The sequence below is a fragment of the Kangiella japonica genome, from assembly GCF_039523535.1.
Taxonomy (GTDB): Bacteria; Pseudomonadota; Gammaproteobacteria; order Enterobacterales; family Kangiellaceae; genus Kangiella; species Kangiella japonica.
This window is the reverse complement of the sequence record NZ_BAAAFM010000003.1, coordinates 864,819-920,765: the sequence shown is the minus strand read 5'-3', so window position 1 is coordinate 920,765 and position 55,947 is coordinate 864,819. Positions and strand designations below refer to the sequence as shown.

General features: G+C 43.8%; 65 protein-coding genes (2 of these 65 running past the window's edge). 40 read left to right on the top strand and 25 right to left on the bottom strand.

Going from position 1 to position 55,947, the window contains the following annotated elements; all coding sequences use genetic code 11:
- Positions 1-658, bottom strand: partial view of an efflux RND transporter permease subunit gene (locus ABD128_RS07795; RefSeq protein WP_343988889.1) — the 5' portion only. 1,880 nt of this gene lie to the left of the window's left edge; 658 of the gene's 2,538 nt are visible here — the first part of the coding sequence; its start codon is at positions 656-658; its stop codon lies beyond the left edge, outside the window.
- Positions 659-816: 158 nt separating this feature from the next.
- Between ABD128_RS07795 and ABD128_RS07790 the strand changes: the two genes are divergently transcribed.
- Positions 817-1,158, top strand: coding sequence for a DUF3703 domain-containing protein (locus tag ABD128_RS07790; RefSeq protein ID WP_343988887.1), 342 nt, complete (start codon positions 817-819; stop codon positions 1,156-1,158).
- Positions 1,159-1,269: 111 nt separating this feature from the next.
- Entirely contained in the window at positions 1,270-1,827 is a 558-nt protein-coding gene (locus tag ABD128_RS07785; RefSeq protein ID WP_343988885.1) for a DUF1415 domain-containing protein, read from the top strand.
- Between the two features lie 8 nt (positions 1,828-1,835).
- Here ABD128_RS07785 and ABD128_RS07780 read toward each other — a convergent pair whose 3' ends face one another.
- Both ABD128_RS07780 and ABD128_RS07775 read right to left on the bottom strand, forming a co-directional pair.
- Entirely contained in the window at positions 1,836-2,252 is a 417-nt protein-coding gene (locus ABD128_RS07780; RefSeq protein WP_343988884.1) for a hypothetical protein, read from the bottom strand.
- 128 nt (positions 2,253-2,380) lie between these two features.
- Positions 2,381-3,046, bottom strand: coding sequence for a uracil-DNA glycosylase family protein (locus ABD128_RS07775; protein WP_343988882.1), 666 nt, complete (start codon positions 3,044-3,046; stop codon positions 2,381-2,383).
- Between the two features lie 174 nt (positions 3,047-3,220).
- Here ABD128_RS07775 and ABD128_RS07770 point away from each other — a divergent pair, with 174 nt between their 5' ends.
- Both ABD128_RS07770 and ABD128_RS07765 read left to right on the top strand, forming a co-directional pair.
- Entirely contained in the window at positions 3,221-3,436 is a 216-nt protein-coding gene (locus ABD128_RS07770; RefSeq protein WP_343988880.1) for a helix-turn-helix domain-containing protein, read from the top strand.
- Positions 3,437-3,462: 26 nt separating this feature from the next.
- Positions 3,463-4,059: a hypothetical protein gene (locus tag ABD128_RS07765; RefSeq protein ID WP_343988878.1), complete on the top strand. Its 597-nt coding sequence runs from the start codon at positions 3,463-3,465 to the stop codon at positions 4,057-4,059.
- 25 nt (positions 4,060-4,084) lie between these two features.
- Here the strand turns inward: ABD128_RS07765 and ABD128_RS07760 are convergent, their stop codons facing one another.
- Complete coding sequence (locus tag ABD128_RS07760) at positions 4,085-4,912, bottom strand: RluA family pseudouridine synthase (RefSeq protein ID WP_343988876.1); 828 nt, start codon at positions 4,910-4,912, stop codon at positions 4,085-4,087.
- 44 nt (positions 4,913-4,956) lie between these two features.
- Here ABD128_RS07760 and ABD128_RS07755 point away from each other — a divergent pair, with 44 nt between their 5' ends.
- Both ABD128_RS07755 and ABD128_RS07750 read left to right on the top strand, forming a co-directional pair.
- The gene (locus ABD128_RS07755) at positions 4,957-5,739 is read left to right on the top strand and encodes a class I SAM-dependent methyltransferase (protein WP_343988874.1); all 783 of its coding nucleotides are present in this window, start codon (positions 4,957-4,959) and stop codon (positions 5,737-5,739) included.
- A gap of 19 nt (positions 5,740-5,758) precedes the next feature.
- Entirely contained in the window at positions 5,759-6,043 is a 285-nt protein-coding gene (locus ABD128_RS07750; protein WP_343988872.1) for a peptidylprolyl isomerase, read from the top strand.
- A gap of 6 nt (positions 6,044-6,049) precedes the next feature.
- On the opposite strand, the gene rsmD is transcribed toward ABD128_RS07750, so the two are convergent.
- Entirely contained in the window at positions 6,050-6,652 is a 603-nt protein-coding gene (gene rsmD, locus ABD128_RS07745; RefSeq protein ID WP_343988870.1) for a 16S rRNA (guanine(966)-N(2))-methyltransferase RsmD, read from the bottom strand.
- 102 nt (positions 6,653-6,754) lie between these two features.
- On the opposite strand from rsmD, the gene ftsY reads away from it, so the two are divergent.
- The 25 genes from ftsY (at position 6,755) to ABD128_RS07620 (ending at position 29,395) form a co-directional block, all read left to right on the top strand.
- Positions 6,755-8,179 (top strand): signal recognition particle-docking protein FtsY, encoded by a 1,425-nt coding sequence (gene ftsY / locus ABD128_RS07740; protein WP_343988868.1) that lies wholly within the window; start codon positions 6,755-6,757, stop codon positions 8,177-8,179.
- Between the two features lie 25 nt (positions 8,180-8,204).
- Entirely contained in the window at positions 8,205-8,885 is a 681-nt protein-coding gene (ftsE, locus tag ABD128_RS07735) for a cell division ATP-binding protein FtsE (RefSeq protein WP_343988866.1), read from the top strand.
- Positions 8,882-9,865 (top strand): permease-like cell division protein FtsX, encoded by a 984-nt coding sequence (ftsX, locus tag ABD128_RS07730; RefSeq protein WP_343988864.1) that lies wholly within the window; start codon positions 8,882-8,884, stop codon positions 9,863-9,865. Before ftsE ends, ftsX begins: the two co-directional genes overlap by 4 nt.
- Before the next feature lie 125 nt (positions 9,866-9,990).
- The gene (locus ABD128_RS07725) at positions 9,991-10,569 is read left to right on the top strand and encodes a YceI family protein (protein ID WP_343988862.1); all 579 of its coding nucleotides are present in this window, start codon (positions 9,991-9,993) and stop codon (positions 10,567-10,569) included.
- A gap of 213 nt (positions 10,570-10,782) precedes the next feature.
- Positions 10,783-11,634 (top strand): RNA polymerase sigma factor RpoH, encoded by an 852-nt coding sequence (gene rpoH / locus ABD128_RS07720; RefSeq protein WP_343988860.1) that lies wholly within the window; start codon positions 10,783-10,785, stop codon positions 11,632-11,634.
- 328 nt (positions 11,635-11,962) lie between these two features.
- A complete protein-coding gene (locus tag ABD128_RS07715) occupies positions 11,963-12,751 on the top strand; it encodes a substrate-binding periplasmic protein (protein WP_343988858.1) in 789 nt (262 codons plus the stop codon).
- 135 nt (positions 12,752-12,886) lie between these two features.
- Positions 12,887-13,648: a beta-ketoacyl synthase chain length factor gene (locus ABD128_RS07710; RefSeq protein WP_343988856.1), complete on the top strand. Its 762-nt coding sequence runs from the start codon at positions 12,887-12,889 to the stop codon at positions 13,646-13,648.
- Positions 13,638-14,426 carry a lysophospholipid acyltransferase family protein gene (locus tag ABD128_RS07705; RefSeq protein ID WP_343988855.1) on the top strand — a complete coding sequence of 263 codons (789 nt, stop codon included), beginning with the start codon at positions 13,638-13,640 and terminating at the stop codon, positions 14,424-14,426. The genes ABD128_RS07710 and ABD128_RS07705 overlap by 11 nt, the downstream gene beginning before the upstream one ends.
- Positions 14,413-14,676 (top strand): phosphopantetheine-binding protein, encoded by a 264-nt coding sequence (locus ABD128_RS07700; protein WP_343988854.1) that lies wholly within the window; start codon positions 14,413-14,415, stop codon positions 14,674-14,676. The genes ABD128_RS07705 and ABD128_RS07700 overlap by 14 nt, the downstream gene beginning before the upstream one ends.
- Positions 14,676-14,933, top strand: a complete 258-nt coding sequence (locus ABD128_RS07695) for an acyl carrier protein (protein ID WP_343988853.1) — start codon at positions 14,676-14,678, stop codon at positions 14,931-14,933. Before ABD128_RS07700 ends, ABD128_RS07695 begins: the two co-directional genes overlap by 1 nt.
- Positions 14,933-15,517: a COG4648 family protein gene (locus ABD128_RS07690; RefSeq protein ID WP_343988852.1), complete on the top strand. Its 585-nt coding sequence runs from the start codon at positions 14,933-14,935 to the stop codon at positions 15,515-15,517. The genes ABD128_RS07695 and ABD128_RS07690 overlap by 1 nt, the downstream gene beginning before the upstream one ends.
- A complete protein-coding gene (locus ABD128_RS07685) occupies positions 15,501-16,862 on the top strand; it encodes an AMP-binding protein (protein WP_343988851.1) in 1,362 nt (453 codons plus the stop codon). Before ABD128_RS07690 ends, ABD128_RS07685 begins: the two co-directional genes overlap by 17 nt.
- A 1-nt stretch (position 16,863) precedes the next feature.
- The gene (locus ABD128_RS07680; RefSeq protein ID WP_343988850.1) at positions 16,864-17,244 is read left to right on the top strand and encodes an ApeI family dehydratase; all 381 of its coding nucleotides are present in this window, start codon (positions 16,864-16,866) and stop codon (positions 17,242-17,244) included.
- A gap of 2 nt (positions 17,245-17,246) precedes the next feature.
- Positions 17,247-18,017: a glycosyltransferase family 2 protein gene (locus ABD128_RS07675; RefSeq protein WP_343988849.1), complete on the top strand. Its 771-nt coding sequence runs from the start codon at positions 17,247-17,249 to the stop codon at positions 18,015-18,017.
- Positions 18,007-18,996 (top strand): lysophospholipid acyltransferase family protein, encoded by a 990-nt coding sequence (locus ABD128_RS07670; RefSeq protein WP_343988848.1) that lies wholly within the window; start codon positions 18,007-18,009, stop codon positions 18,994-18,996. Before ABD128_RS07675 ends, ABD128_RS07670 begins: the two co-directional genes overlap by 11 nt.
- Positions 18,983-20,539 carry an HAL/PAL/TAL family ammonia-lyase gene (locus tag ABD128_RS07665; RefSeq protein WP_343988846.1) on the top strand — a complete coding sequence of 519 codons (1,557 nt, stop codon included), beginning with the start codon at positions 18,983-18,985 and terminating at the stop codon, positions 20,537-20,539. Before ABD128_RS07670 ends, ABD128_RS07665 begins: the two co-directional genes overlap by 14 nt.
- Before the next feature lie 2 nt (positions 20,540-20,541).
- Complete coding sequence (locus ABD128_RS07660) at positions 20,542-20,988, top strand: acyl-CoA thioesterase (RefSeq protein ID WP_343989385.1); 447 nt, start codon at positions 20,542-20,544, stop codon at positions 20,986-20,988.
- Entirely contained in the window at positions 20,985-21,620 is a 636-nt protein-coding gene (locus ABD128_RS07655) for an outer membrane lipoprotein carrier protein LolA (protein WP_343988844.1), read from the top strand. Before ABD128_RS07660 ends, ABD128_RS07655 begins: the two co-directional genes overlap by 4 nt.
- Positions 21,610-23,937, top strand: coding sequence for an MMPL family transporter (locus ABD128_RS07650; protein ID WP_343988842.1), 2,328 nt, complete (start codon positions 21,610-21,612; stop codon positions 23,935-23,937). Before ABD128_RS07655 ends, ABD128_RS07650 begins: the two co-directional genes overlap by 11 nt.
- Positions 23,930-25,189, top strand: a complete 1,260-nt coding sequence (locus ABD128_RS07645) for an NAD(P)/FAD-dependent oxidoreductase (RefSeq protein WP_343988840.1) — start codon at positions 23,930-23,932, stop codon at positions 25,187-25,189. Before ABD128_RS07650 ends, ABD128_RS07645 begins: the two co-directional genes overlap by 8 nt.
- Entirely contained in the window at positions 25,177-25,770 is a 594-nt protein-coding gene (locus ABD128_RS07640; RefSeq protein ID WP_343988838.1) for a DUF3261 domain-containing protein, read from the top strand. Before ABD128_RS07645 ends, ABD128_RS07640 begins: the two co-directional genes overlap by 13 nt.
- Positions 25,763-26,956 carry a beta-ketoacyl-[acyl-carrier-protein] synthase family protein gene (locus ABD128_RS07635; protein ID WP_343988836.1) on the top strand — a complete coding sequence of 398 codons (1,194 nt, stop codon included), beginning with the start codon at positions 25,763-25,765 and terminating at the stop codon, positions 26,954-26,956. Before ABD128_RS07640 ends, ABD128_RS07635 begins: the two co-directional genes overlap by 8 nt.
- Position 26,957: 1 nt before the next feature.
- Positions 26,958-27,440 (top strand): hotdog family protein, encoded by a 483-nt coding sequence (locus ABD128_RS07630; RefSeq protein ID WP_343988834.1) that lies wholly within the window; start codon positions 26,958-26,960, stop codon positions 27,438-27,440.
- Positions 27,441-27,449: 9 nt separating this feature from the next.
- Positions 27,450-28,178, top strand: coding sequence for a 3-ketoacyl-ACP reductase FabG2 (locus ABD128_RS07625; protein ID WP_343988832.1), 729 nt, complete (start codon positions 27,450-27,452; stop codon positions 28,176-28,178).
- Positions 28,178-29,395, top strand: coding sequence for a beta-ketoacyl-ACP synthase (locus ABD128_RS07620; RefSeq protein ID WP_343988830.1), 1,218 nt, complete (start codon positions 28,178-28,180; stop codon positions 29,393-29,395). Before ABD128_RS07625 ends, ABD128_RS07620 begins: the two co-directional genes overlap by 1 nt.
- Positions 29,396-29,430: 35 nt before the next feature.
- On the opposite strand, the gene ABD128_RS07615 is transcribed toward ABD128_RS07620, so the two are convergent.
- The 6 genes from ABD128_RS07615 to trxA all read right to left on the bottom strand — a co-directional run bounded on the left by ABD128_RS07615 (position 29,431) and on the right by trxA (position 34,897).
- A complete protein-coding gene (locus ABD128_RS07615) occupies positions 29,431-30,168 on the bottom strand; it encodes an NAD(P)H-flavin reductase (protein WP_343988828.1) in 738 nt (245 codons plus the stop codon).
- Between the two features lie 26 nt (positions 30,169-30,194).
- Positions 30,195-31,676 carry a 4-hydroxy-3-polyprenylbenzoate decarboxylase gene (gene ubiD, locus ABD128_RS07610; RefSeq protein WP_343988826.1) on the bottom strand — a complete coding sequence of 494 codons (1,482 nt, stop codon included), beginning with the start codon at positions 31,674-31,676 and terminating at the stop codon, positions 30,195-30,197.
- Between the two features lie 73 nt (positions 31,677-31,749).
- On the bottom strand, positions 31,750-32,043 hold the full coding sequence (locus tag ABD128_RS07605) for an energy transducer TonB (RefSeq protein ID WP_343988824.1): 294 nt from the start codon (positions 32,041-32,043) through the stop codon (positions 31,750-31,752).
- A 225-nt stretch (positions 32,044-32,268) separates the two neighbouring features.
- The gene (locus tag ABD128_RS07600) at positions 32,269-32,583 is read right to left on the bottom strand and encodes a hypothetical protein (RefSeq protein ID WP_343988823.1); all 315 of its coding nucleotides are present in this window, start codon (positions 32,581-32,583) and stop codon (positions 32,269-32,271) included.
- A 495-nt stretch (positions 32,584-33,078) separates the two neighbouring features.
- On the bottom strand, positions 33,079-34,335 hold the full coding sequence (rho, locus tag ABD128_RS07595) for a transcription termination factor Rho (protein ID WP_343988822.1): 1,257 nt from the start codon (positions 34,333-34,335) through the stop codon (positions 33,079-33,081).
- Positions 34,336-34,570: 235 nt separating this feature from the next.
- Positions 34,571-34,897, bottom strand: coding sequence for a thioredoxin TrxA (trxA, locus tag ABD128_RS07590; protein ID WP_110200296.1), 327 nt, complete (start codon positions 34,895-34,897; stop codon positions 34,571-34,573).
- Between the two features lie 114 nt (positions 34,898-35,011).
- Between trxA and rhlB the strand changes: the two genes are divergently transcribed.
- Both rhlB and ABD128_RS07580 read left to right on the top strand, forming a co-directional pair.
- Positions 35,012-36,253 (top strand): ATP-dependent RNA helicase RhlB, encoded by a 1,242-nt coding sequence (gene rhlB, locus ABD128_RS07585; protein WP_343988820.1) that lies wholly within the window; start codon positions 35,012-35,014, stop codon positions 36,251-36,253.
- Between the two features lie 219 nt (positions 36,254-36,472).
- Entirely contained in the window at positions 36,473-36,748 is a 276-nt protein-coding gene (locus ABD128_RS07580) for a hypothetical protein (RefSeq protein WP_343988818.1), read from the top strand.
- Between the two features lie 82 nt (positions 36,749-36,830).
- On the opposite strand, the gene ABD128_RS07575 is transcribed toward ABD128_RS07580, so the two are convergent.
- The 8 genes from ABD128_RS07575 to tsaC all read right to left on the bottom strand — a co-directional run bounded on the left by ABD128_RS07575 (position 36,831) and on the right by tsaC (position 43,331).
- Positions 36,831-37,550 (bottom strand): hypothetical protein, encoded by a 720-nt coding sequence (locus tag ABD128_RS07575; protein WP_343988816.1) that lies wholly within the window; start codon positions 37,548-37,550, stop codon positions 36,831-36,833.
- Complete coding sequence (locus tag ABD128_RS07570; protein WP_343988814.1) at positions 37,547-38,044, bottom strand: acyl-CoA thioesterase; 498 nt, start codon at positions 38,042-38,044, stop codon at positions 37,547-37,549. The genes ABD128_RS07575 and ABD128_RS07570 overlap by 4 nt, the downstream gene beginning before the upstream one ends.
- On the bottom strand, positions 38,044-38,928 hold the full coding sequence (locus ABD128_RS07565; protein ID WP_343988812.1) for an alpha/beta hydrolase family protein: 885 nt from the start codon (positions 38,926-38,928) through the stop codon (positions 38,044-38,046). The genes ABD128_RS07570 and ABD128_RS07565 overlap by 1 nt, the downstream gene beginning before the upstream one ends.
- Positions 38,929-39,025: 97 nt before the next feature.
- Complete coding sequence (locus ABD128_RS07560; RefSeq protein WP_343988810.1) at positions 39,026-39,742, bottom strand: DUF4197 domain-containing protein; 717 nt, start codon at positions 39,740-39,742, stop codon at positions 39,026-39,028.
- A gap of 59 nt (positions 39,743-39,801) precedes the next feature.
- Positions 39,802-40,698, bottom strand: a complete 897-nt coding sequence (locus ABD128_RS07555) for an AEC family transporter (RefSeq protein ID WP_343988808.1) — start codon at positions 40,696-40,698, stop codon at positions 39,802-39,804.
- 28 nt (positions 40,699-40,726) lie between these two features.
- A complete protein-coding gene (gene hemB, locus ABD128_RS07550; RefSeq protein ID WP_425545683.1) occupies positions 40,727-41,731 on the bottom strand; it encodes a porphobilinogen synthase in 1,005 nt (334 codons plus the stop codon).
- Between the two features lie 9 nt (positions 41,732-41,740).
- Positions 41,741-42,682, bottom strand: coding sequence for an oxygen-dependent coproporphyrinogen oxidase (hemF, locus tag ABD128_RS07545; RefSeq protein WP_343988804.1), 942 nt, complete (start codon positions 42,680-42,682; stop codon positions 41,741-41,743).
- Positions 42,683-42,743: 61 nt separating this feature from the next.
- Complete coding sequence (tsaC, locus tag ABD128_RS07540) at positions 42,744-43,331, bottom strand: L-threonylcarbamoyladenylate synthase type 1 TsaC (protein ID WP_343988802.1); 588 nt, start codon at positions 43,329-43,331, stop codon at positions 42,744-42,746.
- Between the two features lie 395 nt (positions 43,332-43,726).
- Here tsaC and ABD128_RS07535 point away from each other — a divergent pair, with 395 nt between their 5' ends.
- Positions 43,727-44,338, top strand: coding sequence for an AbiV family abortive infection protein (locus ABD128_RS07535; RefSeq protein ID WP_343988800.1), 612 nt, complete (start codon positions 43,727-43,729; stop codon positions 44,336-44,338).
- 81 nt (positions 44,339-44,419) lie between these two features.
- On the top strand, positions 44,420-44,803 hold the full coding sequence (locus tag ABD128_RS07530) for a hypothetical protein (protein WP_343988798.1): 384 nt from the start codon (positions 44,420-44,422) through the stop codon (positions 44,801-44,803).
- A 97-nt stretch (positions 44,804-44,900) separates the two neighbouring features.
- Here the strand turns inward: ABD128_RS07530 and dsbG are convergent, their stop codons facing one another.
- The 5 genes from dsbG to ABD128_RS07505 form a co-directional block, all read right to left on the bottom strand.
- Positions 44,901-45,734, bottom strand: coding sequence for a thiol:disulfide interchange protein DsbG (gene dsbG, locus ABD128_RS07525; protein ID WP_343988796.1), 834 nt, complete (start codon positions 45,732-45,734; stop codon positions 44,901-44,903).
- Positions 45,735-45,749: 15 nt separating this feature from the next.
- Positions 45,750-46,586 carry a prolipoprotein diacylglyceryl transferase family protein gene (locus tag ABD128_RS07520; RefSeq protein WP_343988794.1) on the bottom strand — a complete coding sequence of 279 codons (837 nt, stop codon included), beginning with the start codon at positions 46,584-46,586 and terminating at the stop codon, positions 45,750-45,752.
- Between the two features lie 261 nt (positions 46,587-46,847).
- Positions 46,848-47,327: a Smg family protein gene (locus tag ABD128_RS07515; protein ID WP_343988792.1), complete on the bottom strand. Its 480-nt coding sequence runs from the start codon at positions 47,325-47,327 to the stop codon at positions 46,848-46,850.
- A 97-nt stretch (positions 47,328-47,424) separates the two neighbouring features.
- The gene (gene dprA / locus ABD128_RS07510) at positions 47,425-48,555 is read right to left on the bottom strand and encodes a DNA-processing protein DprA (RefSeq protein ID WP_343988790.1); all 1,131 of its coding nucleotides are present in this window, start codon (positions 48,553-48,555) and stop codon (positions 47,425-47,427) included.
- A gap of 133 nt (positions 48,556-48,688) precedes the next feature.
- Positions 48,689-49,729 (bottom strand): LysM peptidoglycan-binding domain-containing protein, encoded by a 1,041-nt coding sequence (locus ABD128_RS07505; RefSeq protein WP_343988788.1) that lies wholly within the window; start codon positions 49,727-49,729, stop codon positions 48,689-48,691.
- A gap of 311 nt (positions 49,730-50,040) precedes the next feature.
- Here ABD128_RS07505 and def point away from each other — a divergent pair, with 311 nt between their 5' ends.
- From def to ABD128_RS07480, 5 genes are all read left to right on the top strand, one after another.
- Positions 50,041-50,544 carry a peptide deformylase gene (gene def / locus ABD128_RS07500; protein ID WP_343988786.1) on the top strand — a complete coding sequence of 168 codons (504 nt, stop codon included), beginning with the start codon at positions 50,041-50,043 and terminating at the stop codon, positions 50,542-50,544.
- Between the two features lie 11 nt (positions 50,545-50,555).
- The gene (gene fmt, locus ABD128_RS07495; protein WP_343988784.1) at positions 50,556-51,509 is read left to right on the top strand and encodes a methionyl-tRNA formyltransferase; all 954 of its coding nucleotides are present in this window, start codon (positions 50,556-50,558) and stop codon (positions 51,507-51,509) included.
- Positions 51,510-51,543: 34 nt separating this feature from the next.
- The gene (rsmB, locus tag ABD128_RS07490) at positions 51,544-52,860 is read left to right on the top strand and encodes a 16S rRNA (cytosine(967)-C(5))-methyltransferase RsmB (RefSeq protein ID WP_343988782.1); all 1,317 of its coding nucleotides are present in this window, start codon (positions 51,544-51,546) and stop codon (positions 52,858-52,860) included.
- Positions 52,861-53,019: 159 nt separating this feature from the next.
- Entirely contained in the window at positions 53,020-54,393 is a 1,374-nt protein-coding gene (gene trkA / locus ABD128_RS07485) for a Trk system potassium transporter TrkA (protein ID WP_343988780.1), read from the top strand.
- 28 nt (positions 54,394-54,421) lie between these two features.
- Positions 54,422-55,873, top strand: coding sequence for a TrkH family potassium uptake protein (locus ABD128_RS07480; protein ID WP_343988778.1), 1,452 nt, complete (start codon positions 54,422-54,424; stop codon positions 55,871-55,873).
- Here ABD128_RS07480 and ABD128_RS07475 read toward each other — a convergent pair whose 3' ends face one another.
- A protein-coding gene (locus ABD128_RS07475) for a lysophospholipid acyltransferase family protein (RefSeq protein ID WP_343988776.1) crosses the window boundary here: on the bottom strand, positions 55,874-55,947 show its end. 853 nt of this gene lie beyond the right edge of the window; the window shows 74 of its 927 coding nt (coding positions 854-927); its start codon lies off the right edge, out of view — the gene reads right to left on this strand; its stop codon occupies positions 55,874-55,876.

Genomic DNA, 55,947 nt, shown 5'->3' with positions numbered 1-55,947 from the left:
CTTCTAAACCTTCGAGATCTTTGTCATCCGGCATTTGTACCGTGATGTTCACCGCAGTAACTGTTCCCTCTGGGTTAATCATCCGGTTAACCACTTGTGGCTCGTTGACCACAATATTTTCAAGACGCTTAAGTTGTTTCTCGCTTAAGCCATCGATCATGTCAGCTGTAACGGACTGGTGTTCACAAGTACTATCAAAATCATCTGATTTTGCAGGTACGCAGAGCAAAGCACCAACCAACATATAATCTTCGTCTTCTGGCGTTACCCAGGTGTGTTGATAGTTGGTTATCGAATCTACACGCGTGGAGTAAGGAGTTTGCCATGCTTCTTCGGTCAGCCACTGTACCGTTTTAAGGGTGCTTTTATCGAACACCCTGCCCTCTTTCGGCGTCAGCACCATCATCACATTATCAGCTTTATTATAAGTATCTTGAATGTGATCAAAAGCTATTAATTGTGGGTTATCTTCATCGAAAAACACCCTATAATCAGGCTTTATCTCCAAAAATCTTGCACCATAAATTGCGCCCAGCAATAAAATGATGGATGCCAGAAGCACAAGCCAAGGATGGTTCACAACATATTTTGCATAACGGATGGTTTTAGACGTTTCTTTTGATGGCGCGTTATTATTTGAACGTTCTTGATTTGACATGATTTATCCTTTGCCCTGCAACCTCATCGCTGGTTGATAATCGTTGATTAATAATTGCGCGGATGCAAGAGCTCTGATCAGTCACTAAAGTGAGTTGCTATTTAATAACAAACCAACTAGTCTGTCAAACTACAAAAAGATGACTTTTACCCCTGCTTATGACTAAGCCTAGCCTCAAAGAAAAGTATTTAGAAGAGCTGAACCTAGGAAAGCAACTATATGATAATAAACAATATTCTGATGCCTTTCACCACTTTGAACGCGCCCACATCCTCGGACAACCCCACTATTTTCGTCATGTACGAAGCCATTATTGGATGCTTCGAGTTGGCATCAAAAAAGCTCATTTTCGTGAAATAGTCGATCAAATTATCAGAATGATTGGCTCGGCAGGCTCATTGTTTGGCAAGTACCCTGTCGGCAACACCGGTGGCGCTAATGTATCTCCCTTTAAGCCCATGCCTATTCCTGAGGATTTAAAGCCCTATTTCGAGCAATAAACCCCACTGATACAAAGTCATTTGATGCCGCAGTTCTACCAATAAAACTGGCGAAGACTTCTTTTTAGTGGACTGATACAATCGGGATAACTCAAATCAAGCAGCAAACTAATGGCCGATCTCCCTAAAGACAACATCATCGCAAGTGTACGTTATTGGCTCTCGCAAACCGTTATCGGTTACAATTTTTGCCCTTTTGCAAGACGCGAATTTGTCAAAAATACCATTGAATATACGGTATCTTTGTCGAATAGTATCGAACCTGTGCTCTATGAGCTGGTTGATGAACTAAAAAAGCTTGATGAAAAAAGTACCATTGAAACCAGTTTGATTATCTTGCCACAAGGTTTTGAGTCGTTTGATGACTACCTCGACTTAGTCGATTACAGCAATCAGCTGTTAGAACGCTTGGAGTATAGCGGCATCTACCAAATTGCGACTTTTCACCCTGATTATTGTTTTGATGGTCTGGAGCAAGACGATCAAGGGAATTACACCAACCGATCACCCTATCCAATGCTTCATATTCTGAGAGAATCCAGTCTCGACCGCGCCTTAGAAAACTATGACGATCCTGAGTCTATTCCGGACAATAATGTAAAATTAGCACGCGAGAAAGGTGTTACAGAATTTAAAGATATCCTTAAGCGGTCATTTCGTGAAAAGTGATCGCGTGGTTAACCTTTGTCCTTCTTATAAATAAAGGTATGTATTAGCCCTAATACACTACCAACGATAAATACATAAGCACCTAATCTCACTGGATTTTGTTCGGCACTAAAGCCTTCTATCATAAATTTTAATACTAAAAGTAATGGTAAGAGAATTAACACTATATATATGAATCTTGGTATTTGAGTGACTCTCATGAAGTTCATTAAAGCCAAAGCCACACCTATAGAGCTTACAACCGATAGCAGCCATATGGGTATCTGTAATATTTCACCACCAGTACCAGCTACCTTTATTGTTCTCACAAAGCTTTTGATTCCATGATACTCCTCAAATGACACCACAAACCATGTCAGTGGTATTGAAATTGATATGAGAATTATTGATAAAATTGCTAGTACTATATTGTTGTTACTTTTCATGGGATCCCTTTATTTAATTATAATTAATGCCTTCACCAGTTTTTTCTTGGCAAAACCTAACATTTCTTCTCTGTTAGCGGCACCTTTTCCTCCGCGCTCATCAGTGGTTTGAAAAGGCATATTTTAACCTATGCTAATGAATTATCCAGCCCCAAACCTTCACTGATTTTCTTTTGTAAATCGGGAAGTAACTCTGCTTCAAACCAAGGGTTTTTCTTCAGCCAGATATTATTACGCGGGCTAGGGTGGGGCAGAGGGAAGTAACTGACACTGCACATTAGAAGTTGCTTGTCACTTTTATCGACTTTGACGTCTATTAACTGATCATACTCTCTGTTTTGGAACTTTTGCCAACCTTTAACGACAGGCGTGATAGTTTGTGACTTTTTTATTCCAAGATGCCATTGTAGGGCGTATTGGCCAATCACCACCACCAATTCCAACTGTTTTAACTGAGCTAGCAACTTATTTTGCCATGTTTTAGCGCAAATAGGGCGAGGAGGGAGATCACCTGATTTCCCTTTACCTGGGTAGCAAAAACCCATGGGTAAAATCGCAAACTGTTGCGGATTGTAAAAAGTCTCTTCGTCCACACCTAGCCACTGCCTTAAACGCACACCACTCGCGTCATCAAAAGGGCGTCCCTTTGCATGAGTTACTTGGCCTGGAGCTTGTCCTGCAATTAGTATCTTGGCATCGGGATGAAACTGCAATATAGGCTTTGGTCCCAATGGCAAGTCATCACAAATAGTGCAGGCTAGAACCTCGTCAATCAACTTTTGTTTTTCTTCCATACGTTGCCAGCTTTGTACCAATTAGTAGGGTGTCTTGTTTAATCGTAGCAACTAATTAAGTTGATACCAAATTGCGTGACGCGGCTTAGATTAGGATATGATTAACATTTATTATTTTATGTTTATCGTAAAATATATATTGACATGCATTAAAACCAGATATATTCTCAAGTCATGAAAATACAAATTAACCTTGATGTTGAGATGGCAAAAAACAAAATGTCACTCAAAGAACTTTCACAAAATATCGGTATATCCATGACTAACTTGTCTTTGCTGAAAAACGGTAAGGTCAAAGCCATACGCTTCTCAACCCTAGAAGCTATTTGCAAAGAGTTGTCATGCCAACCCGGCGATATTCTCGAATATGTCGATACCGACTCGAAGTAACGGACTAACACAATATGGAGACCACAATGAAACGTGACTATTTATTACCGGGTATCGTGGCGATATCCCTTGCCATTATATTCCCTGTTTACTGGGTGCTGATGTTTAATTCCCGACTCGAACAAGTCGCCAACTGGGCGGGGCTTATTGAATCCAAGTTAGATATTTATAGTTGGCTATTCTTACTGATTGGTGCTATTTCGATCTATTTGTATGCGTATTTTAAAAAGATCTTGCACGATCAGCTGAATTTTAATGCTATTGACGCTCTTTTGACCTTAATGATCATCAATTCAGCCATCTTCTTCACTGGCGTATTTATTGCAGATGTACTTTCCTATTATGGATTAGCACAGAGCTGGACTACCGCTGGTGTACATATATTTAGCGTTATTTGCATGGTAATTTTCGGCATTCTGGATATAGTGATCGGAATTGTTTTACTGGCCAACAACAAACAAATACCTACATATCTAGTCATTTTAGCCGCCATTTCGATACTTTTAGGGTTGTTTGAGATAAGCGTTATTTTTAGCATTGCGTCGATTATTATTTTCCCAATCTACCTACTGTTTTTAGCCACAGTATTCTTACGCAAACCTGAAACTATAGAAGTGGTTTAACGGTATTTTTACTAAGAGAGCGCAGCTATACTTTATAGTGGCGCTTCTCCCCTGAGATTGGGCATACAAAACTCAACTCACAGGACGTCAGCTGTAAGTCTTCATCACCTTCCACAGCATTTCCATGCAACCTGTCGCCTACAATAGGACAGCCTAAACTGGCTAAATGGCGTCTTATTTGATGCTTTCGACCTGTTTCAATTCTAACTTCCACCAAGCTAGTAGCTTCGTCAGAACTTAACTCTTTAATATGACTTATGGCTGGTTTGTCATCTATGGGCTCATCAATCGTGATATTTTCTTGTGGCAGGCGACCAATGATCTTCGCCTTATAAATTTTTTCGACTTGGCGTTTGGCGAACATCTGCGATAGGGCGGCGGCTGATTTTTTATTATGCGCAAGCACAATTAAACCACTGGCGGCGCGATCGAGCCGATGCACGACAAAGGTTTGACGGTTATAGTCAAAATGCTGCTCAACTAAACGTCCGATAGAGCAATGATCGCCCCATTTCGAGCCTTGCGCCCAGACGCCGTAAGGCTTATTCCATACAGAATAGTCGGCTTCATCTTTTATCAGATTAGGTGATGTTACTGTTTCCGCTAAAACCTCAGGGTTATAATATAAAAACAGCACATTGCCCTCTTTAACTTTGCTGTTTTTACGGCGAATAGGGCGGGCAGCGCCAGTTTTTTCTTTGTTTTTAGACAACCAGACGGCGCCTTTGGTCATGGCATCTTTTATTTTCTGCTTTGACAAACCGCTTTCAGAAGCTAATAATTCTATCGGGTTTTGATCAGACGATGTCACCGAGACCTGTATTTCTATAATTGATGAGTCAGTATCTATCATATTGATTTGCTTATACTTTTCACTTTTTATCTTAGGACTTATTCGTGCCAGTAAAGTTTGCTTTTCTCGCTACATCTCAAGCACCAGAGGCCCCTAGTCTACTGAGGGACTTGCCTGCTGTCACGGACCAAAAAGATGCCGAAGAGTATGACGGCTATTTCAGCTATCAGTATAACGATAATGCCCCCTGTTTAAGCTTTGCTGCTCAGTTAGACGGTAAAGAAGCGAGCTTTAATCTAGCTTTAACCTCAGGCGCTATCGCTTATCGTCGCCAACATGGAGGAGGGCGCAAGCAACACATCGCCAAAGCTTGTGGCCTAAAACATAACTGGAATCCTAGCATTCTCGACGGCACAGCAGGGTTAGGGCGGGATGCGGCCGAACTGCGTAATCTTGGATGTTCCTTGCGCATGATAGAACGCTCGCCTTACGTCGCGAGCCTGCTTGAAGATGCGATTTTACGCGCTAAAGCCTCAGGAGCTGAGTTATTCCAACAGGGCTTTGAGCTGCACCAAGGCCAGTCTGTACAGTTAATAGAAAGCCTTAGCCAAGAGCAGCAGCCGGATATTATCTACCTCGACCCTATGTTTCCACCACGCAACAAAAGTGCCGCTGTTAAAAAAGAAATGCGTCTGGTTAAGTTATTAGTAGGTACCGACCCTGATGCTAATGATTTACTACCGGTCGCCTTGGAGCATGCCAAATATCGTGTCGTGGTTAAACGCCCCAGTTACGCACCTTTCTTAAATGACCAAAAACCCTCTATGAGCATCGAAAGCAAAGGCAATCGTTTTGATGTTTATGTGCTATCATCACCCACATTCTAGTAATAATGATTAAATCGCCATGAAAACTGCCGCCGCCTTACACATACTGGTTAAAACTGAAGCAGAAGCCAAAGCCTTAAAAGATAAAATAGAGAAGGGCGCTGATTTCGCAACGCTAGCCAAAAAGCACTCTATGTGCCCGTCAAAAAAACAAGGCGGTGACCTTGGCGAATTTAGAAAAGGCGCCATGGTGAAACCTTTTGATCAGGCCGTATTCACTAAAGACAGCGATGAGAAAAGTGTTATTGGCCCTGTCAAAACTCGCTTCGGCTACCACCTTATCCGCGTACTTTATACGAGTTAAGACTCTTTAAACTCGGTAAAGCCGATACTGTAACTGACCTGCTTGTTTATCCTTAAGAAGCTCCCAGTTGTCGGGAATGTCGACTTCCAGGTTTTGTTCGATTTCTAAATATACCAAGGCACCCTCTGCTAGCAGGTTAGTTTGCGCTAACTGACCTACAATCTCTTGCGCCAAGCCCTTGTGGAACGGTGGGTCTAAAAAGACGATATCGTAGGGTTGGTGCTCTTGTGATAAAAACTGCTTGGCGTCTTGATGATGCAGGTTGCCGTCGTCTGCTTGAAGTAGCCCTATGTTGGACTCCAGTTGACGCGCTGCTTTTTTATTCAGTTCAACAAAATCCACGCTCGACGCGCCACGGGATAAGGCTTCGATACCAATAGCGCCGGAGCCTGCGAATAAATCCAAACATCGCGCACCTCTGATTTCCGATTGTAGCCAGTTAAAGAGGGTTTCTCTAATTCTATCAAGGCTCGGGCGCAGCCCTTCGACTTCAAAAAACTTGAGCTTTCGGCCTTTCCACTGCCCACCGATTACTCTGAATTGACCACTTTTGTTGTTACTTTTACTAGCTCCTCGATTGTTGTCGAAGAATTTTTCGCGATTGGCCATTGGTTCTCTCCGCGCTGGGTAAAAAGCTGACGTTTGTTCGTCTAAAATGGTAGGATAGCGCTTTTACTGTTTTGAATAAATATTTTACGGATTAATCGGTTCATGAGCGATACAAAATCTAAGAAAAAAGGCCTTTTTGGCTGGTTTGGTAAGAAAGAAGAGTCTGTTGAAACTCAAGAGAACGCCTCACCAGAAAATATTGAGGAAAAGCTTGAGCAGGTTGAAGATGCCATGGATCAGGCTATTGAGCAGGACTTAGAGGAGCACTTGAGCATTGACTCTGGGTCTGATGACAAGCCTCATGACAGTTCACAGTCCGCAGAAGCACCTTTACAAGAACGAGCTAATCAAGCTAATGAGCCCCTCGAACAGGGTGATTCTCTTGCTGACTCTCCTGCTGAAGGGATTAGTGATCCGGCAAGTGATTCTGATCCCCAGCCTAATCTTGAAGACCGAGCGCATCAGGCCGATGAACCCCTGGAGTCCGTTTCTTTAGACGACGATTCCGATGCCGAAGAACAAACCGCTGAAAATTCAGCTACCGCAAACCTATCCGCAGAATCGTCACTTGAAGAAACCCAAGAGAAACCCAGCAAAAAGGGCTTCTTTGCACGCTTAAAGTCTGGATTGAGTAAGACTCGCAGTCAGCTGACAAGTGGCATTGCCGACTTAGTCTTAGGCAGTAAGCAAATTGATGACGAGCTACTCGAAGAGATAGAAACTCAGCTATTAATGGCGGACGTTGGCGTCGAAGCCACCCGTCGTATTATTGACGATCTGACGGAGAAGTCCGATCGCAAAGAGCTCAAAGATGCCGAAGCTTTGATGAATCGACTGCGAGAATTACTATCCGAGATTCTAGCACCTTGTAACGAACCGCTAAAAATTGATCATAAACCACATGTCATTTTAATGGTCGGCGTCAACGGTGTTGGTAAAACAACCACTATTGGTAAGCTCGCAAAAAAATATCAGCAAGAAGGTAAGTCAGTCATGCTAGCTGCAGGTGACACTTTCCGGGCAGCTGCCGTTGAGCAACTTCAAGTCTGGGGCGAGCGTAACAATATTCATGTCACGGCACAGCATACTGGCGCTGATAGCGCCTCGGTCATTTACGATGCGTTGCAATCTGCCCAGCGCCGCGATATTGATATTCTTATTGCGGATACTGCGGGACGACTTCATACCAAATCTAACCTGATGGAAGAGTTGGCAAAAGTAAAGCGCGTTATGCATAAGCTTGACCCGAGTGCTCCTCATGAGGTTATGCTGGTGGTCGACGCAGGCACTGGTCAAAATGCACTAAACCAGGCTGAGCACTTCCATAAAGCCGTCAACCTTACCGGCATAACTATTACAAAACTGGATGGAACTGCAAAAGGTGGTATTATCTTTGCATTAGCCGACAAATTACAAATCCCTATTCGATTTATCGGTGTCGGCGAAGGAATTGATGACTTGAGAGAATTCGATGCGAACGATTTTATTGAAGCATTGTTTAGCTCTGAGTCGAATCAACAAGAATAAACTTACAGGGTTGATACAATTATAAATGATTGAATTCCATCAGGTTTTTAAACGTTACGAAGGTGGCCACGAGGCTTTAAAAGGCGTTAGCTTTGCACTTCCTCGTGGTGAAATGGCGTTTTTAACAGGTCATAGTGGAGCTGGTAAAAGTACGCTTCTAAAGCTCATTGCACTGATGGAGCGCCCAACGCGAGGGCAAATCATTCTTGATGATATCAACATTTCCAACGTCAAAGATCGCCAGATACCTTATCATCGCCGTAAAATCGGCATGATCTTCCAAGATCATCGCCTGCTTTACGATCGCAGTGTTTACGATAACGTTGCCTTACCTCTTATTATCGCAGGCGTGTCCGATCGAGATATTCCAAAACGGGTCCGCGCAGCTTTAGACAAAGTTGGATTATTATCAAAAGAGCGACAACTGCCTATTCAGCTTTCTGGCGGTGAACAGCAGCGCGTGGGTATTGCCCGCGCCGTGGTCAATAAACCACCGCTATTATTAGCCGATGAGCCGACTGGTAACTTAGACCCTGAACTGTCCGAAGACATTATGAATTTGTTTGCGCAGTTCAACCAAGTTGGCGTTAGCGTCCTTATCGCTTCCCACGACCTTGGCTTAATCGCCCGCATGAAACATCCAGTGATTGCCTTAAAAGAAGGCCGCACCATCCGTAACGAGCTGGCGGAGGTGGATTTCGCATGAGTGAGGTTAAAAGCAAAACTAAACGTTCGAGTGCAACGAGTTATAAGATTAGCTTTCGCGATCGCTTTAATACCGCATTAAAACTGCACAAAGAAAACAGCTTACAGACCTTGCTCGACATACTTCGTCAACCGACCAACAGCTTGATGACGATTTTGGTTTTGGCCATTGCTTTAGCGCTGCCATCGGCTTTTTACTTATTTATGACCAACGCTAAAGCGGTTTCACAATCTTGGGACGGTGGCGTTAAAATCTCGGTTTACCTGCAGGATGATGCAACCGAGAATCAAGCCCAAGAACTGCTGACGCAACTGAGTCTACGTCCAGAGTTTGAGCAGGTCACTTTTGTCAGTAAAGAAGATGCGCTACTTGAATTTAAAGAATACTCAGGCATAGGGGATGCTATCTCTTATTTAGATAAAAACCCGCTACCCTTTGCGATTACTCTAACCCCGACGTCTTCTTTCGCCGATCCCAAGTCGCTCGAATCATTGGCACAAGAACTAACCACTTTAGCTCTTGTCGATAAAGCCAAACTCGATAGCGACTGGATTAAGAAGTACAACTCGATTTTGACTATTTCAGAACAAATAGCAACTTTTGTCAGTTTAATGCTAGCACTTGGCGTTCTTTTAATCGTCGGAAACACCATTCGCTTGGCGATTTTGAATCGTCGCGACGAGATTCAAGTAATTAAACTTGTCGGCGCCACCGATGCCTTTATTCGACGCCCTTTTCTATATACAGGATTGTGGTACGGATTAATTGCAGCACTATTGGCCGCACTAATGGTAAATATTGTTTTCGTCTTATTGAAGCAGTCCACGAGTCAGTTAGCTCAGTTGTACAGCAGTGAATTTTCACTATTAGGTTTAGCCCCAAGTTTTACCCTAAGCTTGTTAGTCATAGGCTCTTTGCTTGGCCTTATTGGCGCCTGGGTTTCTGTGCGTAAGCACCTCAAGGACATCAATCCTCAATAGCTTTGGTAACCAGTAACACATACGGTATTTTCTGGGCTAATAGTCAGTATAGATATAATGCATTTGATTCATACCTTTATCCTTGTTACAAATGTGACCATTGAAAACTAATTTAAGGACATCTGATGAAACATCTTTTAACGGGCATTTTAGCCTCAAGTGCTTTAGTATTTTCTGCTACTTCTACAGCAAAGCCAGTCGAGTATGAATTCGATACGGTTCACAGCCAGATTCTATTTAAAGTTGATCACCTAGGCTTTTCACATTCTTACGGTAAATTCCCTACATTTCGCGGCGAATTAACCTTTGATCAGGATGATTGGTCAAACTCCTCAACCACGGTTGAAGTCAAAGCTGGTTCTATTAACTTGGAAAACAAGAAATGGAATGATCACATGAAGAGTGCTGACTTCTTTGATGTTGAGAAATACAGCAAGATGACATTCAAAAGCACCAAACTTGAGAAAACTGGCGATAACACCGGTGTTTTACATGGCGAATTGACCATTTTAGATACCACAAAGCCCATCACTTTGGATTTAACACTTAACAAAGCCGGTATTCACCCAATGTCAGAGCAACAACACGTTGGTTTCTCTGCAACAGGAAAAATTAAGCGTTCTGAGTGGGGTATGACTTACGGTGTGCCTGCAGTTGGTGACGAGGTTGAAATCATTATTGAAGCAGAAGCATCAGCTAAGTAATTGATCTTTAGAGGCCAAAACTCCCTTGGTCTCGCCTTATCGGGACTAGTAACGAGTTATGATCTAGCCCCCGTAAACATTGACAATTCTTTACCTACACACCTGGAACTTTTGCTATAATTAGCACTCTTATAGTCACAGTGCTAAAAAATTAGCACTCTCATAAAAAGAGTGCTAACATCAGGTTTAATCACTAATTTAAGGAGGGGATGTATGAGCAATATCCCAATGAACATGGCGCTAGCGGTACCTACAGGCAGTATTGATGGTTACATCAGTACGGTCAACGCAATACCTGTTCTCTCCGTTGAAGACGAACAGGCATTAGCGCACCGCTTCCAGGACGAAAACGACCTTGAGGCTGCACGCCAGTTAGTAATGGCTCACTTACGCTTTGTGGTTCACATTGCGAGAAGTTATAGCGGTTACGGCTTACCTCAAGCAGACCTTATTCAAGAAGGTAACATTGGTCTGATGAAGGCTGTTAAGCGCTTCGATCCGACTGTCGGCGTCCGTCTTGTATCCTTCGCCGTACACTGGATTAAAGCTGAAATACACGAATACGTATTACGTAATTGGAGAATTGTTAAAGTTGCAACAACCAAAGCGCAACGCAAACTGTTCTTCAACCTACGTTCAAAGAAAAAGTCGCTTAACTGGTTAAATAACGAAGAAGTAAAGGCCGTAGCAGACGATCTAGGCGTTAAGCCTGAAGAAGTTCGCCGAATGGAAGGGCGCTTAAACGCACGCGATGCGTCGTTTGATGCACCAGCCCAGGAAGATGATGATAGCGCAGCATACGCTCCAGTTCACTTTCTGGAAGCTTCTGATGCCGATCCTGCTGACGCAGTTGAACAACAGCAATGGCAAGGTCAGCGTGAAGAGCGTTTAATGTATGCACTTAAAGCGCTTGACGATCGTAGCCAAGACATTTTACAACAGCGCTGGCTGAGTGATAAGAAAGCCACTCTTCACGAGTTAGCCGATAAATACGGTATTTCTGCTGAGCGTATTCGTCAGTTAGAAAAAAACGCGATGAACAAAATTAGAAACGCCATTAATTAAGCCGATCTGATTGCGTTACCCATTAAAAAGCAGGCTCATCGCCTGCTTTTTTTATGGCCTTTTTAATTTAGTCCCCTGACTGGCTATCTCTTATCGCGACCTCCTAGTAAAGCTCAATTTTCCACCGTCAGACAAGGTCAGTCCGTAACTCCAAATTCCACGCTAGTAACCTCTTTTGTCACCAACTTTTAATCTTATGTATAAAACTTTGACACTTTTTGTATGAAAATTCATCGAAATCGGGTCTTAATGCTTGATCCAGTTCACAATTCGTAGCAGTATGGTCTGACCAAAGAATAAATATACTTTGTACTGGGGAGGCCACTTGATGAAATTTTCTAAACTGATTACTTGCTCAGCGCTATTCTTATTAGTTGCTTGCGGTAGTGAGGATAATTCAGAACAAAAACAATCAGTCAGCAATGCTAAGCGCGACTGCAATCTAACTATGGGCTGGGAATCGCGTGCGCCCTATCAATATGAGAGAAACGGTGAAATTACCGGCATCGATGTTCAAATTTTCAAAAAAGCTGCCGACAAAATGAATTGCGATGTCAGCTTTGTTGAGAAAACTTGGGCGGAGCTGCTAACCGATTTAGAAAAAGGCGAAGTTGATGTCCTAGCAGGCGCAACTATTACGCCTGCACGAGAAAGTTTCGCCAGCTTTTCACCCACATATCGCAACGAATCTTTTACGCTGTTTATTCGCTCTAGCAATACCTACGATGGCAAAACCTTAACTGGATTTTTAAGCCGCAGTCAAAAAGTAGGTATCACTAGCGACTACTTTTACGGCGAAGAAGTTTACGCTTTGATGAACCACCCGCAATACTCTAGTCTCTTTATTGATTCAAAGTCGGGTGAGCAAAGTTTCTTCAATATCCTTTATAGCGAGATTGATGGCGTTTTGGCAGATCCTGTCGAAGGCCATTACATCATTAAACGCAAACGCCTGGGTGACCAAATCAAAGCCTCGAATGTTCATATTCCAAGCGACAGCGTTGCTTTCATGTTTAGCAAGAAATCTGTTAACGAACAACAAATAGCGGACTTACAACAAGCGGTTAAAGACATGGTTGAGAATAATCAGGTACAGCCTATTATTGATAGGTTCTAAGCGATATTGCCATTAAAAAGCCGAGCCTTAGCGCTCGGTTTTTTTTGGCAACAGTCAAAGTGCTGTTTGATGTTGTAATTTAATTCCGCTAGACTTTCGTATCAAAAAGCACTCCCCGCAATGAATGGAATAACAATGAGCCACAGTAACAAGCCCACTTTACAGTTATTGTCTTCTTACTGCTGGCTCGATAAAGATCATACACGTCATGCTAAAATCAGTGAAAAGGGTCTTAAAAGCATTGATTTAGAGCCTATAGTTCTTAAACAGGTTCCTCCCATTAAGCGCCGCCGCTTAAATGGTTTAAGCAAAATGGCGATGCATACCTCGTTAAGTTGCTTAGAAACTGCGGGGGTTTCTGCACAAAACACCCTTACTGTTTTTGCTTCTGAACACGGCGAGCTCAATCGAACCATATCCATCATTGAAGATATTGCGAGCTCTCAGGAAGTCTCCCCGAAAGACTTCAGCCTTTCGGTGCATAACGCTTCTTTAGGCTTATTCTCCATTTTTAATAAAAATACCAAGCCTGGTACCAGCATCGCAGCTGGCTCCAATACTTTTGGTTTTGCACTGCTCGAAGCTTATAACCTGCTTACACGTTTTCCCGATAAAAAGGTGCTTTTAACCTGTTTTGACCTCAAGGTCGAAGCTCCTTTTGATACTCTGCAAAAGCAAACCGTTCCGAGCTATAGTCTTTCGGTATTATTGTCTTTAGACACTAACCAATCACAACCAGGAAAAGCCTTCTCATTTGGCTTCCGATCGACACAAATCGCGCCTGTTATGCAGGCTCCGCTTGCTTTAGCTTTCTATGACTTCCTCCATAATGAGGACGAGTCCAGTCAATTAGCTACAGACAGACACCAGTGGGTTTTTACTAAGCATGCTCTATAAACTTAATTATTTCTGGCGAGTCTTTGCTACCGGCTTATCGTTTGCTACCTTCGGTATAGGCGGACTCTTCCTGTCATTATTCGTTTTTCCTGTAGTCAAATTGCTGAACCCCGATCCCATGGTACGAAAGCGCAAAGCGCGATATTTGATTCATCGTAGCTGGCGCTTTTTTATCGCTTTTATGCAATCGCTAGGCATTTTTACTTTCGATTTAGAGCAGGCCAGACGCGATTTGGAGGGTGTTGAAGGGAAAGTGATCATCGCCAACCACCCTAGCCTCATCGATGTTGTCGCACTTATCTCATTGATTCCTAAAGCCGACTGTGTTGTTAAGCAGGGCCTATGGGACAATTTTTTACTCAAAAGAGTCGTTCGTGTCGCTGATTTTATTAATAATGACCAAGATGTGAATAAACTCATAGAAAACTGTAAAAAGACCCTACAAGAAGGTTATAATCTGGTCATATTTCCAGAGGGTACACGCACAGTCCCCAATAAGCCGATAAAGCTTCAGCGTGGCGCCGCTAATATTGCCGTCCGTTGTGAACAAAACCTTTTACCGGTAATTATTGACTGCAACCCGACCACATTAACTAAACAAGAAAAGTGGTATCAAATTCCATCACGCCGTGCGCTGTTTTCAATGCGCGTGATAGAGGAAATAGATGTAATTCCGTTTATTCAAAATGAAAAAAACCAATCAATCGCGGCAAGACGATTAACGGATCATATTAAAACAGTTTTTACTGAGGAAACTACTAAGAATGAGACCCATTGAAAACGAGATAAAGGCGGTCATTATTGAATCACTTGATCTTGAAGATATTAGCATTGATGACATTGATAGCACTGAGCCATTATTCGGAGACGGGCTTGGCCTCGACTCAATCGATGCCTTAGAACTTGGACTTGCCTTAAAAAAGAAGTTCGACATTAAGCTCGACTCAAGCTCCGAAGAATCAAAAAAGCATTTTTATTCGGTCAGCACTCTTGCAGACTTTATCGAACAACAAAAAGGGACTGCATAATGGCGCAATTAGATACAAAAGAACAAATATATCAACAACTTGTTGAAATACTTGTGGAAGACTTTGAGGTTGAAGAAGCGGACATTTCGATTGATGCAAACCTCTATACTGACCTTGATTTAGATAGCATTGATACCGTTGATTTGGTGATCAAATTACAAGAAATTACTGGAAAGTCGGTCAACCCAGAAACCTTCAAAGCTGTTCGCACCATGCAGCATGTGGTTGATGCCGTGTACGATCTCGTTCACAACTAATGTCAGTTCTGCTAAAAATAGCCGTCGCTGTGGTGGTATTACTCTATCCCATAGCGATCTATTTTGGCCTTCAGCAGTTTCAACCCAAATACTTAGCCTTGAGCTTGGCTGCTTTGGTGATATTGCGCGCCAGTATTACCAAAAGCCCTATTATAAAAGCAGTCAAAGGTTTGTGGTTAATTGTACTGGTCGTAGGATTAAGCTTAGCGGCCTTGAGTTTTTTTACTAACAGCGACTTAGGCTTAAAGCTATATCCTGTTATTATCTCGGCTGGATTTTTAGCTGTTTTTACTTACAGTCTGAGTCAACCTCCTAGTATCATTGAGCGTTTGGCGCGTTTACAAGAACCGGACTTGCCACCTGAGGGTGTGGCTTATACGCGCAAGGTCACTAAAGTTTGGTGTGGCTTTTTCGTACTCAATATTTTGATATCTCTCTATACTGTTATTTTCAGTAGCACTGAAATCTGGACTCTTTATAACGGTTTAGTCTCTTACCTGTTGATGGGTACCTTGTTTATCAGCGAGCTGATATACCGAAAATGTGTTGTGCAAAGGAGGGCGGTCGATGACAAGAGTCTTTGAGGCTCTTAGGGTCTTATTTGAACAGGATGCAAATCACTTAGTAGCTTTTGATCAGGAGAGTCGCTATACCGTCAGTGACTTCCAGCAACATTTATCCCAGGCGCTCAACGAACTACAACAGCAGCCCTATCAGTCTTATCTGCTATTTGCCAATAATAGCTACCATTTCGTAGTTAACTTTTTTGCGATCTTGCTATTACAAAAAGATCTTGTTCTAACAGCGAACAGCAAAACCGATTGGCTGGAGTCTATCCGAGGCTCTTTTGAGGCGATCATTTCTGACTCCTCGATTAATAAGGACACCCACGGCAATCATAGTCATTGTATTGAAGTCACTCACTTCCTCACTGCCGAAGCACCCAAAGGTAAGCTTGAGATTCCAGACCACAGTAACAGTGTTCTTCAATTTTATACGTCCGGCTCGAGTAGCCAGCCAAAGGCGATCGCCAAGCATTTCTCACAACTCATGCTAGAAACGTCCAACCTTGAGCAGCTTTTTGGCCATTCGGTAACGGGGTGTAATTTTTTTGCTACCGTTTCACACCACCATATTTACGGCCTTATATTTCGACTGCTTTGGCCACTGCTACACAAGCACCCGTTTCACACTAACATCCTTCTATATCCGGAAGAGTTGGTCGCGGTCAGTGAGAAGCACAGCAATATATGCCTAATTTCAAGCCCTGCTTTTTTATCTCGACATGATAAAAACCTGCCCGATGTTGTACTCACACAATGTTTTAGCTCCGGTAGTTTATTAAGTGCAGAAGCTGCGAAGATGAGTCATTCTCAGTTTAAGCTTTACCCAGTCGAAGTTTATGGAAGCACTGAAACAGGTGGCATCGGTTATCGCACCCAAGCCAATAATAACGCCGTTTGGCAACAGTTTCCCGGCGTTCGGTTTGTTGCCAGCGAAGCGGGGGCGATGACGTTACACTCTCCCTATATCCAGCAGCCGGAGCGGTTAGATGACAAAATACATCAACTCACCGAAGATAGGTTCGAGTTATTAGGTCGCCTCGATCGTGTCGTGAAAATTGAGGAAAAGCGTGTATCGCTTGACGCTGTAGAGCAAGCATTAATGCAGTCACCCTTCGTCCGTGAAGCTAAAGTTATTGTGCTACAACAAACACGCACCTTTATTGGTGCCGTGATAGAGCTCTCTGAAGAAGGGCTTAGTTACTTACAACTACACTCTAAACGCTCCTTAAACCTACAACTCAAAGAATCCTTAATCAGCACCTTTGAAGCAGTAGCTATCCCAAGAAAGTGGCGTTACTTTGAACGATTACCCTATAATTCACAGGGTAAACTACCCACTGACACACTAATCTCATTATTTTGATATGAACTACCCAGAAGTCGTTACCCAGACCGTTGAAAATAATGTTTTGACCTTACAACTTGAGGTTTCGCCACAGTTAGAAGCTTTTAACGGCCACTTTGACTCTTTTCCAATAATCCCAGGCGTTGTTCAAGTCCAGTGGGCTTTGCACTTTTTCAAAGGCAGCCCTTTATACACACAAACAGCGCTACCGAATACGGCCGAGCATGATGTTTACTGCTCAAAAATGTCAGCCCTGAAGTTTCAGCAGGTGATTCCACCTAATTCAAGGGTGACTCTAACCTTAAGCTTTGACGAAATAAAACAGTGTCTCATCTTTTCGATTAGCGATGGTGACACCAAGTATTCTTCCGGCAAACTTTTTTTAAGTCAGCGGAACTGAGCATGACTGATCGTTACTGTATTATTATTCCAAACTACAACCATACCACGCATATTGAACAGGTTTTGAAGCGGATTTCGGCTTATGAGCTGCCGGTTATCATGGTTAATGATGGTAGCGACAGTACCACTAATGATTTTTTAATTGCTCTGAATGACAAATACGACTTTCTTGAATTACTGCATTTAGAGCAGAATCAAGGCAAAGGCGGAGCCGTCATGACAGGTCTACGCCATGCTCAGCAAAATGGTTATACTCATGCGATTCAGGTTGATGCCGACGGGCAGCATGCTATTTCCGATGTGCCAAAATTTATTCAATTAAGCAAGGATACGCCTGAAGCTGTAGTTTGTGGTATTCCTGACTATGATCAGTCAGTACCCTTAGGTCGCTTAATTCCCCGCTATATCACACACTTCTGGGTCTGGGTAGAGACCTTGTCCTTCCGCATTAAAGACTCGATGTGTGGTTTTCGCTTATACCCACTAGCGAACACCATCGATTTAATCGACCAGAGCTCTATTGGCAAAAGAATGGACTTCGATACCGAAATTCTGGTTAAGTTGGACTGGCGAAACGTCCCCATTATTAATTTACCGACTCGAGTGACTTATCCTGATGATGGCTCGTCTCATTTTCAAATGTTTAGGGATAATTGGCTTATCACCAAAATGCACACTCGGTTGTTTTTCGGTATGTTACCGCGAGCGCCTAAACTTATAGCTCGTCACTTTAAACACACTAAAGCCAAGAAAAATAATCATGAAAGATAAGCACTGGTCAGCCACTAAAGAGCGCGGCTCAACCTTCGGTATCCAGCTGCTAGTATGGCTATACCGCATATTTGGCCAGTGGTTATTACGCATTGTGCTTATCCCTGTTATTGCCTACTTTACCCTAACTGGCAATAAAGCACGCCAAGCTTCGTACGCCTATCTAACTCGCGTCAACGCGGTTACTGGTAACTCAACTAAGGTTCGCTGGTATCACGTTTATAAGCACTTTTATCAGTTTGGCACTTCAGCTGTCGATAAAATCAGGGCTTGGCTAAACGACGTCACGATGCAGGACGTCACCTTCCACAATCCCGAGATCTTCGAGCAACTTCGCCAAGACACTCCAAGCAAAGGCGCAATTTTTATCGGCTCCCACTTAGGCAACCTCGAGCTGTGTCGAGCCATAGGCGAGCACGACTCCAGTATTAAAATCAATGCCTTAGTCTTTACCAAGCATGCCTTAAAGTTCCAAGCTGCCTTGGAAAAGTTTAATCCCGACGCGCAGTTAAATCTAATTCAAGTCGATTCTTTAGGCGCAGAAACCGCTATAGAATTAAAAGAGAAAGTCGATAAGGGTGAGATAGTCATCATCGTTGGCGACAGAACCTCGGTTACTCAGTATGGGCGCGTGAATTACGCTGACTTTTTGGGCGAACCAGCACCGTTCTCCCAAGGGCCCTTTATTTTGGCCAATGTTTTAGATTGCCCGACCTACTTACTTTTTTGCTTGAAGCAATCGGGGCGATACCACATCTATTTAGAGCACTTCGCTAACAGCCTAAAGCTCGCTAGAACTGAAAGGGCGCAACAGTTACAATCAATCATCGAGCGCTACGCAGGTCGATTGGAGCATTACTGTTTAAAGGCTCCCTATCAATGGTTTAATTTTTATAACTTTTGGCAAAAAGACGATAAACAGCACATATCGCGAACCGCAACCAACAAGAACGAGAAGAACTCAAGTGACGACAGCTAACTCCAACATCATTTATGGCGAATCGCCTATTAGTATTGAGCAAATTAACGATCTGGCAAAAGGCCGTGCCCAAGCTCAACTCAATACCGATCCATCTTTTAAACAAAGCATCGACCAGGGTGCCGAGTTTCTTAAAAACCTATTGCAAGAAGATGGTGTTATTTACGGCGTCACAACGGGTTATGGTGATTCCGTCACCGAACAAGTACCACTTGAGAGCGTTCATGAACTGCCGCTGCACCTAACACGCTTCCATGGCTGTGGCTTGGGAGATACATTCTCTGTAGAGCAATCTCGAGCCATATTAGGCGCCCGCCTGACCTCCTTAAGCCAAGGCTTTTCTGGGGTCACTTGGGAGCTCTTACAGCAACTCGAAACCTTACTCAAACATGACATCATGCCGCGCATTCCGCAAGAAGGCTCGGTTGGTGCTAGCGGTGATTTAACGCCACTGTCTTACGTCGCCGCGGTATTAATTGGCGAACGCGAAGTTATCTATCAAGGACAAGTTCGCCCCACGGCTGAGGTTTTTTCTGAACTAGGCATAGAACCTATTAAACTTCAGCCCAAAGAAGGGCTCGCTATCATGAATGGTACCGCAGTTATGACGGCGCTCGCTTGCTTAGCGTATCAACGCGCCGAGTATCTTATCGAATTGTGCTCAAGAATTACCGCTTTGTGCTCTATAGCGCTACAAGGCAACAGTGCTCACTTCGATGAGATTTTATTCAGCGCCAAGCCGCATCCTGGGCAAAACCAAGTTGCCACTTGGATTCGCGACGATCTCAACCACCATCAACACCCCAGAAATTCGAGCCGACTGCAAGATCGCTACTCGATCCGCTGTGCACCGCATATTATCGGAGCGCTCAAAGACTCGATGCCATGGATGCGCCAGATTATCGAAACGGAGCTTAATAGCGCCAATGACAACCCTATTATTGATGGTGCAGGGCAACACGTTCTACATGGTGGCCACTTCTATGGTGGTCATATTGCGATGGTTATGGATACGTTAAAAACAGGAATTGCGAACCTAGCGGATCTGATGGATCGCCAAATGGCATTGCTGATGGATCGTAAATTTAACAATGGCTTACCGAACAACCTTTCGGCCGCCACGGCTGATCGCAAACCCATTAACCACGGATTTAAAGCGGTTCAGATCGGCATCAGCGCTTGGACTGCCGAAGCATTGAAACATACCATGCCGGCAAGTGTTTTCTCACGCTCAACAGAGTGTCACAATCAGGACAAAGTGAGCATGGGCACTATCGCTGCCCGCGATTGTTTACGCATTTTACAGTTAACCGAGCAGGTGGCTGCTGCTTCGTTGATGGCCTCATGCCAAGCAGTGCAAATTCGTATCAACCAACAAGAGCTCAACTCTGAGTCATTATCAGACACTATTCAGAATACATTAAGCGAAGTTTTTGCAGAATTTAGTTTGGTTGATGAAGATCGTCCTTTAGAAGCTGAGCTTCGCCAGTTCGTGTCGCACATACAAAACCAGCGCTGGACGACCTACTCCTTTGGTGGCTAATGATGGATAACAAAACCCTAGAAAAAAAGGCTATCGCTGCCGAATGTTTTGTCGAAGTTCCTTTTTTCGACCTAGATCCGATGAATATCGTTTGGCACGGTAACTACGTAAAATACTTTGAGCAAGCGCGTTGCGAACTATTGCGCAAGATTGATTACGACTATCCACAGATGAAAGAGTCAGGCTATTACTGGCCTATCATTGACATGCGCTTAAAATACATCAAACCAGCTAATTTTGGTGAGAAACTGCTTTGTATTGCTACCTTTAAAGAATGTGAAAATCGGCTCAAAATCAACTACCTTATCCAGAGCGCAGAGAGCGGTGAAAAATTGTGCAAAGGCTACACTGTTCAAGTGGCGGTCACCACCTCCGATTTTGAGATGCAGCTAGTATCTCCCGATATTCTTAAGCAGCGCTTAACGGACTATATTTCAGGCTTATCATGATACAGAGAATAATCACGCTTACGATTCTTACATCCACCCTGCTTTTTGTTTTTGGCAGCCAGTCGGTTTCCGCGTTTACGGGCGATTCTTGTGACTTAAAACAGATTACCCAGGTTTTACAATCGCAAGAATCATTACACCAATTTAGCCAAGAAAAACACATCAAAGTATTAGCCAACCCCCTAAAATCTTCTGGATATTTGTTATTGGCTGATAATGACGCTGTGGTTTGGCAAACGCTAAAGCCGATAAAAAGCACGACCGTAATAAGCGAATTGGAGTTTAAGCAGTTCAATAAAAATGATCAGCCTGTTTCTATGCCAACCAATTCTGACAACCAAACCAGCCAATTGATTTCGTCGACTTTTTTATCGATTTTGTCCGGAAACCTAAATAGTTTGAATGCCAACTTCGAGGTAGAAGCACTGTGTGATCAATCCAGCTGGGACATTAGATTAACTCCGACCAACCCCCGTATTAAGCGCATGATAAAACTTATCCAAATCGATGGCTCTGGACACATTGAGCATTTGAGTTTTTCTGAAGCCAATGACGACACCACAAAACTTTTGTTTACACCAGTCAGCGAACCATTGATTAAAAAACAGCTAGGAAGCTATCTTGTCGATTAATTTGCGATTTGTATTTTGGATACTGTTGCTGCTAAGTATCGGTGGCGGTTTCTATAGCCAGCTACAAAAAGGGCTTAGTGTTGAAACCAACATTCTGCGCCTGCTACCCACTACAGAAGTAAACCCGTTTGCCGAGGAAGCTTTTGAGCGCTTTTCTGAGCAGAACTTCAAAAAAGTTATTCTTACAATCGAAGCCCCTACGGTCGAAGAAGCCATTATCAGCTCCAAGTCATTGTCAGCGCAATTGCTTCAAAGTGGACTAGTGTCATCAATAGACACGCAATTGTCGCAACAGGATCAGGAAGCCATCGCTCAGCTGTATTTTAAGCATCGTTTCCACTTACTCAGCGATGCCGATAGAGCACTATTTCAACAGCAGGGTAGTGAACCCTTTATTGATGCAACCTTACAACTGGTCTATTCGCCGCTTTCGAGCCAGCTGATATCTTTACTCCCTAAAGACCCCTACTTGTTGTCTTATCGATATTTACAAGATGTGACTGATGTTAGCAATTCACCACAGCGCCAGCTTGTGGATGACGTCATTATGTACCGCCATCAGGGCAAAATTTATTCAGTGGTTAGCGCAACCTTACAAGCATCCCCATTTGATAGCCAAGCTCAACAGCAGCTTACTCACCAACTCGATGATTTTCAGCAAGACTCACCCAACATCAAGTTGCTGTACACTGGTGCCATTTTTTATGCGCACCATGCTGCCGCTTCTGCTAAATCTGAAATTTCTACCATCGGCTTAGGCTCTTTAATCGGCGTTATCCTTTTATTAGTGTTGGCCTTTAAAAGCATTCGCCCCTTAGTCTTGACGCTAACCTCACTAGGCACAGGGGTGTTTTTGGGCTTCACAGTAACCCACCTAGCGTTTGGTTCTATCCATGTTTTAACCCTAGTTTTTGGCGCCAGTCTTATCGGGGTCGCGGTGGATTACTCGTTTCACTATTTTGCTAGCGCTAACGAAAGCCGCAGACCTTTGAAACATATATTAGGCGCCATCACTCTAGGCTTAGTCTCTAGCGTGATTGGTTATGCCGCTTTATTCAGTACGCCTTTCCCTGGGTTGCAGCAGATGGCGGTTTTTTGTGCCGCGGGCTTAATTGGTGCCTTTTTAACGGTGACGCTGTTATTTGATAAAGTTAACGTCAACGTAAATTCGCCGAAGGCAATCACCACAACTTTTACCTTTTTGAGCCGCTTCAGCCTAACTTTTCGCCATCCAACTTTTCTGTTGGCACTTACTGCGCTCCCCGTGATTGCAGTGATTCTTCTCAGTGAGGTTGAGGATGATAATGACAATATCCGTCAGTTACAGTCGATCCCGCCCGAACTTTATCAGCAGGAGCAAACCATTCAGAAAATGGTGGCGTCGCCAGCGACTAATCAGTTTTTTGTGGTGCAAGCAGACACCACCGATGAGCTACTTAACCAGCTAGGCTCCTTAAACGCTGACTTAAATACCCTCGTTGATAGAAATGCGATCGAAGGCTATAAGCATATTGCGCAATTTGTGCCATCAAGACAGGTGCAAGATAAAAACTATCTATTATTATCTAACTATTTGGATCGACAATCACTCTCGCCGTTGATTGAATTGGGGCTTTTAAATCGTCAACAGCTTTTAAGCTTAGTTGATAATTATCTCTCCAGTAATGGTAACCACTTAGATTTGCAGGACTGGCTACAATCGCCTCTAGGTCAGCGTTTTTCGTATTTGTGGCTTGGTGAAATTGAGAATCAAGTAGCCGCCATAATTACTCTGCACAATATTCATAACCTAGAGCCGTTGGAAACGCTGGCCGACAAACATGAGAAGCTCTATTTCATTAACAAAGTGGACAAAGTCTCAGCAATGTTTACTGAGTATCGCGAAAAGGCTTTGTTTATGCTCGGGCTTGCACTAGTCGCTATATTTTTATTATTAAGCTTAAAATACAGTGCTCTGATTGCTGGTCTAATTCTCCTAGCGCCTATTGCAGCATCGTCTTTAGCGATTATTGTGAATATTTTAGTGGCTGGGAGCTTCAACCTTTTTAGTACCTTAGCCTTATTTTTAGTTTTTGGCATAGGCGTCGATTACGGCCTGTTCTATTCGGAATCTAAGAAGCGCTCGCCTTATATTGTGCTAGCCATCGGCTTGTCGGCAATCACCACTTTCTTATCATTTGGTCTGTTATCATTAAGCCAAACACCAGCAATTCACGCTTTTGGCCTAACTATGCTGACCGGGATCTTAAGCGTCTTTTTACTGTCTCCAATCTTTGGCCACCATATTTATCGCGCACAAGGAGTATTAGATGAATAAGCCACAATACGATTACGACGTTATCATTATAGGCGCCGGGCCTTCTGGTGCGTTGGCTGCAAGCCGATTGGTGCAGCAGGGCATTCGTGTGCTGATGGTGGAAAAACAGCACTTCCCGAGGTTTTCAATTGGCGAAAGTTTGCTTCCACAATCCATGGTTTACCTTGAGCAAGCCAATTTGCTAGAGGCTGTTGAGGCTGCTGCTGACAGACTCGGTTTTCAGTATAAAGATGGCGCTGCATTCTATGCCTCAGGCCAAGAGTCTACTTTTGAGTTTTCAAAAAAATTTAGCCAAGGGCCTGAATACACCTATCAGGTCAAGCGCGCTGATTTTGACCACTTGTTAGCGACAGAAGCTGAGCGAATGGGGGCCGAGGTTATATACGGTAGTCAAGTCACCGCAATTCAGTTTTCGCCAACCCCTGTACTGACTCTGTGTGATGAAGAGGGTCAAAGCCGTACTGTCACTGCCCAGTTTGTGCTCGACGCCAGTGGTTTTGCTAGAGTCCTGCCACGATTACTTGATTTAGATTTACCGAGCGACTTTCCTGTTAGGGGTGCTGTCTTTACACACGTTATCGACAATATTTCAGATCCTAGTTACGACAGAAATAAGATTTTAATCGAAACGCATCCCCAGGATCCCGACGTTTGGTATTGGCTTATTCCTTTTTCCGACGGCACCGCTTCTGTCGGCTGTGTGGCCCAACCTGACTTTTTACAAAAGTTTGAGACTGAGCAAAATCTCGACTCCAGTCATGAACTGCTCAAAATCTGCTTAAAACAAACGCAGCGCTTTAGTCAGCTTCTCAGTAATGCTGAGTTTCCCAATAAGACACAACGCATAACGGGCTATTCCGCAAACGTTAAAAAACTGTATGGCGATCATTTTGCTTTGCTTGGTAACGCTGGAGAGTTTCTCGACCCAATTTTTTCGTCTGGCGTCACCATCGCTTTTAAATCTGCAAAACTAGCCAGCGACTGTTTAGTAAAACAGTTCAACTTTGAACCCGTATGCTGGGAAACGGAATTTGCAGAGCCACTAAGTTCGGGCGTGACAACCTTTAAAGCCTTTGTTAACTCTTGGTATGATGGCCAGCTTCAGGACATTCTTCAATTCAAACAGGCACCGGACAATATTCGTGAAATGATCTGCTCTATATTGGCAGGTTACGTTTGGGATGATAACAATCCTTTCAACCAAGCTCCACATCGTCGACTCAATGTTATAGGTGAACTATGCGCTTCTTAAAAGTCATTCCGTTGCTTTTGCTAAGTTCCTTATTGCTTGGAGCTTGCACCAGTCATTACCAGGGACAAAATGAACGTGTCTTAATCGCTGACAATGTTGAGTTTGAGCTAGTTTCAACGATCCCCTTTAAAAATGGATTAACTCTTACTCAAAGCGCAACAGTGACTTATAACACAGAAACTCATGATCTGATATTTCACACAGAAATTCGTAATCGTACTTTAACTATGGTCGGCTTAACTCCTACTGGCACACGTCTGTTCACTATCGTCACTAAAGAAGGGGAAATTCGTGCAGAAGGTTTTTCCTCTATTATAGAGAGCATAAAACCTCAGTTTTTATTAGCCGATATGCAACTGAGTCTGTGGCCGATGGAGCAGTTGCAAGCAAACATTAGTGGCGCAAAGTACCTAGAAATCAATGCTTTAACTCGCCAAATGACAACCCATAATAAAGCTTTAATCTCTATCCACTATAGCGAGCCTGATTTTTTACAGGGACAGATAGAGTTTACTCACCACCAAAGAGGTTATACCCTTAGCCTGACTCCGATAGCAGTAGAGTATTCGACTAATGATTAAATGCCCAGTTTATCTCAACCAGATGGCGCTCATTAATGCTTTAGGCCATGAGCACCAAGCAGTTTTCGAGAAGCTTATCGCCGGCGACACCTCTGGTATGGTCGAATACAGCACTCAGTTTAGTCAAAAAAAGTTTTTAGCGGGCCAAGTTCAAGTTTCGCTACCAACCATTCCTGCAGAACTGGCAAAACACAATACGCGCAATAATCAATTGCTGTTGCACTGTCTTTTGCAATTAGACAAAGATCTGCAACGCTTATTTAGCCAACACTCCAAGCATAGAATCGGAATTGTTATTGGTACCAGTACTTCAGGGATCGCTGAGGGTGAATTTGCACTTTCTGAGAACATTAAAAATGGCGCTTTCCCTGCTGAGTTTGATTATTCACAAATTCAAATGTCGTCACCCGCAGCTTTTATCGCCGACTACTACGATATTACAGGGCCTAGCTACGCAATTTCGACCGCCTGCTCATCCAGTGGTAAAGTTTTTGCTTCTGCCCGTAGTTTGATTCAAAACGATTTTTGCGATGGAGTAATTGTTGCCGGAGTAGATTCTCTTTGTGATATGACTCTCAACGGTTTTAATGCCTTGGAAGCCATTTCTGAGGAGTTATCATTGCCTTTTAGTGCTAATCGCACCGGCATCAACATTGGCGAAGGGGCGGCTGTATTTTTGATGACCAAAGAACCTAGTGATATAGAACTATTAGGGGTCGGCGAATCCTCGGATGCACACCATATTTCTGCACCACACCCCCAAGGACAAGGTGCGAATGAAGCCATGCTGATGGCGCTTAAGGAAGCCGAGCTTAGCGGTGAGCAGATTCACTACTTAAACCTTCATGGCACTGGCACTGAGCTTAATGACTCCATGGAGAGTATCGCGGTTTCTGAAGCCCTCAGGGCTGACACGCCTTGCAGCTCAACCAAACCCTTAACGGGCCATACACTTGGAGCTGCTGGCGCAACTGAACTCGCTTTTTGCTGGCTTGCTTTACAACAAAGTAATGCAGACGCACTTTTACCCAAGCATTGCTATGATGGTCATTACGATGAATCATTGCCAGCACTTAACTTAGTCGACAATACTAGGTCCGCAAAACCAATTAAAACCGCTATGAGTAACTCCTTTGCCTTTGGCGGCAATAATGTCAGTGTTATAATCGGTCGCAGAGAGCCATAAAATGATACAAGCCATAGACACAACCACTAAAAAAACGCTAATTTCCTCACCCGTTTCAGACTTTATTCCACATTCTGAGCCGATGGTGCTGATTGATCGTGTTGTCGACTTTGAGGCCAACAAGTTACAAGCCGAAGTGTCTATCACAGAGCAGTCGCGCTTTTATGATGCTAACCTTGGCGGCGTAGAAAATCTGGTAGCTATTGAGTATATGGCTCAAGCTATTGCAGCTTTAGCAGGCATCCGCTCACAGCTGAACAATCAGTCGGTTAAACTTGGATTTTTACTCGGCACTCGCAAAATGGAGTTACACCAAGCCGTTTTAGAGCAGGGCAAACGCTATCAGGTTGAGGTTGAAGAATTATTTATGGATGACTCAGGCTTAGGTGCGTTTCAATGTGCCATAACTTTTAATGGCGAAATGGTAGCCGAAGCAAAGCTAAACGTCTTCGAAACAAACGATGAAAACCAACTTTTAAGATAGATAAAAATTATGACCAGCAAAAGAGTATTAGTCACAGGGTCTAGCCGTGGTATCGGCAAGAGCATCGCGCTTCAACTGGCCAGCGATGGCTTTGAGGTCACTGTCCATTGTCGCTCTGGCATCGAACTTGCCGAGCAGACAATACAGGAAATTACTAACAATGGTGGCACTGCAAGACTGGTTCAATTCGATATTGCTAATCGCGAACAAACGCGACAAGCGCTTGAAACGGATGTGGCGGAGCATGGTGCTTATTATGGCGTGGTGTGTAACGCTGGTATTACTCGTGATGGAGCATTCCCAGCACTAACCGATACCGACTGGGACGATGTTATTCATACAAATCTCGATGGTTTTTATAATGTGGTGCAACCATTAGTTATGCCGATGGTTCGAGCCAAAAAGGGTGGTCGAATCGTCGCTATGTCTTCTGTTTCCGGGGTTTTAGGAAATCGCGGTCAGGTTAACTATAGTGCCTCAAAAGCCGGACTTATTGGTGCCACAAAAGCTTTAGCTGTCGAGTTGGCACGGCGCAAAATCACTGTGAACTGTGTTGCTCCAGGGCTTATTGAAACCGACATGATCGACGATGAAATCACTCAGGAAGCTATGAAGGTTATCCCTGCCCGTCGCATGGGTAGACCTGAGGAAATCGCCGGCCTAGTCAGTTATCTATTCTCCGATACCGCGGGTTACCTAACTCGCCAAGTCATTTCGGTCAATGGAGGGATGGCTTAATGAATCGTGTGGTCGTTACGGGTATGTCAGGTATCACTGCTTTTGGTGATAACTGGAATGACATTGTTGACAAACTTAAACAAGGAAACAATGCAGTTCGTGTGATGCCCGAGTGGGAACAATGCGAGGGACTCCGCACTAGCCTTGCTGCTCCAGTGGATTACCAGTTCCCTAAACTTCCACGCAAAAAGATTCGTAGTATGGGGCGAGTGTCGCTGCTGGCTACTTGTGCTAGCCAGATGGCCCTTAAGCAAGCAGGGCTTTTAGAGCATGAAGCACTAACTAATGGTGATACTGGCATCGCCTATGGCTCTTCTTCGGGTAGCACTCGTGCCATCCCTGTCTTTGGCGATCTGATTAAGGGTGGCCCGATGAAAGGCTTTACCTCTACTTCATACGTTGAAATGATGAGCCATACCGCACCAGTTAACATGGGTGTTTTCTTTGGCACCAAAGGGCGCATAATCCCGACCAGTAGTGCCTGCACCTCGGGTAGTCAAGGTATCGGCTACGCCTACGAAGCAATTAAATATGGCCAACAAAAAGTCATGCTGGCCGGTGGCGCAGAAGAGCTGTGCATCACCCAAGGTGCGGTTTTTGATTCTTTATTTGCTACTTCAGTGATGAATGATTCGCCAGAGTTAACACCACGTCCGTTTGATAAAAACCGTGATGGTTTAGTCGTTGGAGAAGGTGCGGGCACCTTAATCCTCGAAGAGTACGAACATGCCAAAGCCCGTGGCGCCACAATTTTAGCAGAGGTTGTGGGTTTCGGTTGTAATTCCGATGGCGCTCACGTCACTCAGCCACAAAAAGAAACCATGGCTGTGGCTATGCAGCTTGCCTTGCAAGACGCTAACCTTAGTCCCGATGATATTGGCTATGTGAATGCACACGGTACGGCAACCGACCGCGGCGATGTTGCAGAGACCCACGCCACCCGACAGGTCTTTCAACGCCCAGTTCCAATCAGCTCGCTGAAAAGTTATTTTGGCCATACCTTAGGCGCCTGTGGTGCGATTGAAGCGTGGCTCAGTATTGAGATGATGCGTAACGATTGGTACGCACCTACCGCCAATTTACGCGATGTAGATGAGGAGTGTGCTGATCTGGATTACATCACCGAAAACGATCGTCGCATGACTCATCAGTACATAATGAGCAATAACTTTGCCTTCGGTGGCATTAATACATCGCTAATTTTCAAACGGGTTTAATAACTTCTAGCATCTAAGTCTAGATGATTTATCTGTTAGTCCAATAAACCCATTTGACGTTTAATGTTCAAAATGTCGGAGTGGATAGAGTTTTTGTCTACGCCACGATCGAGCAGATCCTGATAAACCGACATGACCATTGGCTCTGATCCGCCAACATAAATATCCATATCCGTAATATCATCGTGGTCGAGCATAAAGGCATGGTGCACAAAGCCTTTTCGACCTTGCCACTCTTCGTCAAGCCCTGAAAGAACCGGCACATACGTGAAATTTGAATACTTCTTTTCCCATTCCAACGGTTCACGGTGCAGGTACAAATCAGGTGAGGTCTGGGCTCCCCAATACAAAGTCAATTGCCGAGGGTTCTTACTTCTTAAAGCTGTTTTAATGATGGAGTGAAACGGTGCGAAGCCAGTACCACCCGCAATAAACACAGCCGGACGTTCACTATCAGTCAGCAAGCAATCGCCGTGTGGTAGTTGCACCCTGACTTTTTTCTGATGTTTTAATTGATTGACGATGATATCCGCTTCGTCATGGCCAGGTAGGCGACGAATATGCAGCTCTAAAATATCCTGTAACGGCGAGCTAGCGATAGAAAAAGGGCGTAGTGACCCATCCTCTAACTCCAACATTAAATACTGACCAGCTTTATAACTTGGTAATTCACCGCCTATTGGCTCAAGCTCGACCCAATAAACATCGCGCCCGACTCGGCGCACTAACGATACTTGGCATTCGACAAATTGTGCTTGGCTCTGCTCAGACATAAATCCTCTGTTTTTTTCTTATAGTGCTAGTCGTTAGCATCAGGCTCAAGCCCAAGCTCGTCCCACATGCTATCGACTTTGTCTTTAACGGCTTGATCCATGACGATGGGCTCGCCCCATTCGCGATCGGTTTCGCCAGGCCATTTATTGGTCGCATCGATACCCAGCTTCGAACCCAGGCCCGACACAGGCGACGCAAAGTCTAAATAATCGATTGGCGTATTGTCGACTAACGTACAATCACGCGTCGGATCAACCCGCGTTGTCATCGCCCAGATAACATCCTTCCAGTCGCGTGTATTAATATCGTCATCCACCACAATCACAAACTTGGTGTACATAAACTGACGTAGGAATGACCAAACCCCCATCATTACTCGCTTCGCGTGACCTGGATACTGCTTCTTCATCGAGACTACTGCAAGGCGGTATGAGCAGCCTTCTGGCGGTAAGTAAAAGTCCGTAATTTCAGGGAATTGTTTCTGCAAGATAGGCACAAACACTTCATTCAATGCTTCGCCTAAGATTGCAGGCTCATCGGGCGGACGGCCAGTATAGGTCGAATGATAAATAGGGTTAGTGCGTTGAGTGATTCGCTCAACGGTAAAGACAGGGAAGCTATCCACCTCATTATAATAACCAGTGTGATCGCCATAAGGACCTTCATCCGCCATCTCACCCGGCTCAATATAACCTTCCAAGACAAACTCGGCAGATGAGGGCACCTGCAAATCGTTGCCGATAGATTTAACCACTTCGGTTTTCTGACCGCGCAATAAACCAGCAAAAGCGTATTCACTTAGGCTATCAGGTACTGGTGTTACAGCGCCCAAAATTGTTGCTGGATCGGCACCAAAAGCCACCGAAACAGGAAAGCGTTCGCCAGGGTGTTTTTCACACCACTCTTTAAAGTCTAACGCACCGCCTCGGTGAGCCAACCAACGCATGATCAGCTTGTTCTTAGCGATCACTTGTTGGCGATATATGCCTAAGTTTTGACGCTTTTTATGAGGGCCTTTAGTAACCGTCAAACCCCAAGTCATTAAAGGTGCAGCATCACCCGGCCAACAGGTTTGCACCGGAATACTGGTTAAGTCTACCGCATTGCCTTCAATCACAATCTCTTGGCACGGTGCTTTTTTAACCTGCTTCGGCGACATATTCATGACTTTTTTAAAGACCGGCAACTGCTGCCAAGCATCTTTAAAGCCTGATGGTGGCGTTGGCTCTTTTAAGAATGCCAATAACTCACCCAGCTCACGCAACTCTTTTAGATCTTCTTTACCCATAGCTAGAGCAACGCGGCGTGTCGTGCCGAATAAATTTCCTAACACCGGCACCGAGTGTCCTTTTACATTTTCAAAAAGAATCGCTGGGCCACCAGCGCGTAAGGTTCGATCGCAAATCTCCGTCATTTCAAGATTAGGATCAACCTCCATCGACACGCGCTTTAATTCGCCCATCGATTCTAGTTTTTCGATAAAATCACGAAGATCTTTGTATTGCATGGGATTGGGAGTTGTTTGGTATTGGGGGTATTTTAGCAGATTGTGAGTAAAACCCTACCTATTAGGTGTTTTACTATTCTTCTTCGACTTTAAACTCCATTTTATACGTCATATTTTCTTGCATTACTGGTTCTCCATCAATATATCTGACTTTAAATGTCCATTGCTTTAATGCTTTTAGAGCGCTTTCTACAAAAACACCTTTGGGGTAGTCCTCAACGATGTCGATATTTATGGGTTTGCCTTCTTTTGAAATATCCAATTTAAACAGAACATAGCCAGATTCCACTCCTTCAGGGAACACTACTTCATTAGCTTTAAGAAGAGGTGATATCAGTATTAACAATACAGTTATTAGAATTCTCATATAGTCCTTCTCTTTTTTCTTATATAAGTTTATACGTTCATTTTCTTTGCTTGTCCAAAGAAAACGAACCAAAAGAAAAGACACCCCAGTCGCTTGGCCTACGGCTACCTTCCCTTTTTAAGAATGATTGGCGCATTTTGGAACTCGCTACGCTCAGACATCAAAATGCTTTGTTCCAATAATTCTTAAAAACCTTCAGCAAGCTCAAAGGGGTATCAAAGAACGCTAGTCTTTAGGGCTTTGCTCTTTTTCTAACGAGTTTTTATCCAAAACTCTGTAAGTTATCCAGCCCCCAAGAGCGCCTGCTAAACTGTACAGTACATAACCATACTCTGAAAATGGTAGCCAGTTTTCTGTTAAATGCAGAGTTAGCCAGAATGTGAAGCCAAAGATACATCCTACGAAAACAAGTGTATAACGATTGACTTTCTTAAGTAATATCAAGGCGGCCATTAATACTAAGTAAGGCGGAGCTAAGAGGGGGTATAAAAGATACTGAAAAACGAATAACCAAGTGGCCCTGTTAGTATCGGCGACCATTCTTCTTGCCTTACTGACTCAATTAGTCCACCAACAAAACCTACAAGTGCCGCAGAAAATATTAAACTAAAGAAGAAAGCAGCTATTAGATGAACCTTACGGAATTCCATATTTTGATTAATTTTTTCCTTAAAATTAATACTTAGCTCCTTCTACAAAGATAGTCCCAGAAATGGGTTTTACGAGGCAATCTTAAAAATTAAGAATTTTAATAAAAGAACACTTAACTAAAAATAAAGATTTTTCTTTCTAGGCGAGGCGTAGAAAGGTTTTTAATAACGAGTTTACATAAAGTAAATGAGGAAATTAAAAACCTTGCTACAACAATGCATAGGAAGAAAAAGATTATTTTTAAATTAAAAAAATATCACTAGAAAAGTATATTTTTAGTTCTTTTGCGAGGCAGTCTCTTGCACAGCGAGGGCGCGTATAAGAATACGTAACCGAGCGAGCAAGAGACTAACAAAGAAAAAACCTAAAAAGACGTTTTCTAGGTTATTTTTTCATGGATGTGAAGAACTCGTCATTAGTCTTCGTCATCGCCATCTTGTCGATCAAGAACTCAATCGCGTCTAACTCATCCATTGGATGTAGGATTTTGCGTAAAATCCACATTTTCTGGAGCTCTTCTTGAGTCGTTAGTAGGTCTTCTTTTCGAGAGCCTGAGCGGTTAAAGTCGATGGCTGGGAACACACGTTTCTCTGCAATCTTGCGAGAAAGGTGTAATTCCATGTTACCGGTACCTTTGAACTCTTCGTAGATAACTTCGTCCATCTTTGAGCCTGTATCGACTAGCGCTGTGGCGATAATAGTTAAACTACCACCGTGTTCGATGTTTCGAGCGGCACCGAAGAATCGTTTTGGGCGCTGTAGGGCGTTAGCGTCTACACCACCTGTTAATACTTTGCCTGACGATGGCACTACGGTGTTGTAAGCACGAGCTAGTCGGGTAATCGAGTCGAGTAGGATTACAACGTCTTTTTTATGCTCGACTAAGCGTTTCGCTTTTTCGATAACCATTTCTGCCACTTGTACGTGACGCGCGGCTGGTTCATCGAACGTAGAAGCTACAACTTCACCTTTAACTGAGCGCTCCATTTCCGTAACTTCTTCTGGACGTTCGTCGATAAGAAGTACGATAAGCATACAGTCTGGGTGGTTATAGGTAATGGATTGTGCGATGTTTTGTAACATCATTGTCTTACCCGCTTTTGGCGGTGACACAATCAAGGCACGCTGACCTTTACCGATCGGTGCTGCCAAATCAATAACGCGTGCTGTAATATCTTCTGTCGAACCATTACCACGCTCCATACGCATACGGACGTCTGGGTGTAGTGGTGTTAGGTTTTCGAATAAGAGTTTGCGGCGGGAGTTTTCTGGGCTGTCGTAGTTGATTTCTGCGACTTTAAGTAGGGCAAAATAGCGTTCCTGATCTTTAGGTGGGCGTATTTTGCCGACGATAGTATCACCCGTGCGCAAGTTGAAGCGTCGGATTTGGCTTGGCGAGACGTAAATATCATCTGGACCAGCCAGGTACGAACCTTCTGCTGAGCGTAAAAATCCAAAACCGTCCGGCAAGATTTCTAGAACTCCACCACCAAAAATATCTTCACCACTTTTGGCATGATTCTTGAGTAGGCCAAAGATAATGTCCTGTTTGCGCATACGCGCCATGTGCTCAAGACCAACGGCTTTAGCCATTTCAGACAGTTCTTGAGCTGATTTCTGCTTTAATTCTGTTAAATTCATAATGTGAAAGATTATTTATTGACGCATTGATAGGCAATGCTACATGTTCCCATGAAATTAGTGTTTGGAATAGAAACGGAGTTGCCCGAGGGCTTTTTTTGGACGCTGTGTTCAGCAAGGTTAAATGTAGCACTTGATGTTAGTGCTGTCTAGCGCTTGGAGTGGTTAATTTTGCATCTATTGTACAAAAAAGAGGCCGAAGCCTCTTTTTGTGTCATTACTAACAGATCTCAGCTTAGATGTTACTGTCTATAAACGCCATTAGCTGTGATTTCGAAACAGCACCAACTTTAGTCGCTTCAACATTGCCGTCTTTAAATAACATTAATGTTGGAATACCGCGAATACCGTATTTTGGTGGCGTTTCGTTGTTTTCGTCGATGTTCAACTTAGCAACTTTAACTTTGCCTTCATAAGACTCAGCGATTTCGTCTAAGATCGGTGCAATCATTTTACAAGGACCACACCATTCAGCCCAATAATCAACCAACACTGGGCCGTCTGACTTTAAGACTTCTTCTTCAAAAGTCGCATCGCTAAGGTATACAATTTTGTCACTCATTCAATTTTCTCCTGCTAATTCACTTGCGCTCAGTAGCTATCAGACGCACAATGGCTCTATTTGATACAATGACTTGCAATTTTGCAAGCATCCAATGGTAAAAAGTTATAATAGATGGACAAATCACATTTATCCGACATTCGTTTTAGCGACTTAGGCTTACATCCGAAACTACTTTCGGCAATCAATGACCTTGGCTTTCAGTACTGCACGCCAATTCAGGCGAAAACCCTGCCACTATTGCTAAAAGGCCAAAATGTTGCTGGTCAGGCGCAAACCGGTACCGGAAAAACCATCGCATTTCTATTGGGGGTCATGAACGATATGTTGACCTTACCAGAAATCGAAGGTCGTCGTGCTAACGAACCCCGCTCTATCATCATGGCACCAACTCGCGAGTTGGCCGTACAAATTGCTAAAGATGCCCTGAAGCTTGCTAAGCATACAAAATTCAAGATTCGAGTAGTATATGGGGGTGAAGATCATCAAAAACAACGCCTTCAACTGGAAAAAGGCGTGGATATTTTGATCGGCACTACAGGCCGCCTAATTGACTACTTAAAACAAAACGCTTATGGCCTAGAAGCTATTGATAGCGTGGTTTTAGACGAAGCGGATCGTATGTTCGACCTAGGCTTTATTAAAGACATTCGATATATGTTCCAACGTATGCCGCCGGCTAACGATCGCATGAACATGTTGTTCTCAGCGACTCTGTCCCATCGCGTTCAAGAGCTTGCTTACGAGCATATGCACAACCCGCAACACATTCAAATCGCGGCCGAGCAAGTCACAGCTAAAAAGATCCGTGAAGCTTTATTCTATCCAAGTCGTGATGAGGCCTTGCCTTTATTGGTTGGCTTAATGCAACGTCTGAGCCCACCACGCACTATCGTTTTTACCAATACTAAGCGTGCAGCGGAGCATGTTTGGGCTTGCTTACGTGGTAATGATATTGAAGCAGGCTTGTTAACTGGTGATGTGCATCAGAAAAAGCGCTTGAAGCTTCTTGATGACCTAAAAAATAACACCGTTAATGTGCTTGTGTGCACCGATGTTGCAGCACGTGGTCTGCATATTGACAACGTTACACACGTCTTTAATTATCATTTACCTGACGATCCGGAAGATTATGTACACCGTATTGGTCGTACCGCACGTGCTGGTGCCGAAGGCGATGCCGTGAGTTTTGCAGGCGAAGACTTCGCCATGAACCTTACTGCAATTGAAGAATATGTAGGCCATGAGTTACCTAAACTCGACATTAAGCCTGAGTATCTTGCAGATCTAAAACCATCAATTCCGATTAAGCAAAAACGACGTCACCCAACACAAAGACGTCAATCAAAGAACTAACTTTAATAGGTCGCTTTTGCGGCCTTTTTTAAACTCAACCCTTAGTCATGTTCGTTTTTAACCTTCTTATTGATTACCCCCACTGGGGGTTTAGCAACCTGCTCTTAATTAGTAATTAAAAACGCGCTATTGTGACATAACTTGTTACAAATATTGTCTTATTTAATACTTTCAACTTTGTTAATGTCTAGCCAGATATATAAAACAAAGGATTATATTATGTTAAAACCACTGGTTATTTTAGGTCTTTCTTTTGCATTTTTAGGTTGTGCCACTAACTCCCCATCGACTGATAATAATACTAAAACTGAGCAGGCTTCTAGCGATAGCAAAGACCAAAAGGTTATTTGTAAAAAGTCAGCACGTGTTGGGAGTCACTTCAAAAAAATGCAGTGCTGGACTGTAGCAGAATACAAAGCTAGGCAAGAACGCGATAGACAAAAAATACAGGACGCACAAGCACACGGTTCAACTATGACCCCACCGTCAAAATAAATGATTTACGTCCAACAAAAAAGGTCGCATTAGCGACCTTTTTTGTTTTATGGGCTTTAATGATTGTCGTAGACAACCCTACCTATTTATTCTCTAACGCAGCATTTCCCTCTGATATACTTAATGCTACTTTTTTTGATAACTGTAGCAACTCTTGATGACTCTCTTCACCTTCATCCAAGTTGTAAACATATAGATAAATAATCTTTCCTTTTACTAGCATCACGTTAATCGCCATTAACACATTATCATTATCTTCTGCTTCACCATCGACGGCGACACTACTTTTCATCAAGTAAGTAGAGCCGTAATGATTTGCGGTATCTGCAAAAATTTCCAGCGGGACCATATCTGTGATTGATAAGGCCACGTCGACATCGTATTTATTCGACACCTTGCTTGACGAGGCATCCATTTCGCTATTAATTCTCTGTTTTAAAGTTTCACTGATTTGCTCAAAGTTTTGTTTCATGAAGTCTTTAATTTGACCAAACTCTGCTTTCGAAACTTGGCGGTATTTAGTGCCTTTAAAAGTTTGAATCACGATGCTTGTACTAAACTGCTCGCCTTTCATCTCCAGAGTTTGCGTTAGCTCATCTTTCGGAGCCTGTATCACCAACAACTCATTCGTTTGTGGCGTAAAGTCCTGCATAAACTCTGTGTAGAAGTGTGTTTCAGGAAGCTCCATAAACCCCTCTTGAAGAGGTAACTTTATAGTCACATCACCAATAATGACTTCTTTCGCTGCAGTAAAACTAGCTAACCCAAGTAATACAATGAATAACCCTATCTTTTTTATCATTTCCATTTCTCCACGACGTTTTTAATTCGTCCTTCTCGACGTCCCACATGTGACTTGATTTGCTCCGCAAGTTCGAAGTGTTTGCGCTCTTTGTCAGTTTCAATAATTAATTCAGGTATCTCTACGGTGTTTCGCTCTTCATCGAACGCTACTAAGGTGAAGTGTGCGGTTGTACTAAGGACATCGCCTTCCTCGCCACCTTTATCAACAAAGACATCTGTGCGCACCATCATTGAGGTTCTACCGACTAGAACTACCTTGGCGATGGTTTTAATTCTATCGCCAACAAAGATTGGGCGCTTAAAAATAACGCGTTCTACTGAAGCCGTCGACACTGTGCGTCCTGAATATCGAATCGCGGCTAGAGCAGCGGTGGAGTCCATAATGGCGAGCAGCTCTCCACCGAACATGTTGCCATAAGGGTTGCTTTGGTTTGGAAAAACGAAGTTCCATGTTTCTATTGCTTCCGAGGTTTTTTTCTCGCGTTCAGACATCAAAGCCCTTCCTTTTGATTTAAAAAATTAACTATAGGTTGCCATATTCCTTCTTTGATTTCCTGCTTTTTCTTAAACAAACCAAAGTGCCCGATTTTTTTAAGGCCTATTGCGGATGGAGAAATATTGAGGACTGTCTGCTTAGTCTTGGGGTAGTGTTTTAGCAGTCCATCCCTCGCTTGTGACGGCGCATACCAGTCATCACTGATTGTAAGCGCTAAAAGGTCTGCATCGATGCTCCTATAAAGCTGAGTGTCAATGTCGTGCTTAGGTGTAAACAAGTAGTCATTTGAGCGAGCCCAGCGTAACCATTGCTTTACAGCATTTTTAGGCACCGGTGTAGGCCCGAGAAAGCGCGACTTAAAAAAGTCACCAAATTGCACAGATAGCACCGCAGGGAATACCAAGTACCATATTGCAGCAATCCCATATTTCTGTAGCCCTGGCCACAAACGCCAGGTTCCAACACCACTAGCTGCAATAATGATTTTGTCGAACTCAAGGCTAGATTGCGCTAGACCAATGATTTGCCCACCGGCGCTATGCCCTAAGTAGAAGAGCTTTTCAGGGGAGTAGGTTCTTTTAATAAACTGTATGGCAGCTTCTAGATCTAGCTCTCCCCAATGTTGCATCAAGATTTCTTCAGTCGGCATATTGCCGTGCTGGGAATGGCTAATACCACGATAATCAAATGTGACAACAGTTATCCCTAGCTCCGCCATATACCCCGCAAAATGTTTGTAATACTGATAAGGCACACCGAAAGCCGATCCTATCAGTAACACTTTTTTGCTTTCACTTTTTGCTGCCGGAGCATAAACACAGGCAGCCAGTTCAAAGCCATCAGATGCTTCAAAGTTGATCGTAGTGACATGATAATTCACTGAGACACCCTAATTTTTGTTGTAGGGCTCTATTGATACATTATTTTAGCGCGAAAGGCCAGACCAGTGACCTTTCGCTATCAAGTTTTGTGTGAAATCACTGCTGAGAAAAGACTTTTTGTAGTAGCTCTGTGGTTCTGGCGACGGGGTTGTCTCGTATTTTTTTCTCTTCCTGAGCAACTAAGGTGAAAAGTCCGTCCAGAGTTTCGTCCATGACATAATCTTCAATGTTCATGTTGGGCTTTTCTGTGAAAGGCAGTTTTTGGTAGGCTCCTAGCAATTGTTTATAATCATTATAAAAGCCTACTTTTTCCATATTATTAGTAATAATCGGTTGGAATCGGCGCTCTAAGCTATTTTGTGTTTTTTCGCGGAAATAGTTAGTCGCAGCATTATCACCACCGCGCAAGATACCCCAAGCATCGGAAATCGACATCGAGCTAATGGCACTAATAAAGACATCTTTAGCCTCGCCCGATGCTTTTTCTGCGGCACGATTCATTTGGCGCTCAAAATTATTCACATAACTGCCCAGACCTACTTTCCGCAAGGCCCCAGCAACATTATCCAGCTCCTCAGGAACCGCGATTTTAATCAATGGATTATCACTAAAACCACCTGGTTTATTGGTGCTGTTGACGCTATTTTTAGTGCCGACTTCGAGCGCCTGCTTTAATCCAGCCACCACCGTTTCGTTGGATAACTGTTGATTGCCGCCTAAGCCTTCTAACACGCGGTTAATGTCTGTGGTTTTACAACTGGTTAGGAGCAATGCCGCCAGCCCTGTCATTATTGCGACTTTTATGATCTTCATACGATACCTCGGTCTGCTAAAGTTTTTTCTGCGGAGTCACTATCAAACCATTTCCCAGCTTAATACAGCGTTTGTACTAACCATATCGTAATCGGAATTGTGATAACGGACAACAGAGTCGTTAACGCTATGGTGTTATGAGCTACCTTACGATCGCTTTCTACCGCCTCCACAAAGGGCATAATACTGATACCGGTAGGGCAAGCGGCCAATATTGTCAGCGATAATAAATAAGTCTCGCTTAGACCCATAACCCAGTAGCCAAAACTAAACACCACCAAAGGGATCAGCAATAGTTTAATTGAAGTGACCAAGGCTGTTTTCTTAATTACCGAACGGCTAATGGTTCGAATGCTTGCAAGTGAGCTACCTAAAATAATTAGAGCTAAAGGTAGCGCTGCATCCGATACCATTTGTAGCGGAGTGAACAACTGAGTCGGGATGGGAATTTCAAACAGGTTAAAAAGCAAGCCTAAGACCACACCTAAGATGACGGGGTTACTGAAAATTCCAAGGGTCGCCTTAAACTTGGATGGTGTTACGTTGACTCGCGTCGAAAACAAAAAGAAGGTGCTAAAAAGGATTAAACTATGACCCGATATCACCGCCAAACTAATCACCAAGCCTTTTTGCCCAGTGACCGACAATATGACCGGGATTCCCACCAGTACATTGTTCGAAAAGGTCGACGCTAGGGCTATACGATGGCTCATGGTCAGCGCCAATATTACAAAAACGATTAAAACTGGCGTGAAATAAGCGATCAGGGTAGTGCCAATATCCTCTAAACCCGTTTCATAAACGTTAACGAATAAAAATACAGGGATAAAGGCTTTGAAAACAACTGTCGATAAATCTTCAAAAAACTCAGCTCTAACAAACCGCCATTTAACCAACACCACCCCAATCAACACGACAAGGGCGACAGGAATGATAGCGTTTAAAATGACGGTCAAGTGTGCTCTCTTAGCCTTTTATTGCAATCTACTGTGATTCTTCTAAATAACGGCAAGCATCTTTAGCAAAGTATGTCAGGATACCGTCGCAGCCCGCGCGCTTAAAGCCCAGTAGCGACTCTAAAACGATGGCCTTTTCATCAAGCCAGCCGTTTTGCGCCGCAGCTTTAATCATGGCGTATTCGCCACTGACTTGATAAGCAAAGGTCGGCATCTTAAATTCGTCTTTTACTCGGCGCACAATATCCAAGTAAGGCTGACCAGGCTTAACCATTACCATATCAGCTCCTTCTTCGATATCCAGCGCAATTTCGTGTAATGCCTCGTCTGTATTGCCGGGATCCATTTGATAAGTCTTTTTATCAGCTTTACCCAAAGCCCCTGCCGAACCGACTGCGTCGCGGAAGGGCCCATAGTAACTAGAAGCATATTTAGCAGCATAAGACATGATCATGGTGTTGACGAACTCGCCAGCTTCCAACGCTTCGCGGATAGCACCAATTCGACCATCCATCATATCCGATGGCGCCACCATATCAGCACCAGCTTTGGCATGACACAGCGCCTGCTTGACTAAAACTTCCTTAGTAATATCGTTAAGGATATAACCTTCATCATCAACGATTCCGTCTTGGCCGTGCGAGGTATAAGGATCGAGCGCCACATCGGTCATTACGCCTAACTGTGGGTAGATAGCTTTTATCGCTTTAATCGCCTCTGGCACCAGACCTTTCGGATTGTAAGCTTCTTTTGCATCTAGTGATTTTTTCGTATCACTAATCACTGGAAATAATGCAATCGCAGGAATTCCTAAATTGACCACTTCCGAGCATTCCTCAAGCAATAAATCGAGCGTCTTACGCTCAACGCCAGGCATCGAAGCGACCGCTTCTTTTTTATTCTCACCCTCGAGCACAAAAACTGGATAAATAAAATCCTTCGCCGACAAGCTCGATTCACGAACTAAATCACGACTAAAAGCTTGTGCACGAATACGTCGCAAACGACGGCTTGGGAAAAAACCACTATTCATCATCAGATCCTATATGTTTACCCAGTCTTGAGGTTTTAAGTAATACTCGGTTAACTCAGCTTCACGGCTGCCTGCTTCTGGCTGCCAGTTATAGCGCCAGTTCACCGTCGTCGGCAAAGACATCAATATCGACTCAGTGCGCCCGCCGGTTTGTAGGCCAAACAAAGTGCCTCTATCCCAAACCAAGTTAAACTCCACATAACGCCCACGGCGATAGAGCTGAAATTCACGCTCTTCTTCGGTGTAAGGCAGGCCCTTACGTTTATTGAGTATCGGCTGATAAGCCTTGATGTAATGATCGCCCACTGAGCGCATAAAAGCAAAACACTGCTCAAAATCCCAACCTTTTCCTGAAAAAGCAGTTCCCTCGGTATTCAGATCATCAAAAAACAAACCACCAATACCACGGTGCTCATCACGGTGTTTAATATAAAAATAATCATCACACCACTTTTTGTATTTTGGATAGCACTCGGCGCCAAACGGATCGCAGGTATCTTTTGCTACCTGATGCCAAAACTGACAGTCTTCTTTATTGGCGTAATAGGGCGTCAAATCAAAACCACCACCAAACCACCAAATCGGCTCAGCGCCTTCTTTTTCCGCGACAAAAAAGCGAACGTTCATGTGCGAAGTCGGCACATGAGGACTTTTCGGGTGAATCACCAGCGATACGCCCATGGCCTTAAAGCTTCGACCTGCTAATTCAGGTCGATGAGCCGTAGCAGAAGCAGGCATATTAGTGCCTTCTACATAAGAATAATTGACGCCGCCTTTTTCGATGACAGCGCCATTTTCCATAACTCGGGTTAAACCGCCACCACCTTGTGCGCGCTGCCACTCGTCTTTAATAAAATCTTTTTCGCCGTCTTCTTTGGCTAATTCGCGACAAATATCTTCTTGTAAACCAAGCAGATAGGATTTAACTGCTTCAATATCAATGGTTTGCATACCACCTCTTTTTGCGTCATCGAGTTGTATTGGCTAACTGGACTGATTACCGCTTTTACGCCTAAGCTCGCAGCACTTGCTGAGTTTGCGCATCAATAATCTTAGAAGGACGATCATAACCGCCAACCGCGCCAGATACCACCATATCCAGTTGTTGCGACATCTTATTGCGCACCTCTTCCGTCCGCTTCATTTCAGGATAACCCGCACGATTAGCGCTAGTCGAAACAATTACTGACTGCGCTTCGTCACACAAAGCCTCAACGATAGGGTGCTTACACAAACGAATCGCGATTTTTTCATGATCACCACAAACCAACGGCAAAACGATATCGCTTTTAGGAAGAAGCCAAGTCACCGGCTGATCGGGCTCATTTGGATCAGCATAACTGTCAAAACACACTAGTAAATCATGGTAGTTTTCATCGACGAAAGGTTCTATTTGCGCAATGTCGCTCGCCACAAGGATTAAACCTTTATGCCAAGGACGGTTTTTAATTTGCAATATACGCTCGATAGCGTCGGTCGAGAAGGGAAGGCAACCTAAACCAAATACCGCCTCAGTCGGATAGGCGATAACACCGTCTTGTTCCATTAGGTTGACGGCACGTTTGATCTGAAAATCGTTAACGTAAGCCAATTGATTCATCTTTTTTGAGTAGTAAAGGTTAGCGCTTAAGTTAAGCCACCTCAGCGCTAAAATGCAAGGCTTTTTCGCTTAATAACGTTTAAGACTGTGCATATTTAGTAATAACATTATCTCAGCATTTAGAACGATCTTACGCTGCTTCTTTGACTATATGAAAGACCTACAGTAATCTTGAAGAATAATTATTAATCAATAAATAAGAAAACACGGATTAGCTTGTAGGAAATCGCCATGGAGCCTAAAGGATCGAAGTTTATTATCGAAACCGCTTTCGATTCCGCACTTCAGAACCGTCTTTGTGCGGGTGCTACCCAAATTTCCGTCACTCCAAAAATAAACCTATGAATATTAGTAGGTTATAAGCGAATTCGGGTATTCTTATGTTAGGAATCAGAATGAGCATTGATCTGCAAAGTATAGGAATAGAGTCAATTCAAGAAGCAATCGAAAATGGTCCGCTGGTTTTCAACGAGGCAACCAAAAGCGAAGACTTTAATAGGGCATGTGATCATATTCTTGTTTTGTTAGAAGATTCCTTTCAGTGCTTCGAGCGAGACTCGTGGGGTACTTCAGTATTTCTTTCGATAACTGCAATTGAAGAGGTTGCCAAGGCTGAAGTCGGCCTCTATCGAAGAGATGGGAAATTAGAGGTAAAACGCGGTAAAGATAAGCTTTACAACCACAAAGAAAAACATCGCATGGCTGTCTTACCTACAGTGTTTATGGGTAAGCGTCTTGAGGATGCATTAGGTAAAGAAAGGTGCGCTGAGCTCCTAAAAGAAGCAGCACATGGTGATTTTCGTAATTTACGAGAGTCGGCACTGTATTTTACTAACAGTAATGGCCAATTTGTCACTCCGGCTAATGTAGTCACCAAAGAAAAGGCAAAGGAGTTTTTACTATTAGCACTGGAAACAGCTGATGACCGGCTTGTTGGGTGCACGGGACATACTGGTTTAATTGAAAATAGAATGGATCAAATGTTTGGAGCATTAACTCTTTCCTAACAAGTATATGTTGTCGGACTGGTTTTCCGCTTCGCTCCAAACCAACTGCAAATGCGAGCGTTAACACATAATGAGCTAAGTATGATACCGAAAAGTACAGCTAAAATTGAGGATGGTGACTTTTGCTGGATAAAAAGAGAGGATGGTCTATTTGTACCGTTTGTCTATATCTGCAAACAAGGTAATTCAAGAAGCTATTTTTATGGTGGTATTGCCTGTAGTTTATCTGAAAAAGCTAATCTAGATGACCTTCCAGATAATATAGTTATTAGAGATTTCGCTCTCCTGCATATTATGTGTTTCAAAGAAAACGAAACCCCAATTGCTGGAAATATAACAAATAAACTTAAAGCAGGGGTTTTAGAAAAAATTAAAATAGATTTAACATCCGCAGGTATTGGTTCAAAATCTAGTGTTTGGGGCCATAAAACAATTTTGAAATATGCGGGTAACATAAACTTCTAATCAGAAACTCATGCGGGTAAATATTCGCTAACACTTTTATACCAAAACACCTATAAAAAGCGCTATCAAACACTTACCCATTAGCAAATTCTTAAACCTAGTCTGGCTTTGGGCTTCCCATCATTTTCTCTAGGACTTCACCCTGTGGCATTCCTTGGACGCTTTGAATTTTTCCGTCTTTATCTTTGTAGAATGACGTCGGGGTTGCGCCGAAACCTAGTCGTTGCATCATGTTGGTGTTGAGTTGGACTCTGACTTGGCCTTTTTCAACGGCTTCTTGGTCAACTTCGATGCCGCCTTGCGAAAACTGCTTGTTGTGTTTATCCATCATGGCTTCTGGATCTTCGCTACCTAAGATTGTGGCGCCTTTGTCCATACTGCTTTGACGGAGAATGGCGACAATGATGTGGCGAAACTGGACTTTGCCTGATTTAATCCAAGGCTCAGCGGCTTCTCGGAATTTATGGCAATAAGGGCAATTAGTATCGGTAAAGGTATAAATAATAACTGGCGCATCATCGCTACCATCGGCCACCCAGGCGCTATTTTCGAGTTCTTTCCATGCTCGCTCCATACGCGGCCCTTCAACCAGGCTATCCATAGTTTCAACCGTTAAATTATTCCCCTCGGCATCAATTAAAGTTCCTACAATGGCGTGCTTTTTATCGGCGGTGACGTAAATAGCCAAAGGTTGTCCACGCATCATACCGGCGTAGCCCATCATGCCCGCTGGCGCGTCGAAGGTATCTATAATTTCAACGCCTTGGTCGATAATGCTTTCAATAGGCGCTGGGTATTGTTTCGCGCTCTCTAATGCCCCTTGCTCTTGGTTAGCTTTATTCGCATTTTCTGTAGCTTTTTCTTCTTTGTCATTGGAGCAGGCGCTTAATGCGACTAATGCTAATACGCTGATTATCTTTAAACACTTCATTACTCAGTACCTTCTTTATTTTTTTATTTCCGACTGTTTCATTCGTTCCAGTTTTGCCGCTAGCGATGCGCGCGATAACTCACCTAAGTGTGCGTCTACTAGCTCACCTTCAGCATTGATAAATAGTGTGGTCGGCAAGGCTCGACTGCCCACTAACTGCCCCAGCATGCCTTTAGTATCCATTACTGTATTTTTCAGATCTAATGATTCTTTTTGTAGATATTGCTCTACTACCGCTGGATGCTCGCCTTGATTGACAAAGATGATTCCCGTATCGGGATTTTCTTGTTGTGCCTGCTGTAACACCGGCATTTCACGACGGCAGGGCGGACACCATGTGGCCCAAAGGTTAATCACACGAGGCTTCCCCGCTTCTATGTCATTCAACTCAATAGTTTGCCCGTTTAATTCCGACACGACCAGTTTCGGTAATCTCTGCGAGGTGTCTTCTATGGCCCAAAGACCCACACTAACGAGCGACCAGACTAAAAACCCGGCGACTGCACCGCTTAGAAAATGCTTTCGGGTTTTCGGTTCGCGCCAACTGTACCACGTGACCATCACTAAGAGCGCAATCAAAGCCGCCCATAAGTTAAATCCACCGTCGCGAATATCAATAATTGACAACCAATTAGCGCTATATTCCTGCCAATACTGCGCCACAAAGCTTAGACGAGATACTAGCATAGCGATGATAAAGACGCTGGCTAGCTGACCGTCGACACTTTTGCTTTCAGATTCTTTATTTTTTCGGCTGGCGATATAACCCACCAGCATTGCTATGGCAAAGCTGATGAGTATTAAAAATCGCTCAAAAGGAAGGCTCAAGGGGCCTATGGATATTGTTAACACGCTAATTTATGTACTCGCTACGATGAATGATCACTTCAGTTCAATGTGTAACGAATTGTACGTCAAAATTTCGATAAATTGAGCGAACTTTGTGTAAAGTTGCGTAAATCGCGGTAAGTTTGGTTTAAGTTATTATGTTTAGTCTGATGGACGAGTTTCTGAGCACTCGTTAAACGGCTGGTATTAATAGACGGCTTATTGCCGCTGTGGTTGTGGCCCCAAGCACCAGTGACTAAGTCTTTTATAACCAGTCACTAATCACTAATGCGCTCGAGCACCACCTTCGAGATTTTCTACCCAAGCAAATTCAGCATCGCGGTCTTGCATGTTAAAAAGCACCATCATCACCACCCAACGTAGGCGTTCTAATGCCACTTCTTCGTCTTCTTGCTGACCTAAGGCAGTCATGCGATCGATCACCATCTCACGTGCATGGGCATCTAAAATACCGCGCTGCTCAAAGTACATAATTGCACCTTGTACCGCCGGCGAAAGTATCAGTTGCTCATGAGCTGAGAATAATCGAATCGACTGATCGGCTTCAGCGCTTGGCTTAAAGGTTTCAGAGGTTGCTAGAACCAAACCATCTAACCAATCGATCGCGCCTTTAATTTCGCCATCAGTAAAACCAACGTCCTCAAGCGCTTCTACGAGGTTGTCGTTAGCGAGAATATGGCTGCTGTCTTCGTCTTGGAAGTTTTCAAAGATATAAAGTAGTACGTCTAGTACGTCTTCTTTCATTGGACTCTCATCGGTTAGGCGTATGAAAAGCCGTTAAAGCCACTTTGCCACTTGCTAAGCGTTGCTAAAAGATTGCGTCGTTAAAGGGATCGCTTCTTTAGCTTTTGCGGCGTTGATATCCGCCAGCGACACTCACAATATGGTCATTTAATTCTAACAGTAATAACATATGGCTGACCACATCTATTTCAAGTCCTGTACGCTCAAGTATTTTATCCATCGAGGTTGGTTCATAGTCGATTTGTTCGATAAGCGCTTGATACTCCTGATCTAACTCAAACTCGGTAGACTCTGAAGCTTGGCCAGATTTATTTTCTGCTAGAGACTCAGTTTGCCAAGTTGCTAATGCGCCAAGCTCTTCGATAATTTCTTCTGCGGTTTCCACTAGCTTTACGCCTTGCTTTATTAACAAATGACAACCGCGGGCTAGTGGGTTATGGATCGAGCCAGGAATCGCGAAAACCTCACGACCTTGCTCCATAGCCAGTCTCGCCGTAATTAACGAGCCACTTTTCACAGCAGCTTCCACCACCAATGTGCCAAGACTCATGCCTGAAATAATTCGATTACGAGCGGGGAAGTGGGTCGCTCGAACGCCAGTGCCAAGAGCAAACTCCGAAACTAATGCGCCGTTATCAACAATTCTCTGGGCGAGCTCTTTGTGCCTTGCTGGGTAAACTCTGTCTAATCCAGTACCAGCCACTGCAATGGTCGGCAATCCCTGATCTAACACCGCTTTATGCGCAAAACCATCCACACCTAAAGCCAAGCCACTGGTTATCACTGCTCCCGCTTTTCCCAAGGTTTTTGCAAACTCAATAGCATTATCTTTGCCCTGTGGCGTTGGGTTTCGACTACCTACGATGGCAATTTGATGATGCTGCAAGAGTTCTTTTTTGCCATGTACAAATAGCAGTTTAGGTGCTGAGTCAATTTCCCGTAATAGCCCCGGATAGTCATCGCTGGTAAAGGGTATAAGATGTTTGTCATCGCTATCAAACCAGGTCAGATCCTGCTCAATCAGCGAATCATCGATCGCATCTAAACGTTTTTTTAAGCCTTCTCTAAAGCCTAGCTGTATTAATTGCTTTTCCGATAATTCAAAAATTTGCTCAATCGAAGAGTAGTGCTCTAAGAAATGCTGTAGTTTCGCGCGACTAATATTAATGTGCGATAGCGCAAGCCATGCACGGAATTTTGCTGTATCGAGGGTGTTTGTCTTGGTCATGATTAATCCTTTAATCGTGAAAATGTGTTTTTCATAGTGTTCCATAAAAAACTGGCCTTGCTTTGCAACAAGACCAGTTCTATTTTTTGCTTAGTGTTTAGCCAATCGTTAGCTGACACTTTATAAGCGATGCTTAGTATGGGTTGCGTGCAACATCCATCAAGTGAATCGGACGTACTGCATCCATGATCAACGCTAAGCTAACTTTTTCATAAGTGCGGAAGACCATTAAGGTACCTGCGCGCTCTTCTGGTAACGTAACGTATGGATCATCGGCACCACGCTCTTCAGCGATTTTATCGTGCACTTTTTTACCGCGCTGATAAACCGTCAGTACATGGCCTTCTTCTAAGCCATCGCGCTGACCTTTGTTTAACGTCACGACGTTATATTGTCCAATTTGCGTTACACCATCGTACACTGAAATCAGTTGCGCTTTAATCTCTTGCTCTGGCGCTCGCGGTGCATACACCGGTGGTAAAGGATCTTCGTTGCGCGGTAACGCCACATCACCCTTTAACACTTCAAGCTTCGACTTTCTAACCGCTAAAGTCGCTGGATCGCCTGATTTTTCAATCGAGCCATTGGCAAGGTAGCGCGCTTCGACACCAAGTAACTCATTCGTTTCTGGGTCGCGATATTCTTTACCTTTACGATAAACACCGAAAGAAGCACCCGCTTCAGCATCTAAACCGCGGAGGTATAAGCGATCTCCAAAACCACCGCTAATCACACGCTCATCGCCCAAAGCAACAACGTATGGTGCTGTTTCGAATAACGATGGGTCAACCACCATTTCATCAATTAAGAATGGACGAATCAAATCAAGCGGAATAGTCGTGATAGCATCACCTTCCGATAGCACTCGCGCTTTAGGGCGCAATTTTATAGTGCCGTTAGATGCTTTCACTAAATATGGTTTGCCGTCGATATAAACCAGCTTCAAAATATCGCCAGGATAAATTAAGTGCGGGTTTTCAACTTGCGGATTTACGTGCCAAATTTCAGGCCAATTCCAAGGCTTCGTTAAAAAGCGCCCTGAGATGTCCCATAAGGTATCACCTTTTTTGACAACATAAGTATCTGGATGGTCTTCGCGTAGTTCTGCTGACTGCGCAATGCTCCCCAATAATAGCGCTGCCGTTGCAGCTGCTGCTAAAACTAACTTTTTCATGGCTATCCTTTGTAATTTACTGATAGTCGGATCCTCTTAACTCTGATTCCAATATACTGCAAAGCACATTATTTGAAAACAGGCAAAAGGAAACAGCCAAACCCCAAACGTAGAATCTCTAAACCCTATAAGGATCATCATCTTATCAACATTTCTTAGCACATTACTACAACTTAATCACAGTCTAATCATTATTTTCACCGTTTTCGCGAGTTTTTTGGGCTAAAAAATGGTCATTCTGGGTCGAATTGATTATGATCGCCCCCATATAGCTAAATAGCTACCCAATTAACCGATAAATATTAATTTTCATGGCCAAATTAGAGATTTTAGAGTTTCCAGACACCCGTTTACGCACTAAAGCAGAACCAGTTACCTACTTCGGCGATGAATTTCAACAGCAAGTCGATGACATGTTCGAGACTATGTACGCCGCGCCAGGTATTGGTTTAGCCGGTGCTCAGGTTGATTATCATAAGCGTCTATTCGTGATTGATGTTTCTGAAGACAAAAGCGAACCTTTAGTTTTCGCCAACCCTGAGTTCATCGAAAAACGTGGCGTCGAAGAGATGGAAGAAGGTTGCTTGTCTTTTCCGGGTGTTTACGCCAAGGTTCAGCGCGCTAATGAAGTTGTGGTTAAAGCCCAAGATCGTCATGGCGAAGAGTTTGAAATTGATACAGGCGACTTGCTAGCAGTCTGTATTCAGCACGAATACGATCATATCGAAGGCAAGCTTTTCGTTGACTACCTATCACCTCTTAAGCGTAATCGAATTCGTAAGATGCTTGAAAAACAACAGCGTCAGAGTAAGTGAGTAACCACTCCATGTCTCGTTCTCTAAACGTTATTTTTGCTGGCACCCCTGATTTCGCAGCTTCCAGTCTGCAAGCGCTTCTAGACTCTGAGCACAATGTTGTGGCTGTTTATACACAGCCAGATCGTCAATCAGGTCGTGGAAAAAAGATCAGCATAAGCCCCGTCAAAGAGCTGGCCTTACAACATGATATCCCAGTCGAGCAACCAACCAGTTTAAAAGCAGAAGAAGCTCAACAAAAGCTAGAAAGCTATAACGCCGATATTATGGTAGTTGTTGCTTATGGATTATTACTGCCACAAGCGGTTCTCGATATACCCCGTTTGGGATGTATCAATGTTCATGGCTCTTTATTACCACGCTGGCGTGGAGCAGCTCCAATTCAGCGCGCTATCGAGGCAGGTGATAGTGAAAGTGGCATCACCATTATGCAAATGGAGGCTGGCTTAGACACGGGCCCTATGATTAGCAAAGCAGTAACCCCGATCACGGCTGATGACACCGGCGCGTCACTTCATGACAAGTTAGCCGCTCAAGGCGCTACGCTATTGGTTTCAACTATGGACAATATTGCTAGCGATAACTATAGCGCAGAGGCGCAGGATGATTCGCTAGCCACTTATGCGCACAAACTGAGCAAACAAGAATCCTTTATCGACTGGAGCCAAAGTGCACATCAAATCGAGCGCACTGTGCGCGCCTTCAACAGCTGGCCTGTGGCGCAAAGCAAACTTGAGGATAAGGTCATTCGAGTTTGGGCCTCAGAGGTAGTTGAAGCTGAGAGCTCGCAGTCTGCTGGTACTATCATTAGCGCAGATAAAAGCGGAATTTTAGTCGCTTGTGGTGAAAACCAACTGCTATTAACAGAGCTTCAACTACCGGGTTCGCGTAAAATGTCGGTCAAAGATCTGTTAAATGCTCCTAAAAACCAAGAGTTGTTTGCTAAAGGCACTCAATTTTCTTAACACTGTCTATTTACAACCTTAGAAGGTATCTCTGTTGGCACTATTAAACTCGACGCACACACGTAGCCAAGCGGCAAAATCTCTTGAGCTGATAGCCTTTGAAGGCCAGTCCGCTAGCGATGTCTTGGCTCAAGTTGAGTTTGAAAACCCCAGCGATACATCTCTTTTTAAGGCTATAGTGCTTGGCTGTTGTCGTTACTTTGAGCGCTTGGATGCCTTAACCCATTCTTTACTAAAGAAAAAATTTAAGCCGAAAGACCAAGATCTTTTGTGTTTGTTAATCGCCGGCCTTTATCAGCTCGAATATAGTCGCGTTCCCGATCATGCCGCAATCAGCGAAACGGTCGATGCCTGTCGTATGCTGAAAAAAGACTGGGCGACAAAGTTAATAAATGGTGTGCTTCGCACATATCTGCGCCAAAAAGAGCCACTAAATCAAAAGCTTGATAACGATTGGGAAACCAAGTTCAGCTTCCCTGTATGGCTCATTAACCGCATTAAACCTCACTATAAGGGCCAAGTTGAGGAAATACTCACACAGTCCAACCAACAGGCGCCAATGTCCTTACGCGTTAATCTAATGAAGATTAGTCGCGATGATTTTTGTGTTGGGCTCGATGAGGTCGGGTTAGGTTACCGTAAACACCCTTTGGTCGATAGTGCAGTGGTGTTAGAGCAAGCTGTTCCTGTGCATTCTATCCCTGGCTTTGATGAAGGTCATTGCTCGGTACAAGACGTTGCGGCGCAATTAGCCGCGAGACTGCTATCACCAGAGGAAGGGCAAAAGGTGTTGGATGCTTGCGCGGCGCCTGGCGGTAAAACCGCACATTTACTCGAGCAAAGCAAAAACACTCTCGTACTTGATGCCGTAGATATCGATCCACAACGCTGTGCGCGTATTCAAGAAAATATGGAGCGTTTAGAGCTTGGGGCAGACATTCACGCTGAGAATGCGCTGAGCTTTATGCAAGGCAAAAGCTCCGAATACGACGCCATTCTGCTTGATGTTCCTTGTAGCGCTACCGGTGTTGTCCGCCGACACCCAGACATTAAACTGTTACGTCGTGATGAGGATATTGATGAGCTTGTTCAAGTACAGCAACAATTGTTGGTCGCAGCTTGGGATGCTCTCAAGCCAGGTGGAAAACTACTTTATGCTACCTGTTCGATACTTTTTGAGGAAAATTGCGCACAGATAGATAAATTTATGTCCAATACTCATAATGTAACCCTGCTTGAATTACCTTCTAAAATGCAGAAAATCAGTCAGACAGACATCGGCTGCCAGATTTTACCGGGTAGCGAAGAAATGGATGGTTTCTACTATGCCTTGTTGCAGAAGAACTCTTAGCGCAAAGACCTAAAACTTTAGATCTTAAGATCAAATCATCAAAATCATGTTAAATAATTGATAATTAACCGCATAAAGCTTAAAAACCCCTTCCGATCACAAGCAGTTAGCGTTAGCATAAGCATCAGATACTAATAAGAAGGCTTATTATTTGTCGTTATGAAAATTATCATATTAGGCGCCGGCCAAGTCGGTACCAGTCTCGCGCTCAGCCTCGAGGGTGAGGATAACGACATTACTTTAATTGATTCGGATCCAAAGCGACTGGCCTATATCCAAGATCACTTGGATTTACGCACCATCGTTGGACACGCCGCACATCCTGATGTCTTGGAAAAAGCGGGGATCGATGATACTGATATGCTGGTCGCTGTAACCAGTAGCGATGAAGTTAATATGATCGCTTGCCAGATCGCACACAGCTTGTATCAAACACCTAGCAAAATTGCTCGTATTCGCTCCAGCAATTATCATGACAAATCCGAAATATTCACTAATAACCACATCCCAGTAGACGTTGTGATCAGCCCAGAAAAGCTGGTAACTGAATACATCGAGCGTCTAGTTGATAATCCTGGCGCCTTTCAGGTTTTGGATTTTGCCAACGGTCTAGTGCGCTTAGTAGCTGTAAAAGCCTATTACGGCGGTCCATTAGTGGGCAATGCACTTGCCGAAATAAAACAACATTTACCCAACGTCGATACTCGAGTTGCCGCTATTTTCAGGCGCGGTAAACCGATTGTACCCACTGGCCATACGGTTATCGAAGCCGACGACGAAGTTTTCTTCCTTGCCGCTAAAAAGCATATTCGATCGGTTATGAGTGAGTTGCAACGCCTCGAAAAAAACTATCAACGAGTGATAATTGCCGGTGGCGGAAACATTGGTCAGGGCTTGGCCAAGCGTCTTGAGAAAAAGATGTTAGTTAAAATTATTGAGCGCGATCCACAAAGGGCTGAAGAGCTCGCCAACAACCTCGAGGATACTCTGGTGTTACACGGCGATGTGTCTGACGAGGACTTGCTCAATGATGAAAATATCAGCGAATTCGACTTGTTTATTGCCGTCACCAACGACGACGATGCGAATATTATGTCTGCGTTACTAGCTAAGCGACTGGGTGTGCGTAAAACCATGGTTCTTATTAACCGCACGGCTTATGTTGATTTAATTCCGGGTCATGAGATTGATATCGCTATATCCCCTCAGCAGGTTACGATTGGTAGTTTATTAACACATATCCGCCGAGGTCACGTATCGAGCGTTTACTCGTTGCGTCGTGGCGCTGCCGAAGCGATTGAAGCTGTTGCGAAAGGTAATGAGCAAACCTCGCTTGTTGTTGGACGCGCCATTAGTGAAATAGCCTTGCCACCAGGAACCTCGATTGGTGCCATAGTTCGAGGTGATGAAGTTATCATTGCACACGATAGCGTTATTATTCGTAAAGATGACCATGTAGTGTTATTTATGATTGATAAGGACTACATCCAAGACGTTGAACGGTTATTCCAAGTCAATGTTACTTATTTTTAAGTGATCTAAGGGTTTTGAGAATCGTATAATGCAGTTTGCCACTATTACCCGTACTTTAGGCCTATTGATCATGATCTTCAGTTTGACCATGATTCCGCCGAGTATCGTCGCACTTATCTATAAAGATGGCGGAGGTAGTGCTTTTTTCGCAACTTTTATTTTGGCGCTGATTAGTGGTTTTTTCATTTTTCTGTCAAAGCGTCACGCTAAGAACGAGCTCAAGATACGAGATGGCTTTCTTATTGTTTCGCTTTTTTGGACCGTACTAAGCCTTATCGGTGCTATACCATTCCTTCTCATTGGAGAATACTCCCTTTCTTTCGCTGACGCTGTGTTTGAGTCTTTTTCAGGGATTACCACCACTGGCGCAACGGTCATCGTCAATATCGATGAGTTACCACACTCAGTCCTTTTTTATCGCCAACAGCTTCAATGGCTAGGCGGTATGGGTATTATTATTTTAGCGGTTGCGATTCTTCCCATGCTCGGCATTGGTGGGATGCAGTTATATCGCGCTGAAATTCCTGGGCCGATGAAAGACTCCAAGCTGACACCACGCATCGCGGGTACGGCAAAATCTCTTTGGTATATCTACGTCGGCTTGACCATCGCTTGTGCGTTTTCCTATTGGTTAGCGGGTATGTCGGCATTCGATGCAATTGGCCATAGCTTTAGTACGGTCGCAACCGGCGGTTTTTCTACCCACAACGATAGTATTGGCTTTTTCAACAACGATACTATTGAAATGATTTGTATCTTTTTTATGTTTCTCGGTGGTATCAACTTTTCTCTTCACTTTTTCGCAGTGCGAAAGTTGAGCATGACGCCTTACTTGAAAGATACCGAGTTTCGTGTGTATACCATGATTTTATTAAGTGTAGGCTTAATTGGTGCCATCGTTTTGCTCATCGATTACAACTATAGCTCATTCTACGAAGCGTTTTTGCACACTCTATTCCACACCGTTTCTTTTGCCACATCTTCAGGCTTTGCCACTGCGGAATACTATGCTTGGCCACTCGCGGTCTCCGTACTCCTTATTTTTGTCAGCTTTCCAGGGGGAAGTGCAGGCTCAACGTCAGGTGGCATGAAGGTTATTCGAATCGTATTACTCTTTAAACAGGGTTTTCGTGAGATAAAACGCTTAATACACCCCAACGGGGTTTTTATTATTAAACTCGGTAAAGAGTCGGTAAACGACAAAGTGGTGAATTCAGTCTGGGGATTTTTCGCTACCTACATCATGTTCTTTGTCATACTCATGTTCATTTTACTGTCGCAGGGCCTCGATCAGGTCACAGCCTTCTCCGCGGTAGCAGCTAGCATGAATAACTTAGGGCCTGGATTAGGCGAAGTTGCACAAAACTACAGTTCACTTAACGATCTAACCAAGTACGTTTTAAGTTTTGCTATGTTATTGGGGCGTTTAGAAATCTTTACGCTGTTAGTCTTGTTCACGCCTTATTTCTGGCGTAAATAATTAGCGGTAGGGGTTTGGACCACCGTCCTCTGTTGTTTTAAACCGCTTATAGGACCATTGATACTGTTCAGGAT

What these genes read in the sequence shown, in the direction of transcription:
- ABD128_RS07790 (WP_343988887.1), top strand. Translation starts at nt 817, where the DNA reads ATGACTAAGCCTAGCCTCAAAGAAAAGTATTTAGAAGAGCTGAACCTA.
- ABD128_RS07785 (WP_343988885.1), top strand. Translation starts at nt 1,270, where the DNA reads ATGGCCGATCTCCCTAAAGACAACATCATCGCAAGTGTACGTTATTGG.
- ABD128_RS07780 (WP_343988884.1), bottom strand. Translation starts at nt 2,252, where the DNA reads ATGAAAAGTAACAACAATATAGTACTAGCAATTTTATCAATAATTCTC.
- ABD128_RS07775 (WP_343988882.1), bottom strand. Translation starts at nt 3,046, where the DNA reads ATGGAAGAAAAACAAAAGTTGATTGACGAGGTTCTAGCCTGCACTATT.
- ABD128_RS07770 (WP_343988880.1), top strand. Translation starts at nt 3,221, where the DNA reads ATGAAAATACAAATTAACCTTGATGTTGAGATGGCAAAAAACAAAATG.
- ABD128_RS07765 (WP_343988878.1), top strand. Translation starts at nt 3,463, where the DNA reads ATGAAACGTGACTATTTATTACCGGGTATCGTGGCGATATCCCTTGCC.
- ABD128_RS07760 (WP_343988876.1), bottom strand. Translation starts at nt 4,912, where the DNA reads ATGATAGATACTGACTCATCAATTATAGAAATACAGGTCTCGGTGACA.
- ABD128_RS07750 (WP_343988872.1), top strand. Translation starts at nt 5,759, where the DNA reads ATGAAAACTGCCGCCGCCTTACACATACTGGTTAAAACTGAAGCAGAA.
- rsmD (WP_343988870.1), bottom strand. Translation starts at nt 6,652, where the DNA reads ATGGCCAATCGCGAAAAATTCTTCGACAACAATCGAGGAGCTAGTAAA.
- ftsY (WP_343988868.1), top strand. Translation starts at nt 6,755, where the DNA reads ATGAGCGATACAAAATCTAAGAAAAAAGGCCTTTTTGGCTGGTTTGGT.
- ftsE (WP_343988866.1), top strand. Translation starts at nt 8,205, where the DNA reads ATGATTGAATTCCATCAGGTTTTTAAACGTTACGAAGGTGGCCACGAG.
- ftsX (WP_343988864.1), top strand. Translation starts at nt 8,882, where the DNA reads ATGAGTGAGGTTAAAAGCAAAACTAAACGTTCGAGTGCAACGAGTTAT.
- ABD128_RS07725 (WP_343988862.1), top strand. Translation starts at nt 9,991, where the DNA reads ATGAAACATCTTTTAACGGGCATTTTAGCCTCAAGTGCTTTAGTATTT.
- rpoH (WP_343988860.1), top strand. Translation starts at nt 10,783, where the DNA reads ATGAGCAATATCCCAATGAACATGGCGCTAGCGGTACCTACAGGCAGT.
- ABD128_RS07715 (WP_343988858.1), top strand. Translation starts at nt 11,963, where the DNA reads ATGAAATTTTCTAAACTGATTACTTGCTCAGCGCTATTCTTATTAGTT.
- ABD128_RS07710 (WP_343988856.1), top strand. Translation starts at nt 12,887, where the DNA reads ATGAGCCACAGTAACAAGCCCACTTTACAGTTATTGTCTTCTTACTGC.
- ABD128_RS07705 (WP_343988855.1), top strand. Translation starts at nt 13,638, where the DNA reads ATGCTCTATAAACTTAATTATTTCTGGCGAGTCTTTGCTACCGGCTTA.
- ABD128_RS07700 (WP_343988854.1), top strand. Translation starts at nt 14,413, where the DNA reads ATGAGACCCATTGAAAACGAGATAAAGGCGGTCATTATTGAATCACTT.
- ABD128_RS07695 (WP_343988853.1), top strand. Translation starts at nt 14,676, where the DNA reads ATGGCGCAATTAGATACAAAAGAACAAATATATCAACAACTTGTTGAA.
- ABD128_RS07690 (WP_343988852.1), top strand. Translation starts at nt 14,933, where the DNA reads ATGTCAGTTCTGCTAAAAATAGCCGTCGCTGTGGTGGTATTACTCTAT.
- ABD128_RS07685 (WP_343988851.1), top strand. Translation starts at nt 15,501, where the DNA reads ATGACAAGAGTCTTTGAGGCTCTTAGGGTCTTATTTGAACAGGATGCA.
- ABD128_RS07680 (WP_343988850.1), top strand. Translation starts at nt 16,864, where the DNA reads ATGAACTACCCAGAAGTCGTTACCCAGACCGTTGAAAATAATGTTTTG.
- ABD128_RS07675 (WP_343988849.1), top strand. Translation starts at nt 17,247, where the DNA reads ATGACTGATCGTTACTGTATTATTATTCCAAACTACAACCATACCACG.
- ABD128_RS07670 (WP_343988848.1), top strand. Translation starts at nt 18,007, where the DNA reads ATGAAAGATAAGCACTGGTCAGCCACTAAAGAGCGCGGCTCAACCTTC.
- ABD128_RS07660 (WP_343989385.1), top strand. Translation starts at nt 20,542, where the DNA reads ATGGATAACAAAACCCTAGAAAAAAAGGCTATCGCTGCCGAATGTTTT.
- ABD128_RS07655 (WP_343988844.1), top strand. Translation starts at nt 20,985, where the DNA reads ATGATACAGAGAATAATCACGCTTACGATTCTTACATCCACCCTGCTT.
- ABD128_RS07645 (WP_343988840.1), top strand. Translation starts at nt 23,930, where the DNA reads ATGAATAAGCCACAATACGATTACGACGTTATCATTATAGGCGCCGGG.
- ABD128_RS07640 (WP_343988838.1), top strand. Translation starts at nt 25,177, where the DNA reads ATGCGCTTCTTAAAAGTCATTCCGTTGCTTTTGCTAAGTTCCTTATTG.
- ABD128_RS07635 (WP_343988836.1), top strand. Translation starts at nt 25,763, where the DNA reads ATGATTAAATGCCCAGTTTATCTCAACCAGATGGCGCTCATTAATGCT.
- ABD128_RS07630 (WP_343988834.1), top strand. Translation starts at nt 26,958, where the DNA reads ATGATACAAGCCATAGACACAACCACTAAAAAAACGCTAATTTCCTCA.
- ABD128_RS07625 (WP_343988832.1), top strand. Translation starts at nt 27,450, where the DNA reads ATGACCAGCAAAAGAGTATTAGTCACAGGGTCTAGCCGTGGTATCGGC.
- ABD128_RS07620 (WP_343988830.1), top strand. Translation starts at nt 28,178, where the DNA reads ATGAATCGTGTGGTCGTTACGGGTATGTCAGGTATCACTGCTTTTGGT.
- ABD128_RS07615 (WP_343988828.1), bottom strand. Translation starts at nt 30,168, where the DNA reads ATGTCTGAGCAGAGCCAAGCACAATTTGTCGAATGCCAAGTATCGTTA.
- ubiD (WP_343988826.1), bottom strand. Translation starts at nt 31,676, where the DNA reads ATGCAATACAAAGATCTTCGTGATTTTATCGAAAAACTAGAATCGATG.
- ABD128_RS07605 (WP_343988824.1), bottom strand. Translation starts at nt 32,043, where the DNA reads ATGAGAATTCTAATAACTGTATTGTTAATACTGATATCACCTCTTCTT.
- ABD128_RS07600 (WP_343988823.1), bottom strand. Translation starts at nt 32,583, where the DNA reads ATGGTCGCCGATACTAACAGGGCCACTTGGTTATTCGTTTTTCAGTAT.
- rho (WP_343988822.1), bottom strand. Translation starts at nt 34,335, where the DNA reads ATGAATTTAACAGAATTAAAGCAGAAATCAGCTCAAGAACTGTCTGAA.
- trxA (WP_110200296.1), bottom strand. Translation starts at nt 34,897, where the DNA reads ATGAGTGACAAAATTGTATACCTTAGCGATGCGACTTTTGAAGAAGAA.
- rhlB (WP_343988820.1), top strand. Translation starts at nt 35,012, where the DNA reads ATGGACAAATCACATTTATCCGACATTCGTTTTAGCGACTTAGGCTTA.
- ABD128_RS07580 (WP_343988818.1), top strand. Translation starts at nt 36,473, where the DNA reads ATGTTAAAACCACTGGTTATTTTAGGTCTTTCTTTTGCATTTTTAGGT.
- ABD128_RS07575 (WP_343988816.1), bottom strand. Translation starts at nt 37,550, where the DNA reads ATGATAAAAAAGATAGGGTTATTCATTGTATTACTTGGGTTAGCTAGT.
- ABD128_RS07570 (WP_343988814.1), bottom strand. Translation starts at nt 38,044, where the DNA reads ATGTCTGAACGCGAGAAAAAAACCTCGGAAGCAATAGAAACATGGAAC.
- ABD128_RS07560 (WP_343988810.1), bottom strand. Translation starts at nt 39,742, where the DNA reads ATGAAGATCATAAAAGTCGCAATAATGACAGGGCTGGCGGCATTGCTC.
- hemB (WP_425545683.1), bottom strand. Translation starts at nt 41,731, where the DNA reads ATGAATAGTGGTTTTTTCCCAAGCCGTCGTTTGCGACGTATTCGTGCA.
- hemF (WP_343988804.1), bottom strand. Translation starts at nt 42,682, where the DNA reads ATGCAAACCATTGATATTGAAGCAGTTAAATCCTATCTGCTTGGTTTA.
- tsaC (WP_343988802.1), bottom strand. Translation starts at nt 43,331, where the DNA reads ATGAATCAATTGGCTTACGTTAACGATTTTCAGATCAAACGTGCCGTC.
- ABD128_RS07535 (WP_343988800.1), top strand. Translation starts at nt 43,727, where the DNA reads ATGAGCATTGATCTGCAAAGTATAGGAATAGAGTCAATTCAAGAAGCA.
- ABD128_RS07530 (WP_343988798.1), top strand. Translation starts at nt 44,420, where the DNA reads ATGATACCGAAAAGTACAGCTAAAATTGAGGATGGTGACTTTTGCTGG.
- dsbG (WP_343988796.1), bottom strand. Translation starts at nt 45,734, where the DNA reads ATGAAGTGTTTAAAGATAATCAGCGTATTAGCATTAGTCGCATTAAGC.
- ABD128_RS07515 (WP_343988792.1), bottom strand. Translation starts at nt 47,327, where the DNA reads ATGAAAGAAGACGTACTAGACGTACTACTTTATATCTTTGAAAACTTC.
- dprA (WP_343988790.1), bottom strand. Translation starts at nt 48,555, where the DNA reads ATGACCAAGACAAACACCCTCGATACAGCAAAATTCCGTGCATGGCTT.
- ABD128_RS07505 (WP_343988788.1), bottom strand. Translation starts at nt 49,729, where the DNA reads ATGAAAAAGTTAGTTTTAGCAGCAGCTGCAACGGCAGCGCTATTATTG.
- def (WP_343988786.1), top strand. Translation starts at nt 50,041, where the DNA reads ATGGCCAAATTAGAGATTTTAGAGTTTCCAGACACCCGTTTACGCACT.
- fmt (WP_343988784.1), top strand. Translation starts at nt 50,556, where the DNA reads ATGTCTCGTTCTCTAAACGTTATTTTTGCTGGCACCCCTGATTTCGCA.
- trkA (WP_343988780.1), top strand. Translation starts at nt 53,020, where the DNA reads ATGAAAATTATCATATTAGGCGCCGGCCAAGTCGGTACCAGTCTCGCG.
- ABD128_RS07480 (WP_343988778.1), top strand. Translation starts at nt 54,422, where the DNA reads ATGCAGTTTGCCACTATTACCCGTACTTTAGGCCTATTGATCATGATC.